The following is a 57,671-nucleotide window of genomic DNA, read 5'->3' as shown; positions in this document are numbered from 1 at the left end:
GCGCTTCATCATCGCCTCGTACGAGCGACCCACGCTCTGCGAGAGGATCATCAGCTCGCCCACGTCCGGCGGCGTGAGCTGATCCGGCCCATTGTCCACGTACAAGAGATGCACCACTTTGCCGCGGACCAGCAGCGGCAGGATGACCGCCGTCGTCGGGAAGCCGCCACCCAGCAGCTTGTAGAACACGCCCATCGCCGCGTCCCGGCGCACCGGACCCACGTAGTGCGAGCGCGTGTCGCGCACCAACCGGAACGTGCTCTGCTCCCGGAGCGCCACGCCGATGCGGCGCACCGCGGCCTCGCGCACCCCCGGGCCCATGCCGTGCCAGCCCGTGACGAGGCTGCCCTGCACCGACAGCAACAAGTTGCGCCGCCACTTGCCCAGGGCGAAGCGCAGCACCGTGCGCGCCACGTCCTCGCGGTCCAGGCTGCGCGCCAGCTCCGCCTGCGCCTCCGCGAACGTCAGCGGCGTGGGAGGCGGCTCGGGCGGGCGCGGCAGGGGCGCGGCGGCCACGGGTTGAGGCGCGATGGGGGCCACGGGCGCGCCCGTCTGCACGGGAGGAGTCGGCGGAGGCGGCGCGGTCGGCGCCACCGGGCGCGACACAGGAGGCGGCGCTTGCATCAAAGGAGGCGGCACCACCGGACGGGCCACGGGCGCCGTCGGCAGGGGCATCGGCTCGAGCTCGGGGAGGGCTTCCACCACCTCGACGCCGGTGATGACCTCCTCCTCGCCAAGGTCCCCCTCGTAGTCCGCGCCACCGCGCAGCGCCTGCGCGTAGACGGACTGGAACTCCTCCTCGCTCATCAGGTCGGGCGGCTTCTCCTCCGCCTTGGCGATCTCCGCCGCCGCCTGCGAGCCCGGCTTCGGGCGGGGCCGCACCGCGTTCATGTCGATGGCGCGCAGCGGACGGAACGCCTTGGTGTAGCGGCGCAGCAGCTGGTTCATCCGGAACTCGGGGATGACCACCGGCACCACGCGCTTGCCCGTCTTGAAGGCAATCGCGTCCAACGTCGTGAAGTCGTGCGGGTTGACGACGGCGACGCTCAGGCGCGTCGCATCCACCCGCATGGGGAGCAGCTCCTTGTCATCCGCCTGGTTGGCGGGCACCAGCTCCATGGCCTTGGGGTCCGGCACCATCTCCCCGGAGGCGAACGCGCTGTTGTGCAGCGTCCCCAGCGTCTTGGCCAGGTCCACCTCGGACAGCAGCCCCAGCTCCACCAGGTTCGTCCCGAGCCGGCCGCCATGCACCACCTGCGCCTCGAACGCTTCCTCGAGACCCTCCGCGGTGACGAGGCCATCCTTCAGGAGCTGTTCGCCCAGGCGCATGTCCGGCTTGTAGCCGCGCCCCATCCCGCTCCGCAAGCACGCACACCGGGGCCCCTAGTCCTCCGGGTGGTGACTGAGCGCCACCCGGTTGCCCTCCGGATCTCTCACGTACACCGTCCACCGCGTCTCGTGCTCCAGCGGGACTCCAGCCTGAGTAAGCTCCGACACCACCGCGGCCCGCTCCGTCCTGGCGATTCTGAACGCGAGCATCAGCAGGCCCGGGCGCTCGTGGCGGAAGGGGCTCGCCTCCGGCGCCGTGCCCGCCGCCTCGATGGCCAGGAAGCCGCCCCCGGGCACGCCCACCCAGATGCTCCGCAGGGAGCCATCCGGGCGCAGATGGCGGGTGAGCTCGGGAAAGCCCAGCAAGTCCCTGTAGAAGGCCGTCACCCGCTCGATATCCTCCGCCTGGATGGCCACATGGTGGAAGCCCTGAACGTTCATGGGGGCGATGGTATGGTCCCGCCGCCCATGGCGCGACTGCTCATCGTCGAGGACAACCACGAGCTGGCCTCCCTCATCGTCTCCACGGCGCAAAGCCGCGGCCATGACGCGCGCGCCGTGCACACCGGCGAGGCCGCGCTGGAGGCGCTCAGCCCCGGCTCCAAGTGGGACGCGGCGCTGGTGGACCTGCTGCTGCCGGACATCCGTGGCAGCGAGGTGCTCGGCGCCCTGCGGGCCCACGGCATCCCCGCCATCGCGGTGAGCGGTGTGTACAAGGGTGACCGCTTCGCGCAGGAGGCCGTGCAGGTCCATGGCGCTCGGGCCTTCTTCGAGAAGCCCTTCGAGCTCATCCAGGTGATGGAAGCCCTGGAGCAGGCCGGCGGCGTGGAGCCCGTGGCCCGCACGGCACCTCCCGTGGAGGACGGCGCGGCCCAGGACGAGCTGCTCGACGACGCGGACCTCATCGTCCTGGAGGAGTTGATCCCCGACACCGACGAAGCGGGCGAGGCCAGTGCGCCCATGCAGGCCATCCCCGACTCGGCGCCGCTGCCCGGCCTGGAGAGCACGGAGCCGGCCCTGCCGCTGCCCTTCGCGCACCGGGAGAAGGTGTGGACGGGCACGCAGCCCACCGCCGCCGCGACGGCCAGGACGCGGCGCACGCTGCCCGAGTGGTCCCTCGGCGGAGACCTGAAGGACACCTCCGTGGCGCGGCTGCTCAACGCCTACTACGAGGCGCGTCACCACGGAGAGCTGAAGCTCCAGCAGGGCTCCATCCTCAAGGTCGTCTACTTCGAGTCCGGCCGCATCGTGTACGCGGCCTCCAACCTGGCCCATGAGCGCTTCGGTCGCTTCTGCGTCCGCAAGGGCGTGCTCACGGAGCAGAAGCTCGCGGAGGTGGCCGCCTTCGCCCGACAGGAAGGCCTGCGCACCGGCGAGGCGATGATTCGCCAGGGCCTGCTGGACGCGACCCGGCGGCGACAGCTCCTGGAGGAGCAGGTCCGCGAGCTGCTCTGGTCCACCTTCACCTGGACGGAGGGTGCCTACGGCTTCAGCTCCATGAGGCCCCAGCGCGCGGACCTGGTGAAGCTGTCCGTGTTCCCGGGCGACCTGGTGCTGGAGGGCGTGGAGAAGACGGAGACGCTCGTGGTGCTGCGGCAGCGCATGGGGCAAGGGCGTCGCCTCTTCCCCACGGCCGACCCGCCGTACGGGCTGAACGAGCTGAAGCTGCAGGGGCCGCAGGCGCTGCTCCTGGCCTATGCGGACGGCAGCAAGACGGTGGAGGACCTGCTCGCGCTGACGGACCTGTCGGAGCGACAGGCGCTGGCGACGCTGCGGGGCCTGGAGCTGCTCGGCGTGCTGGAGGAGCGGCCGGAGACTCCGAGCCGCCGCCACCGCATCTCCTTCGGACTCTGAGTCAGCGCCGCGCGCCGTCCCGACGGCGGCGCAGCCACTGAGCCACCGCGAGCAGCCCCAGCAGCGCGGCGCCCGAGCTTCCCTGCGAGCAGCCACAGGACGACGGCGGCTCGCGCGACACCGCACCGGACACGGGCACGCCGTTGAGGAACACCTCACCAGCGAAGCGCGGCGACGACAGCAACCGGGGCCGGCCCACGTACGTCAGCGTGCTCGTCGTGTGCGCGGCCAGCGCCACGCCCTCCACCTGGAAGCCACCCTCGACGGATTGCTCCGCCAGCGTCGCGCCTTCCACCTTCACGCTGCCGGGCACCAGCTCCATCCCCTCCACACGCTCGACGTAGCGCAGGCCGGTGACGGCGCAGTCCGTGGTGTTGCTCAACTCGACCACCACGCCCACCAGCCCCGTCTCCTGGCCGGAGGCGGACTCCGTGGAGTGCGTCACGTCGACGAAGGGCTCCGCGACAATCGGCACCGAGTGCACCCGAGTGGCCGCGTTACCCCCACCCGCGTCGGCGGTGACGCGCAGGGTGACGGACGTCCCCACCAGCTCCTGCAGGCCCGTCTCACGCGTGGCCACGGTGACGACCAGGCCCGAAAGCTCGTCCTGCGTGAGCGCCGGGCCCCCTTCCTGAGACCAGGAGACGTTTGCGTCCGTGCATGCGTCGGGAGGAATCCGCTGCGTGAGGGTGGCCTTCGCGCCCTCGCCACAGCGCGCCACCAGCGCCTCACCGTCCACCTCGCCCAGCGCCACGGCCCGCGCCTCGGCGGTCAGCGTCTGCCGCGCGCGGCCCGCCTCCACCGGCGTGCCAGCGTCGGAGAAGAGCTCACCCCGCACCGTGTACGTCGTGGCCGAGCAGACCGCGGGCAACTGGAAGCGCCACGCGCCCGGCACGGGCACCACCTGGGAGGCCAGCCGCACGCCGTCGGCGGACTCCAGGAACATGCGCGCCTTGAGCTTGTACACACTGGGGCAGCGCAGCGACGTGCCCAGGGTCGCCTCGACGTCCTGGGCACCCGTGACTTTCATCGTCAGGTCGAGGCTCGCGGCTGACACGTCCTCCGCCTCCGGCCGGGCCTCCACTCGCACCGAGGCCTCGGGCCCGTCCACCACGACTTCGTCGACGGTCATCCGATTGCGCGCCACCAACGTCAGTGACGTCACATCGCAGTTCGACGCCGACACCTGGAGCGCCGACGCGGTGACGGGCGCGGTGAAGTCGACGGGATTGCCGGCAGCGTCCTTCACCGTGAGCCCTGGAGGCACCGCGCCCCCCTGGAGCCGCCACACCGTCTCCACCCGCGGCAACCCCACCGTGGCCGCACAGGCGTGGAGCGACTCGGGGCTCAGCACCACGGTGTTCCCCGTCGTCACCTGGCGAACCGCGTTCAGCGCGAAGGGCGCGGCCGGCTTGCCCCAGGGCCGCACCTCCACGGAGAAGGCCGTGGGAGCGGACGGCTTCTGGCCCCTGTCCCGTGCCCAGACTTCGTACGTGTAGCGCGCGCCCGTCGCGGAGCAGACGAACTCCGGTGGATTGAAGGTCGCCGAGCGGCCCTGCGCATCCGTCACCAGCAGCGGCTGGCCCGGTGGCTCGCTCCACACGTAGTCCACGGACTCGCAGAGCCCGGCGCCCGGTGAGGCGGAGAACACGAGCGGGGAGCCTCCCGCGGTGGTGGTGCCCTGGAGCGGCAGCACGCCGGGCGCTTCAGGGCCTTCCGTGTTCTCGATTCGCACGGTCACCATGGCCTGACGGTCATTCGTGCCGAGTCCATCCGAGGCGAACACGGTGAACTGGGTCGTGGTCGTCTCGCAGACCTCCGGAGCCGTGAGGGACAGCGACAGCGCATCCACGCCAGGCGTGGCGTTGACCGTCAACGGCGTCGCCCCCACGTCGGCGGAGACTCGCACCGCGTCGCCGTCCGCGTCGCTCGCCGTGACCTCCAGCGTCCGCGTCGTCCTCTCGTCGATGAGGACGGGCGCTGGAATCGCGCCGAACACCGGCGCCTCGGCGTTGAGGTAATAGATGACGTTCCGTCCCTGGTTGCGCAGGGTGATGACGCAGAAGGTGGAGTCCACACAGGACACCTGGTCGAACGGGTCCGACACGGGCAACGACGAGTTGGCGAACGCGGGATGGATTCGCCAGGTCGTGCCGGAGTCGCTGGCACTTCCCGTCGGCACGGCGCCGAGCACGACATGCTCTCCATTGCGCGTGCCCACCGCGAGGCCAAAGCCCGTCCCCAGGCCGGTGCTCAGCTCGGTGGTCACATCGACGGAGACGATGCTCACCGGCCCCCCGTCGAGCAGCGTGACGCGCCGGAAGTCCCCGGGAGCTGGCGACGCGGAGAGGGGCGCCCGGAAGAGGCCATCCCCATTGCCCACCAGGGCGATGGGATACACCCCGCTCGTGGGGATGAGGTCCACCGTCTGGAGCGGCTGCGCCGTCAGCGCGCTGTTCATGTTGAACGAGGCCTCGCTCTTGTCGCCTCGAACGTAGAGGAGGTTGGGCGGGCCGGTGACGGAGACGAGTGCATGGGCCAGTCCGCCCGCTGACTCCGTCACGCCCATCACCGACGTCGCGCTGAACGCGCTGGTCTCCAGGACGCGGGTGGTCCATGGGAAGATGCCCGTCTGGGCCGCGGTCGCATGCAGCAGCAGGAAGTCGTTCGTGTCGACGGCGACGGCGGCGTAGGTGATTCCCGACGCGGTCTGCATCACCCGGCGAAACTCCAGCGTCGTGGCTGTGGGCGGGACGGGGAAGATGGGGCCGGGGGGGATGCAGTTGTTGTGGGCGAAGATGTCGCCGTCGTTGTTCACGCCCGCGAAGCAACCCGAGGGCCTCAGATACAACGTGCCCACGGCGGGCGACAGGTTGCGGTTGGCCACCTGCTCCTCGTTGACGTGCAGCTCCACGCCCGTGGAGTGCGCGATGGCGACGGTACCAGGGCTCCACGCCTTGACGTCGCGCGGCTCTCCCGGAACCGTGAGGCCTTCCTTCCACTCCGCGGACGCCACCGTGGAGAGTCCCAGACAGAGGCAGATGAGGATGCCTGAGCGCACGCGATACTCCTAGTAGGCGAGCTCCGCCCGGAGGTAGAGCCGGTCCTGATCTTCGGACGACTCGGAGCCCAAACCCAAACCGCTGAAGCCCAGCAGTGTGTACCCGACAGCCATTCGGAGCTTCTCATCCATCCGATATGCCACTTCCGCACGCACCGCTGTCAGTCGGTCACCTTCCGGTGAAGCCGTCCGACGGGCCAGCTCCGCCGCCACTTCCAGCCCGCCCACCACGCGGACCGCCGGGCGCACCGTGCCCGTCCACACCCACCGCGAGGAGCCTTCCAGGCGGCTGTGTCCCGCGTGCAGCCCCGCCGCCACCGAGAACCTGTCGCCCAGGCGCACCGCGGGCAGCAGGGAGAGAATCTGCAAGGCCCTGTCGCCAAACGCGGCCCGCGTGCCCGGCAGCAGCTCCCGCGTGACACCGTAGCGAGCCACCACGAGCCACGGGCCGGGCCGCCACGCCACCGCCGCGTAGCCTTCGAGCAGGCGAGCCTCCAGCGCGTCCTCGTTGAGGGTCCGCGCGAAGTCCACGCGGCCAGAAGCCGTCACGTCGCGCAGCAGCTCCGCCTCGGCGGCCAGCGCCACCACCGTCTGGAGCCGGTCCACCGGCTGGGTCGCGCCGCGCTCCGGCGTGCCCTTCTCCCTCCGCAGCTCGAAGCGGCCTTCCAGCCGGAGTCGGGCCAAGAGCAGCTGGCCGAAGACACCGCCCGCATCGCGCCGCAGCGGAGGATTCACATCCAGCAGGCTGCGCACGCCGCGCTCGTAGCGCGCCCCCACGCTGAAGCCGTCCAGCACTGTCTTCTGGAGCCCCACTGCTCGCGACAGCCGCACGGACGTCGCGTCATGCAGGCCCACCTCCTCGACGAACAGGGCGGTGCCGCTGTCGGGCAGCTCCGTGCGAGCCCCCGTGAGCGTCCGGCCCGCGCCGAAGTCCGGCCCATCCACGTCCACCGAATAGCCGCCGTAGTACACGTCCGAGCCACGACGTGACTCCACGTTGGCCCACGCACGAGGCCCCAGCTCCGGGCCCCAGCCGCCACGCACACCCACGCGCGTGTCGCGTCCCAGCTCCACATCCACGCCCGCCGCGCTGAACGTGTCATCCACCCGGCCCGGCCCCGCGCCATGCAGGGCCAGCTTCTGGCGATGCGACGCCTGGAGCCAGAGGCCATCGAGCAGACGGTAGCGGCCCGCGACGCCCACGGAGGTGCGTCCACCCGTCAGCGCGTCACCCTGCCCCACGCTTTCCGCCGCCTTGAGCCGGGCATCCCTCGCCTCCACGCTCACGCCCCAGGTGGACTCCTCCCAACCCACGCTCGCGCCCACCGTGCTCGCGGAGAAGGGGTTGTCCACGAAGGGCTCACGAGGGTCCGCCGAGTTCCTCCCATCCGCGAGCAGTGACAACCGCAGCCGCCCCACGGGCTGGCGCAACCGCAGCGCGAGTTGCTGGAAGCGCGCCGCGTCCAGATGCGCGCCGTCCGAGAAGCCTCGTCCGCGCCAGCGATAGGACGCATCCACGGAGCCATCGCCCCACAGTCCCGGTCCGCGCATGCGCAGCCCGAGCGCCTCGCCGCCCGTCGCCAGCCCCGCGCCAGGACGCAGGAAGCTCAGGCCGCCGTCGTCGGAGACGCCGAACACGGCCGAGTCCACCGCCATGCCGCGACTGGACGCCGCCTCCGCCTCCAGCGAATACGCGCCCAGTCGAGCCGAGCCCCGGCCCGAGTAGAGCGTGTACGGACGGCCCTCGCGACCTTCTCGCACCGCGGCCAGGCCCACGCGCGCACCGCGCCACTCGGCCCACACCTCTCCGCCACCGGAGTCCTCGGTGCCCGTCGTGCGCAGCGCCGCGTAGTCGACGACGAGCACCGGCTCCGGGGCCTCCGTCAGCATGTCGGTGCGCAGGAAGGTGTCACCGGCGAGGAACGACAACGGCCGGGACAGCAGGATGCGCCCCGCGAAGTAGTCGATGTCGTAGTCGCGTCCGCGCACCAGGTGGCGCTCGGCCAGCGGCAGCCCGGTGACTCCGTCGCGCACCTCCACGCGCAGCAGCTCCGAGCCCTCCGCCACCGACACCGCGCCCAGGTAGAAGAGGCTTCCGCCCGTGGCGCGCAGCTCCTCGTGCGCGGGAACAGCCGAGAGCCCTCGCGTCGGATCCGTGAGGCTGCCGCCAAACGCATCCACACCCGCGCGGAGCCCTGGGCCCTTCACGCTGGAGGTGGTCAGCTCCGCATAGGGGCCGAAGAGAGGACGATGGTAGCGGCCCACCTCACGGTCCTGCACCAGCGCGCGGTACGTGCCCAGACCCACGCGGCCGTAGTCGGGGTGACGTGCCTCCGCCCGGAGCCGGGCCTCGGAGGAGTTCGGCGTCAGCGACACCGAGTCGTCGCCCCACTCCTCCGGCGAGAAGTCCGGGTCCGCCACGCGGTCGAAGCGCTCGGGGACGCGAGGACGCAGCCAGTCTGGAAGCTCGGCGCCGCGCAGCGTGTGGCCATCCGTGTCGCGAAGGTCCACCTCGCCCACCACGTCCACCGGACCCAGGCGCAGCTCCGCATGCGCGGAGCCTCGGCCTCGGAGTTGGAAGTCGCTGTCCGCCGGCGCGAAGCTCGCCTCGACGTCCAGCAACCCCACGGCGAACGGCCTCGGCTTCGCGAGGATGTCCACCACCACCTCGTGAGCGGAGCCACCGGGCGGCGTCAGCATCAGCGACACGCGGTTGTTCCCCGATGCCAGTGTCACGGGGACCTCCACGCGGCCGTCGGCGTCGACCACGGAGGGCTCGCCCTCGGGACCTCGCACGGCGGTCCCCGAGGGGGCCTCCACCTTCAGCCGGGTGACTCCGCTGGCCGCGGCCTCGTCACGCGCGGCGGGGAGCTGGAACGCGCCCAGGAGCACCAGGGGCCTCGGCACCACGAGCCAGCCTTCGGCGCGGCGCACGACATCGACATGCTGAAGGGAGACGCGCACCTTGCCATCCGGAGCCGTGGCCTGGAGGACCAGCGTGTTGTCACCCGCGATGAGGGGAACCGAAGCGCTCCACCCTCCGCTCGCATCCACCTCCGCGTCGACTCCACCGATGCGCACGCGGTCACCCACGGCGGCCCGTCCGGCGACCCGGAAACGCACGGCGCCCTCGCCGGAGACCACGTCCGCCACGGGCGGCACCCGCGAATAGGACAGCTCCAGCGGTGGCGCATCCGAGGCCCGGCTGCGCACGGCGAAGTCCTGGAGGACGACAGCGCCCCAGGGCACCTCCACCGTGGCGGCCTCCGGAGTCACCTGACTCGCGGCCGGCAGTGAGCGCGGGTCCACCTTGAGGCGATGACGCCCCGGGCGCAGGTGAAGTCCTCGCGTGGCGTCCGGCATGCGTGAGTCCACCCCGGTGAGGTGGAAGCGTCCGCGCGAGTCGGTGCGCACCTCGCGTCCCGTCGTCAGCACCAGCCGCACGCCCGCGACACCTGGCTCGTCGACGCCGCAGAGCCCGTCTCCATCCACGTCCAGACACACGCGTCCGGCGATGGTGGAGGCCAGCGAGGGAACGTCCATGGACACGCCCTGCCCCCAGGCCGTCCCCGCGCACAGCAGCACGCCGAGCACCAGCAGGCCCGAGCGCCTCATGGGCGCACCTCGACGAGCAGCGAGGGCACGCCCACGAACACGCCCTGTACCCAGCAGGCCCGAGCGCCTCATGGGCGCACCTCGACGAGCGCGGTGACACCCGTGGCCACGTCCGCCACGGAGACACTCACCGGACGCGTGGCGCGCACCGTGAAGGACGTGCGTCCCTCGCGGACCTCTTCGCCCTCACGCGCTCCGTCCGACAGCGCGACATGCACCGCGCGCCCCTCCAGCACGCGCCCGCGCGAGTCCTCCACCCAGTACGTCACGCGCGTGCCTTCCCTGCGAAGCCGCACGTTGACGGGGACCTCGGGCGCCAGGCGCACCTGCTGCGAGACGGCCTCGGGCACGAGCGGCACATCCAGCGGATACGCCAGGCCCTCGCCACCCAGCACATGGACGGTGCGCACCAGCCCCGTCCACAGGCCATGCGCCACCAGGTGCGCGCCCGGAGACAACGTCCCGAGGGACACCGTGCCATCCAGACCCGTGGTCAGCTCGTGTCCATCCAGGCGCAGCGGCTGCGAGGGCACCGGCAGCCCGGCCAGGTCCGACACGCCCGCGTACAGCACGCCTCCACGCGGCCACACGGCGATGCGCGCCGGCTCGCTGCCCACCGGTCCCCACGCCCGCGCGCTCAGCGTCACCTGCTCCTCTCCCCCGGAGACCGGCGGCTGCCAGGCGCTCGCGAAGTCGCCGGGCGCGGACTCCACCGGCGGCGTGAAGTCCCCTTCGGGTGCGGCGAGAGACAACGTCGCGCCGGGGCGAGGACGTCCCAGCGAATCCCGCGCGCGCAAAGTCACCTGGGCCTGGGCACCACGATGCACCAGCGACTCCGACACGGACATGGACAGCTCCGTCACCGGTCCCTGCATCAACTGGAGCGCCAGCACCTCGCGAGAGCCCGCGCCACGCTGAGGCCACGCCGCTTCGATTCGCTCGTCATCGCCGAGCGTCCGAGGCGCCGTGTAGAGCCACTCCAGCATGCCGCCCGCCGCGCGCGACGGGCCCTTGAGGACACCCCGACGCGCCTGCGCGGTCACCTTCGCGTCCTCCACCGGCTTGCCCAGCGGGTCGCTCGTCGCGCACAGCAGCCGCGCCCGCGACACACCATCCGCGGGAAGTCGCTGCGGCTGAAACACACACGCGAGCCCGTCGGTGGGAGGCAGGTTCAAGTCGATGTTCTCTCGCTTGGCGTTGCCCGCCCGGTCCACCACGCGACCCTGGCCGAAGCGATGTCCCGGCGGCACGACGATGGGGAGGCGGAAGCGGCCATCCGCGCCCGCCGTCACCGGACCAAAGGTCGCGCCGGCGATGTCGATGGAGATGCGCGCGTCCGGCTCCGTCGTGCCCGGCAGGTTCACCGACGCGGCCAGCGGCACCAGCACGCGCCCGTAGGCCCCGTGCACGGACTGCGGACTGGGCCACGCGGAGAACGCGACGAGGATGGCCACCTCGGGATGCCGCGTGTCCGGGAGGATGTAGCGCGCCCGATACATTCCAGGTGCGACACGCTCCAACCCTTCCACCCGGCCGGTGCTCACTCGCACCACGGGCGGCGCGCCGCTGTCGTCGGCCGTGCCATCCGGCCGCAGCATGCTCACCGTGAGCACCGCCTCCTTGTCGCGGCCCTTCACTGGCGCGGCGGGCTCCAACCCCAGCTTCACCTCGGTGGCGGGAGGCCCGAGCACATAGCGAGCCTGCGCCTCCAATCCATCCACGCGCGCGCGCACCAACACGTCGCGCGCCCCCGCGCGAGGCACGACGACGAAGGTGCGAAGCGGAGGCTGCGCGAGTCCCTCATGCAGCTCCGCGCCCTCCGCGGTGACGGTGGGAGTGCCCACCAGCGGCACGGGCACTCCGGCCGCATCCTTGCGCACCACCGCCACGGGGAAACCCTCTGGCGTCACGGCGGACGACGGCCCAAGCAGCTCCAGTGTGTCGGCTCTGGCCGAAGCACACACGCACAGCAATAGAATGGCGGGGAGCGGAAAATGTTTCAGGACGCCAGGAAGTCTACAGGGCCCGTCCTCTTCGCCGAAGCCCCTTCCGCGAAACCACCACCGAGACTCGCCGGGGTCGCGCCAGCCACAACGCCACCAGCACCAGTCCCGCCGCCGCCACCGACGTGCCACCCGCGCTACAGCCTGCTCCACGCTCGTCGCTCAGCGGCACGAAGGTCAGGGATGACACCCCACCCACCTCGAGCGTGAGGGGTGCCACGTAGTGCCCCGGGATGCGCTCCTCCCCCGCCACCGGCTGCGTCACACCGCACTCGGACGCGGTGCCGTAGATGCGGATGCGGAAGGAGCTTCCGGGATTTCCTGAGATCAGCGCGGCCAGCCAGGTGTTGCCATCCAGGGTGACGTCGCGAGCCACCAGCGACACGGTGGGCTTGAAGCGGGACGGGTCGACGATTTCAGCGCCGTCCAGCCACACCCAGCCGGAGGTGGCGCGCTCGCCGCTGTACCCGTTGTCGACACACATCACACCCGCGCCCCGGCCGTAGAAGCCGAGCGACACCGCATTGGGCTGGCCCGTCGTCCGCGCCACTTCCAGCGCGGCGAGCAGCGGCGTCGTCCCAGGCTGCGTGCACACCACCTCCGCCGTCCGAGTCGGCGCCGAGGGCGTCACGTCCTCGCACGGGCCATCTCTCGGGAGCTTGAACGTGAACGAGCGCACGTTGAAGTCTCCGTTCTCCGCCACCGTCCACACCACGCGCACGGTGCCGTCGGAGGACACGCTCAAGTCATTGAGGTTCTCGTTCTCCGGCGACTGGGTGAGCATGTAGAGCGTCTGCGTGTCCAGGTCGTAGAGCGCGATGTCGAAGTCGCCCTTCGCCGGGTCCTTGCGCTCGAAGGCAATCAACGAGCCGCTGATGCTGGGATTCGCGTCCAGCCCCGGCAGCGCGAGTCGCTGCTCGGTGCCACCATTCACCGGCTTCCAGTAGATGTCCCGGTCCGACACACCGTCCACCGTGCGCGTGCTGGCGTAGACGACGATGTCTCCGTTGGTGTCGGGCTGTGACTCCTCGCCCTCGCTGCCGGTGAGCGCCTGCGAGTTGAAGCCATTGCCGGCCCAGCGCGCCTGCCAGATGTCGCAGTGCTGGCCCTGGGCATCGCACTTGGCCCAGACCACCGTCTTCCCATCGGGGGCCACGGAAGGCGTGCGGTCCAGCATGCGGTCATCCGTGAGCCGAGTGAGCGTGCCCTGGTCCAGATCGAAGAGGGCGATCTCCGGCTCCAGCGTGCTGCCGGTGTAGCCGAAGTCCTGCCACGCCACGGTGCGGCCACCAATCACCGCCGCCCGTCGGCTGCTGCCCGCCTGGGGCGCCAGTTCCACCGGCGCTTGCGCCTTGCCCACCTCGAACGTGTAGATGGCGCTGGAGGTGCTGACGCGGGTGAACACCACGGTGCTTCCGCTGATATCCGACACGAAGTCGAACGCACCGTTGTTCGGAATGGCCTCGTCCACTCCGGACACCAGGTCGTGGTAGCGAATCTCGCTCGTGCCACCGGACTCGCTCGTGTAGGCGACCAGGGCCCCGCTCACGTGAGGGTCCGTCTGGTCTCCGGGCCCGCCGTTCACCACCTTGGCGGACCCGGTGAGACTGCCGACTTGAGGGGAGGCGGGGGACAGCGCAGGCAGCAAGCACGTCACAACGGCGAGAGCGCGCAGCATTTGAAACCACCTTCCCGGGGGGACTCAGGAACGACAGACCCATGGCCCGCACAAGGCGCAGTGGGTCCGGAATGCTCCCCGGAGCGTGCTTCCCACGGCGGTCACGGCCGGCCGGACTTCAGGCCCCGCGGCTTTGCGCACCAAGCCTTTCGGCCAGGATTGCCCTTGAACAGGAACGACTGTGGTTCAGAGTCTAGGGAGACCCCCTGCCAGGGGTCAAGCCGACCGCTTGCCCGCATGCTCCTGGGTTCAGGGAGATGCTTCGCTTGCCTGATTCCAGATGTTGGGGTCGGTCTTCAGCGAAGGAGGCCGGGTGTCGACGATGAGCTCGGCCTTCTCGCGCTGCTCGACACGTCCGACGCCCACCGCGCGCACATCCACGGTGTTGGAGCCCTCGCGCAGCTTCACCTTGCGCTCGAAGCGGCCGTCCGCGTCGGCGAGCACGCGCACGTCGTTCACCTGCACGCGGCTGCCGGGCGTCGTCTGGCCCTTCACGACGAGCTCCTTCTCGCGACGGGTCCGCTCGGAGGGCCAGTCCACCTTGAGCAGCAGGCTGGTGGGAACGGCCGCCGGCTCCGACGGGGCCTGACCGGGACGGATGACGGACTGCTGACCCGCGCGGACGATGACGACCTTGCCCTGGCCGAGCAGGGTCACCTCGCCCTCGCGCGTGCCGACGGCCACGGTGCCCTGGCCGTTGTTGCTCATGGTGAAGGCACCGGCTTCGTGCAGGGTGGCCACCGCGTCGCTCTGCGCGGCCTTCACCTCGAAGGTGTGGCGCTTGCCGGGACGCACGACGGCCGTCGCCATACCGTCGGCGAGCAAGATGCGGGACACCGACGCGGTCAGCAACTCCACGGACGCCTCGGTGCCCGGTTCCATGCGGAACTCCACCGCCTCGCCGCCGATGAGCACTGCGTACGAGCCATCATCCGTGCGCACCTTGTCGTGGCGCCGCAGGGCCATGCCCACCGAGGCCTTGCGCCAGGTGCCATCGCCCTCCTTCACCTCCACGGTGCCCGTCACCTCGGTCAGCTCCAGCTCCATCGCCTTGGGCACGACGGGCGCGGCCACCGGCTCCACGAGCGGGGCGGGAGGAGGAGGTGGCGGAGGCGGCTGGCGCAAGAAGACGAACCACCCCAGCGGCAGGGCCGCGAGGATCAACGCGAGGCCGATGAAGAACGGCGTCTGGCGCCGGGAGGGGCGAGGCTCAGCCATGGAGTCCCTCTAGCTATCACAGCCGGAGTGGGATGCTCAGGCCCTCGGCAGCTCGACGGTGAAGCAGGCCCCCTGCCCTACTTCCGAGCGAACAGTGAGCGTCCCACCCGCCTCCGTCACGACGCGCCAGGCCACGCTCAACCCCAACCCCACGTTGGACCACACGTCCTTCGTGGTGAAGAAGGGCTCGAAGATGCGCGGGCGGATGTCGGGAGAGATGCCCTTGCCGGTGTCCTCCACCTCCAGGAACGTGCGGCCGTCGCGCTGGCCGGTGCGCAGGGTGAGCCGCCGCGTGGGCGACTTCATCATCGCAGTGCGCGCGTTGGACAAGAGCGCGAGGATGACCTGGGACAGGTGCCCCGGGTCGGCGCGAACGCGACTCAGGCCTGGCGACAACTGGGTGGCAAGTGTCACGCCGTCACTGAGAATCTGGTGCTCCGTGAGGCTGAGCGCGTCGCGCACCACGGCGTTGAGGTCCACCGGGCGCATGTCCGCGCGCTCGCGCTGCTGGGAGAAGCGCAGGAGGTTCTGGGTGATCTCCTTGCAGCGCTTGGCGCTGTGCTCGATTTTGCGCAGCGTCTCCAAGTCCGGGTCCGACGAGCCTCGGTCCAGCATGAGCAGCTGCACGTTGCCGAGGATACCGGCCAGCGGGTTGTTGATTTCGTGCGCCACGCCCGCGCCGAGCTGTCCCACCGCCGCCAGCTTCTGCGCCTCGAGCAGCTGGGCCTGAGCGCCGCGCAGCTCGTTCGTGGCCTCGTCCACACGCACGCGCAGCTCGTCATTCCACCGCAGCATCCTCGCGCGGGCCGACTCCAGCTCCTCGCCCATGCGGTTGAAGGTGGTGGCCAGCTCGCTCAGCTCGTCCTGTCCCTCCACCTTGACGCGCCGGCTCAGCTCTCCGCGCCCGTAGGCCTCCGCGCCCTGGACGACTTCGTCCAGCCTCCGGTTGAGCCGCCGCGTGAAGAGCGCGCCCAGGCCCAGCAGGACGAAGAAGGCGCCGCCGATGGACGCCAGCACCGTGCGCCGCATGGCATGCACCGGTGCCAGGGCGGTGGCCTCGTCCACCTCCACCACCACGTCGAAGCGCAGGCCCCGAGCCACCCGGGCCACGCTCACGCGCCGGGGCGGGCCCTCCACGCGGAAGCTGCGGACGAGGTCCGGCTCCGGGGCCGTCGGCGTCAGCAGATGCGCGGCCAGCTCCCGGGCCAGCGGCGTCATCCTCCGCGCGGGCTCCGAGCTGGCGAGGATGCGCCGGTCCTCGTCGACGAGGTCCACCCGGCCCAGCGCGCCCTGGGGACGGCGAAGCAACGCCTCCTCCAGCGGCTCGAAGACAATCTCCGCCAGCGCGAAGGGCGCATCCTCGCCCTCGGCCAGCTTCACGGCCACGGCCACCGCCGCGCGCCCGCTCTCCGCATGGACGTAGGCGCCGCCGAGCGCCGCCTGGCCCTTGCCGCCGCCGCGAAGCTGCTGCACGGGCACCGAGTCGACCATCCGCGTCAGCCCGTCCACCTGGAAGGCGGGGTGGCCCTCCACGCCTCGCGGCTGGAACACGGGCGTGCCCAGCGGACGGCCCTGTGCGTCGAGCTTCAGCACCGCGCTCACCGCCGACGACTGTCCGTAGAGCAGCCGCAGCCCGCCCACCGTCTCCGCCTCCGTGGCGGCCTGCCAGTCGATGAGCTCGGCGGAGCGCGCCAGGGCGTCCACCACCTCCATCAACGTGGCGCCCACGGCCTCGGCGGCGGCGGAAGCCTGGGTGCGTTGCTCCGCGTCGATGCGAGCAGCGAGCTCCGCCTCGGCGCGTGAAAGCAACAGGAAGCCGACCGCGGCGAGCGGCAGCACCGTCGCGGCGAGCATGAACAGGACCAGCTGCTGGTAGAGCCTCACCCGGCGACGGAGCGTACCACCTGCTCCCGGTCACTGCGCAGATAGACGGAGCCCTGGATGGCCTTGGCCCGCTTCTTCATGTCCGCCGCGCGGCGAGCAAGCTCCGCGTGGTCCTGGGTGCCGTCCGTCATCACCGCGACGATGGACACGCTCATGATGGGGAAGCGCCGCCGCTCACCGTAGCGGTCATCCGCCTCGATGTGGCCCCGCTCCCTGTCTTGCCGGTCGTAGTAGAGCGGGATGATGCGGTCGAAGGTCTCGATGGCCGTCTGACAGACGCGGTCCACCGACTCCGGCGCGGCGATGAAGACGAAGTCGTCTCCAGCCACGTGGCCCAGGAAGTCTCCGGGCAGGCCTTCCTGCGCGAAGATCTCGCGCATCAAGTCGCCCGTCTGCCGCACGACGCCGTCGGCCTTCGCGAAGCCGTAGTAGTCGTTGTAGGCCTTGAGGTTGTCCAGGTCCAGGTAGCAGAACGCGAACGGCCGCCGCGCCACGAGCCGCCGCTGCACCTCGCGCTCAATCGCGGTGGAGCCCGGAAGCTGCGTCGTCGGAGAGGCCGACAGCTCCTGCTCCTTGCGGCGCAGCACGCTCTCCACCCGGGCGCCCAGCTCCAACGCGTCGAAGGGCTTGGTGAGGTAGTCGTCGCCGCCCAGCTTGAGGGCGCGCACCTTCGAGGACGTCTCCGCGCGGGCGGAGATGAAGATGACGGAGATGTGGCCGCTGGCGCGCTCGGCCTTGATCTCCTCCAGGAAGAGGAAGCCGTCGCCGTCCGGCAGCGTCACGTCCAGCAGGATGACGTCCGGCCGGCGCTCACGCAGGGCGCGGCGCCCCTCTTCCAGCGAGCCCGCCACCACCACGTCGAAGCCGATGTTCTCCAGCACCTCGCGGCAGATGGCGGCGATCTTCACGTCGTCGTCCACCACCAGCACGCGGCCATGGGCCGGGCCCGCGCGACCGCGCACCAGCGAGTCCACCGTGGCCAGCAGCTTGTCCGGCATCAGCGGGCGCACCAGGAAGGCATCCGCCCCGGCGCGGAAGGCGCGCTGGCGCTCGTCGAAGGCTGACGAGAGGAGCAGCGGCGCGCGCCGCGTCTCCGGGTCGTGCCGGAGAATCTCCGCCAGCCGCAGCCCGTCCACGTCCGGCAGCCGCACGGACACCAGCACCATGTCCGGATGGTAGGTCCGCGCGCTCGCCATGCCGTCTTCCGCGTTGAACGCCAGCCGCACGTCGTAGCCACGCGCGGACATCAGCGCCTTGGCGATGTAGCCGACCTCCGGCTCGCCCTCGATGACCAGCACCCGGCCCCGGCTCTCGCGGCGTCGGGGGCCCGGCGCTTCACCCGCATCGTCGGACTGACGCAGCTCCGGGGGCGGCTCGGTGGGCAGCACCGCCATGAAGCGCACGCCGTCCGCGCACGGCTCACACCAGATGCGGCCACCATGGGCCTCGACGATGTTGCGGCAGATGGCCAGGCCCAGGCCCGTGCCGCGCACGGTGCGGTTGGCCTTGGTGCGGGCCTGCTCGAAGCGGTCGAAGATGCGCTCCAGGCTGTCCTCGGCGATGGGGTCGCCGCTGTTCCAACAGGAGAGCACCACGTAGCCGGGGAGGCTGGACGTGGCGTGCAGCTCCACGCGCACCTCGCCGCCCTCCGGGGTGAACTTCACCGCGTTGTTGAGCAGGTTGTTGAGGACCTGGTTGAGGCGGTTCGGGTCGGCGATGACGCGCAGCGGATGGCGCGGCAGCCCCGGCGTCACCTGCACGCGCTTCTCACCGAAGGCCGGCCCGTACTTCTCCACCACCCGTTGGACCAGCTCGTCCAGGTAGGCGACCTCGAAGTTCATCCGCAGCCGGCCCTTGGCGAACTTCGACAAGTCCAGCAGGTCGTCGACGATGGTGTTGAGCTTCTCGGTCGAATCCCGGGCCAGCGACAGGTAGCGGCGCTGGCGCTCGTTGATGTCGCCGGCCATGAAGTTGAGCACCAGGTCCAGCGCGCCGGAGATGGACGTGAGCGGCGTGCGCAGCTCGTGGCTCACCATGGAGACGAACTCGTCCTTGCGCTCCTCCAGCCGCTTCTGGTCGGTGATGTCGCGCAGCACCACGCACACGCCGCGCAGCGTGCCGCGCGCATCGCTCACCGGCGTGGTGGTCGTCTGCACGTGCCGGTCGAAGAGCTTCACTTCCTCGCGCAGCACCTGCGTGCCGCTGTACTCCCAGCCGCGCACCAGGTGGAAGGGCTGGAAGCCCAGCCGCTCCTCCATCATCCGGCTGGTGTGCTCCGTCGGGTCATCCCCCACGCGCAAGAGCCGCCGCGCCGCCGGGTTCATCACGACGATGTCGTTCTTCTCGTCGGTGAGCACCACGCCGTCGGCCATGGACTCCACCATCCGCTCCATGCGGTGGCGGGCCTCTTCCTCCGCCGAGCGCAGGGACTGGATGGCGTCCGCGGTCTGGTTGGCGAGCACGTCCAGCAGCACGCCGTCGTCCTCGGTGAAGGCGTCCGCGCGCTGGCTGAACAGCGACAGCATGCCCACCGGACGTCCACCGGCGACCAGGTTCACCGTGAGCTGGCTGGGGTACACGGCGGGCGCCGCCGCGTCCTGCGTCGTCGTCCCCGCCACGCGGGTGATGACCCGGTCCTCCGGCAACAAGAGGCCGCTGCTCTTGCGGTACGCGCCGAGCATCGACTCCTTCACGCCCAACAGCGCCTGCTCGCCCACGGTGCCGTGACAGCGCAGCCGCAGCGTCGCGCTGCGCGACTCGTCCGGGGCGATGAGCGCCGCGCCGCAGTCGTACGGCAGCACGCGCGCCACGGCGATGAGCACGCGGTCGATGATGTTGTCGTAGCTGGCCGGATCATTCGCGCTGGCCCGGCTCACCTCGTAGAGCACGAACAACGCCTCCACGCGCTGGTGGAGCTGGCGGATGAGCCGCTCCTTGTCCCGCCGCAGCTGCGTGTACTCCACCGCGTTCTTCACGGTGATGAGCAGGTCGTTCACGTCCCAGGGCTTGGTGATGTACCGGTACACCTGCCCCTTGTTGATGGCCGCGATCAGGTCATCGGGGTCGGTGAAGCCCGTCAACAACAGCGTGGTGACGTCGAACCCCTCCGCGCGCGCGGTCGCCGCCAGCTCGATGCCCGTCATCTCCGGCATCCGCTGGTCGGTGACGAGCACGTCCACTGACTCGCGACGTAGGACTTCCAACGCGGCCTGACCGCTCAAGGCCGTGAGGACGCGATACCGGCGCTGGAACATCCGCGAAAGGATGTCCAGGACGTCGGCTTCATCGTCGACGAAGAGCAGCGTGTGGCGGAGCTCGGACAAAGCAGGCGGAATTGTACGTCGAGATCATCGACTGCCCTCAAGAACTGAGAATGCCGAAAAGTTCGACACACACTGAGGGTGCGCACGGGGGACACTGAACAGATTGACTCTACACGTATGTTCAGGGAAAGTGGACACTGAAAGCCTGTTGCCTGGGGACCTGCCCCAAGGGAATCAGGCCGGCCGAGCGAGGGAGCGCATGGAAGAGCTGACGGACCGCCAGCGCGAGATTCTCAGCTTCATCGTGAAGGAGACGGAGACTCGCGGATTCCCGCCCACCATCCGGGAGATTGGCGAGCACATGGAGATCCGCTCCACCAACGGGGTGAATGACCACCTGAAGGCGCTGGAGCGAAAGGGCTACCTGAACCGGGGCGAGCAGCAGAGCCGCTCCCTGGTGCCCACCAAGCGAGCGCGGTTGCTGCTGGGCCTGGGGGCCAAGCGCGACGCGGGCATGGTGGAGGTCCCCCTGCTGGGCAAGGTGGCGGCCGGCGCGCCCCTGCTCGCGCAGGAGCACATGGAGGACTCGGTCAAGATCGACAGCTTCCTCCTGGGCGGCGTGAATGGCCGGGAGGTCTTCGCCCTGCGGGTGAAGGGCCAGTCGATGATCGACGACGGCATCCACGACGGCGACTACCTCTTCGTGAAGAAGACGCCGGCGGCCAATCCGGGCGACATCGTCGTGGCGCTCATCGAGGACGAGGCCACGGTGAAGCGCTACTACCCGGAAGGCGAGCGCATCCGCTTCCAGCCGGCGAACGCCACCATGCAGCCCATCTACGTGAGCCGGACGGAGTTCCGCTCCACGATGATTCTGGGCCTGGTGGTGGGCGTCTACCGGAAGATGCAGGGCGGGCGCGCGTAGCGTCGTCGCGGGCCCTCAGGGGCACTTCTTCACGCGAGGGTCCGCCGCCAACGCGCGCGCGCAGGCGGCCTGCACCAGTGCGGGGTCCTTCAGCTCCCGGGCGAGTCGCGCCGTGGTGAGCTGGAGGTCCACGTCCTTCACCATGTCGTGCTCCGCGCTGAGGCTGCCGAGGATGCGCAGCGCGTCCGGCTTGCGCTCCATGGTGACGAGCAGGTCGGCCAGCTCCCGCAGCTCGCGCACGTCGTTGCCCTGCACGGACTCGAGCGCCGCGGCCAGCTCCTGCTCCGCGCCCTCCTTGCTCTTCATGGCCAGCTGGATTCGGGCCAGCGCCACGTGGACGATGGCGCGGTCCTTCACGCGCAGGGATTCCTTGTACGCGTCAATGGCGTCACCCGGCTTGTCCAGTTGCAGGTGGATGGTGCCGACCAGCTCCCACAGCGTGGGGTCCCTGGGGGACTTGCTGGCGGCTTCCTTGTAGGCAGCGGCTGCCTCCGGCAGCTTGCTCGCGCGCACCAGGGCATCTCCCAGCGCGGTGAGGACGCCGGGCGAGCGCACGCCCTCGTTGACGGCCTTCTGCGCGAGCGCGAGGATCTCCGGCTGACGGCCCACCTTCGTGAGCACCTCCGTGGTGCGGAGGATGAGCTCCGACTTCACCTGGCCCGAGGAGACGTTGGCGGCCAGGACGAAGTGGCGGATGGCCTCGTCGTTCTCGCCCTTCTTGAGGTGGATTTCGCCCAGCTGCTCCAGCGCGTTGTAGTCGTTGGGGTACAGGCCCACGGCCTTGCGCAGGGAGCTGAGGGCCTCGTCGGGGCGGCCGAGCTGGGCCTGGACGAAGCCCAGGCGGCTCCAGTTGGTGGAGCGCTTGGGGTCCAGCTTGAGGGCGGCCTCGAACTCGGTGGCGGCCTCAGCGAGCTTGCCCATGGAGAGGAAGACCTCGCCGCGCGCGGCGGGCAGCCGCGGATCATTGGGCGCAAGCTTCCGCATCTCCTCGAAGGACGCGAGCGAGGCCGTGAACTCGCCCTGGAGGTACTCGGCGGTGCCCTTGATGTAGAGGCCCTCCGCGTGGTCCTTGGGAGTCACCGTGGGACTGTCGTCACAGGCGGAGGTGGCGAGCAGGGCAATCAGGGACAGGGAACGCAAGCGCGTGAACATGGGGGGCTCCGAATCCTAGAAGTGGTACGCGATGCCCAGGTTGAGGTCCAGATTGAGGCCATCTCCGAGCTTGGACTCCGCGAGTCCGAGCACGGCCTGGGCCACATTGGTACCGGCCTCGAGCTGGACGCCGACGTGTCCGGCGATGAGGTACTCCAGCCCGAGGAAGCCGACGACGGTGGGCAGCGGCCCGGTGGACTGGAAGATGCCGAAGTCGCCGAAGGACAGCTGCACGCCCAGGCCGAAGCCCCAGTAGGGGCGCAGCGACTTCTCCACGTTGTGGTAGTGGCGCGCGCCGACGACGCTGGGCAGCACGTTGAGGCCGCCCTCGGCGCCCTCGGTGTCGGAGCGCAGGTAGGAGAAGCCCACCTGGACGAAGCCGAGCCACTCCGGGTGGAACCAGTAGCCCACCTCCAGGTCGGCGCCTGGATTGAAGTTGGCCAGCTTGTCGACGAAGTTGTTGTTGATGCGCAGGCCCAGCGAGAGGCCACCTCCGCCGACCATCGGAGCCCCGCCGATGAGCGGGCGCGCGCTCTGGCTCACGCCAGGAGCCACCAGCTCGGCGACCAGCGCGTCGGCGATGGCGTACACGGTGGGGAACAAGGTGTCCGCCTCGGGCGACTCCGCGCGCGGCTTGGACAGGCTCTCCTCGCGCTCGGTGTCGAGGAGATTGGCGGTGAGCAGGTACGACTCCCCGAAGCGGTCCACGCGGCCGATGATGACGAAGCGCGCGCCGGTGAGCTTGGAGAGGTCCTTGAGGCAGGCGCCGCGCTCACACGAGGACTTGAGGTCGACGAGCTGCTGACGCTGGGCCTCGTTGAGCGAGGCGTCGACGTCGCGTTGCGAGACGACCCACAGGCGCGGAGCCTCGGCCAGCCGCCCGGTGATGAGCGAGGTGACGCCCGTCGCGGAGTCCCGTGCGGACGCGTTGGCATCGAACCCGAGCACCGCGACGCTGAGGGGCGCCTCTTCCTTCGCCGGGGAGGCCACGGCGGGCGCGGGTTCGGGCTCGCTCGACGGGGAGAACACCTGGGCTCGCGCAATCGAGGAGAGCAGGACGAGGAGGACGACGAGGGGTGCGAAGGTGTGCGGCACGGCGCGGCACTCTACCCTCCCCTGGCCCCAGCCCGGAGGGCCCCACGGGCCCTGACGCCTGAATTCGCGCGGCCCACCGTCCAGGCCGGCGAGGGAGGGAGCAAGCCCCCGTCTCCGGAGCCTGAGCCCGGGGCCCGCGCTCAGGTGGACGGCATCGGCCCCAGGTAGTCGAGCGGATCCACCGGCTTGCCATCCACGCGCAGCTCGAAGTGCAGGTGCGGGCCGGACGTCTTGCCGGACTCGCCCACGGTGGCGATGACCTGCTCCCGGCGCACCTTCTGCCCGGTGCGCACGCGCAAGTCCCGGTTGTGCGCGTAGAGCGTGATGAGCCGGTTGGAGTGCTCGACGATGACGATGTTGCCGTAGCCCTTCTGCTCGCCCGCGTAGAGCACGGTGCCTTCCTGGGCCGTCTTCACCGGCGTGCCCGCGGGCGCGGCCAGGTCGATGCCGTCGTGCGGCTCGCGGCCCTTCTTCCCGAAGCGCCCGTACAGGACACCCCTCAGGGGCCAGTCGATCATCCCCTGCGTGGCCAGCCGGGGACGGGCCGCGCCAGGACGCGACGCGGGCCGACGGGGAGGCTCCTCGCGTCGCGCCACCACCTGCCGGGGCGCCGTTCCCGTGGACGTGCGCACCGGCTCCGGGTCCGCTTCGGCGGCCAGCGTGTCCGACGACTCCACCGGCACGCTGCGCTCCACGCCGGGAATCGTCAGCTCCTGGCCCACCGACAGCGCACGAGCGTCCTTGATGCCGTTGGCGGAGGCCAGCTCGTCCACCGTGAGGCCGTACGTCTTGGCGATGCGGTACATCGTCTCGCCTGGGGCGACGCGGTGCCGCACGGACACCAGCTCTGGCTCCGCGTGCGCGGACCGCAGGGCGAACGGCAACGCGCCGTTGCGCGGGGGCGGCGTGGACGCTCCAGCGGCACGGGCCGGCGTCGCCCCCGGCACCTCGGACGGCGCCTGGGACTTCGAGTCCACCAGCGTCAGCTCCGTCCCCGGAGCGGAGGCCCGGGTGCCCGCGCAGCCCGCGACGAGCACGGGCACGAGGAGAACCAGGAGCGCCCTACCCGCTCGGATGGAGATGCCCGGCCGCAACGCTAGGCACCATCCGGCTCGTGTCGGACGAAGTCCTGGAGGCTCCAGCCTTCCAGTCCCTCGAGCTGACCATGGTCCGTCAGGTCCAGGTGCAGGGGCGTCACCGAGACCCGCTTCGACAGGTGCACGGCGTTGCAGTCACTGCCTGGAATATCCTCGTGCTGATAATCGCTGCCGCCAATCCAGTAGTACTTCCGGCCGCGAGGGTCTTCCTTCTCCACCACGCTGTAGCCGTACGAGTGCCGGCCCAGGCGCGTGACGCTGTAGCCCTCCGGCTCCACGCCGCCGGGGATGTTCACGTTGAGCAGCATCCGCTTGGGTAGGGGACGCGCCAGCGCGGCGGTCACCAGCGAGCGGGCGAACCGCGCGGCCGGTCCGAAATCGAACGAGCCCCTGGCCACGAGGCTGAAGGCGATGGCGGGAATCCCGAGCAGGGCCCCCTCCATCGCCGCGGCCACCGTCCCCGAGTAGGTGACGTCTTCGGCCAGGTTCGAACCGTGGTTGATGCCGGACACCATGAGCGTGGGGCGATCATCCTTCAGGAGATGGACGATGGCCAGATAAGCGCAGTCGGTGGGGGTCCCGTCGACGGCGAACCACCGCTCCCGGATCTCCTTGATGCGCAGGGGCCGGTGCAGGGAGATGGCATGGGACGCGGCGCTCTGCTCGCGGTCCGGCGCCACCACCCATACCTCCCCCAGGGGACTCACCGCCTCCACCAGTGCCTGAAGTCCTTCGGAGAAATAGCCGTCGTCGTTGGACACGAGGATGCGTGGTTTCCGCATAGCCGCGCGGTTGTAGAGGAGCCCCCGAGCATCGGCAAGCACGCTCACCGGCGGCGCTGTTACAGTGTCCACCCGCCGAATGCCGCCGCCCCGTCGCCGCAATGCCCCTCAGGGGCCCGACCCGCTCATCGCCCAGCGACGCCGGGGAGCCCTGCTCGGCCTCGCCGTGGGCAACGCCCTCGCCGTGCCCACCGCGCACCGTCCCCTGCAGGCCTCCGCCTTCCCCACGCTGGCGGACGGGCCGTACGACAGGATGATGGGCGGAGGCCCCCAGAAGCTGCTCAAGGGCCAGGTGACGGAAGAGGTCCATCTGGCCTGTTGCCTGGGGCACAGCCTGCGCGACTTCAAGGGCTACGACGCCGCGGACGCGCTGCGCCGCTACCGGGCCTGGCAGCCCCACGCCTTCGACGTCAGCGAGGCCATGAAGGAAGTGCTGGAGGACTGCCAGGCCGGCCTGTCGCCCCTGGGCTCGGGCAAGCGCGTGTGGCTGCGAGGCCACCGCAAGGCCGTGGGCGCCGGCAGCCTCGCGCGCTGCGCGCCGCTGGGGGTGTACCTGGCGAGCGACGCGAAGGCCCGGACCCAGGCCGCGCTGGAGGACTCCGCGCTCACCCACTACGACCCGCGCTGCCAGCTGGCGTGCGCCGCCTTCACCGCCGCGCTCGCCAAGGCCGCGACGACGGGCGAGGGGCTCAAGCCCGAGGACCTCCTCACCGCCGCGGAGTCCGGCATCCTGCTGGCCGGCGCGGCACTGGGGCGCTCCGCCCCCGACTACGTCCAGGAGGTGGCCTTCGCCTCCAGCCTGCTGCGCGAGGACCTGGCGCGCGCCCGTGACGATGACCCCTGGCTCTACGGCCCGGACCTGCACGTGCACCGCGCCCCGCACGCCATCCACGTCGCCTTCCGGCTGGCCTTCTGGGAGCTGCTCCACGCCCCCACGGCCGAGGCCGCCCTCATCGACGTCATCCACCGGGGCGGCGACACCGAGGTCCACGGCGCGGTGACGGGCGCGCTGGTGGGCGCCTTCCACGGAGAGGAGGCCCTGCCCGCCGAGTGGCGCAAGCAGGTGCTGGAGGCCCTGGGCACGGTGAAGGGGCCCCTCTGGGACGTCTACCACCCACGGCACCTGCTCAGCCTCGTGCCCGCCTGACGCGCTCGCCCGTGCGGGGCGGTGTGGGGCTCCAGAGACACGAAGCCCGCGGGGGACCGTCCTCAAGGGGACGCCCGCCGCGGGCTCGTTGCCACGTCAATGCGGCCTGGGGGCCGCGTCTGTCACTCAGGCCAACAGGTCGATGACCACCACGCCCCGCTGGGGCTTCTCTTCCTCGGGTTCAGTGCGGCGACGCGGGCGGTCGTCGGGCATGGGCAGCGGCAGCTCCACCACGGGCCTGTCGTGCTCCTCCCGGCGGCGCTCCCTGCGCTTGATTTCTTCGATGATGAAGGCGTCGAGCATGGGTTTCCGTCTCCCCTCAGCCTACGTACCCCGATGTACGCCCGCCGTCCCGCCCAGAAATCACTGCGACCACTCTCAGATGCAAATTAAGAACCCCGGTTCCGCGCTGGGTACGTTGCCGCCATCTCGCCCGGTTGCTCGTCCACCATCCGACATCCGAGCCAGGGGAACCGTGGCGTAGATGTCATGGAGACCCGAAACTTCCGGTCGGGATGGTGTTGATTCTAATGCCCTCGCGACGGCCCGCAAGCGGACCGCGTCCCGACACACCTCCGGCACTCGGGGCGGCAAGGCGCCCGGCGGGAGGGCCTGCCCGCCTGTCTACTCCCAGGCGGGTGGGGTCAGCGAGAGACCTGGAGTCCAGACGGACCCCTGGCTGCCACTTTCAGGCAGCCTCGGCGCGGCGCTTGAACGCCTCCAGCATCTTCGGCAGCGAGGTGTCGACCAGGGCGTTGACGACGGCCTTGGGCACGAGCAGCCCCAGGGCCATCTCCACGTTGTAGGTCGCGCGCGTCTTGCCCTCGCCCTCGGGCTCCAGCACCCAGCTGCCCTTGTTGTCCTTCATGACCTCGCCCTCGATGAAGGTCCAGGACATGCGGCGGGGGCGCTCCTCCACCACGCGGATGGAGTAGCGGACCGTCTTCATGACGTCGACCTTGTAGTGGACGTCGACGGTGTTGTCCTTCCGGTTCGCGGTGCGGGTCTCCTTCACCTCGGAGAGGAACTCCGGGTAGCGCTCGTACTGGGTGATGACGTCAAACACCTTCTCGATGGGGGCGTTGATGACGATGGTCCGCGTGGCGCCAGGCATGGTGTCGGTCTCCGAGAGCGTCGAGGGGACAGGCTAGAAGGCAGCGTAGCCCGGCTTCTTGTCGAACTTGTGCAGGGACTGGATGAAGCGCACGGTGCTCGTCTTGCTGCGCATCACCACCGAGTGCGTCTCGCAGCCACCGCCGAAGAAGCGCACGCCCTTGAGGAAGTCGCCGCTGGTGACGCCCGTGGCGGCGAACATCACCTCGCCCCGAGCCAGCTCCTCGGCGGCGTAGATCTTCGTCATGTCGGTGATGCCCATCTTCTTGGCGCGCTCGATTTCGCCCGGGTTGCGAGGCACCAGCCGGCCCTGCATGTCGCCGCCGGTGGCGCGGATGGCCGCCGCGGCGATGACTCCCTCGGGCGCTCCGCCGGTGCCCATCAGCACGTCCACGCCCGTGCCCTCGAAACAGGTGGCGATGGCGCCCGCCACGTCACCGTCCTCGATGAGCCGGATGCGGGCGCCCGCCGCGCGGATCTCCTTGATGAGTTCCTGGTGGCGCTCACGGTCCAGGACGACGACGGTGAGGTCCTCCACGTAGACCTTCATCTTCTCCGCGACGGCGCGCAGGTTCTCCGTGGGGCTCTTGCGCAGGTCGATGGCGCCCCGGGCGCGCGGGCCCACGGCCAGCTTCTCCATGTACGTGTCCGGCGCGTTGAGCAGCCCGCCCTTGCTGGCCATGGCCACCACGGTGATGGAGCCCGGACGGCCGTAGGCGCACAGGTTGGTGCCCTCCAGCGGATCCAACGCGATGTCCACGGCGGGGTCACCCTCGCCGCGTCGGCCCACCTTCTCGCCGATGTAGAGCATGGGCGCCTCGTCGCGCTCGCCCTCGCCAATGACGATGGTGCCGTCGATCTGCAGCGAGTCGAAGGCGCGGCGCATGGCGTCCACGGCGGCCTGGTCCGACTCGTTCTTGTCGCCGCGGCCCATCAGTCGGGCGGAGGCGATGGCCGCCATCTCGGTGACGCGCACGACCTCCATTGCAAGGTTGCGATCCATCGTCTGTGCTCCTTCAGGTTCCTGCGTTCGGATGTTCCAGCAGCCGGGCCAAGGACTCCGGCAACCGCGTGGGCTTGCCGTCGCGCCCCACGCATGCGTGCAGGGTACGACCGGTGCACAGCAACGTGCGCGGTTCGCCCTCGCGGAAAAGCTCGTAGGTGAACACGACCGAGGCCCGGCGCAACTCACTCACCGTCGCGCGGATGGTGAGCACGTCGTCGTAGCGCGCGGGGGACTTGTACGCGCAGCTCGCCTCCGCCACCGGCAGCATGAAGCCGGTGCTCTCCAGCTCCCGGTAGCTGCCTCCGCGCGCGCGGAAGTACTCGCTTCGGGCGAACTCGAAGTAGCGGAAGTAGTTCGCGTAGTACACGACACCCATTTGATCGGTGTCGCCGTAGATGACGCGCAGTCGGGCCTCGACCATGAGGGCGCGGACCGTAGCAGGGGCTGACCGCCGCCGTCCAAGACGCCGAGGCGCTTGGCGGTTGCATCTTCCCCGTCGGGCAGTGCAGCTTCTTGGACGTATGATTCGCGCCCTCGTCCTGACCGCCCTGCTGGGTTCGCTGCCCGCCGCCGCGCGTCCTCCCCGACTCACCCTGCTCATCACCGTGGACGCGCTCGGCAGCGATGTCCTCTTGCGCAGCAGGCCACGGCTCCAAGGCGCGCTGGGTCAACTGCTCGACAGTGGCGCCTACTTCCCGTACGCGCGCTATGCCTACGCGAAGTGCCGCACCGCGCCGGGCCACACCACGCTGGCCACGGGCACCAACCCATGGCGTCACGGCATCGTCGACAACCGGTGGGTGGACCGCTCCACCGGGAAGCTCGTCTATTCGTTCGTGGACCCGGCGCATCCGGTGCTGGAGGCGACGCTCAAGCCGGGGCAGGACGCCAGTCCCGCGAACCTCATGGCGGAGACGCTCGCGGACCGGTTGCGCATGGCCACGCAAGAGCGAGGCAAGGCGGTGGCGGTGTCGCTCAAGTCGCGCTCGGCCATCTCCATGGCGGGCCGGCTGGGCCAGGCGTGGTGGTTCGACGACGGCGTCGGCAAGTTCGTGACGGGCACCTGGTACACGAAGGAGTTCCCCGAGTGGGTGAAGCAGCTCAACGCGCGGAAGATTCCGGAGTCGTACTTCGGCAAGACGTGGGAGCTGATGCGTCCGCGCGCCGAGTACATCGGCGAGGATGACCGGAGCTACGAAGCGGACTCGTACGGGCTGGGCCGCACCTTCCCGCATCCGCTCACGGGAGGGCTGAAGGAGCCGGGGCTCAACTACTACAAGGCGTTCGGCGTCTCGCCGGACTCGCACACGTTGCTGGTGGAGGCGGCGAAGGCGGCCATCGTCGGCGAGGCGCTGGGCAAGGACGCGGTGCCTGACCTGCTCGCGGTGAGCTTCAGCGGGACGGACAACGTGTTCCATGAGTACGGCCCGTACTCGTGGGAGATGCAGGACACGATGCTGCGGTTGGACAAGGCGCTCGGGGACCTCATCTCCGCGGCCGAGCGCGCTGCCGGTGGACGCGCCAACCTGACCATCGCGCTGGTGGCGGACCATGGCGGAGCGACGGCGCCCGAGCAGTGGGCGGCGGCGGGACTTCCCGCGCAGCGGATGCACCCCAAGGTGCTCAGCGAGGGCATCTCCGCGATGGTGAAGGAGCGCTTCGGCCCGGACGTCACGGCGACGATGGAGGAACTGGACGTGTACCTGGGCGGTCCGGCGCTGACGTCGGGCAAGGTGGATGGCGCGCAGGTGCGGCGCGCGGTGGCGGACTGGCTGACGAAGCAGCCCAGCGTGGTGACGGCGGTGACGCGCGAAGAGCTCTTCTCCGCGCCGGACCCTGCGGGCTACCTGGCGCCCCTGCGCAAGGGCTACTACCCGGAGCGCAGCGGCGACGTGCTGTACCTGCTGAGGCCCTTCCAGGTCGCCTACTTCGATCCCGAGGGAAGCACGCACGGCTCGCCGTACTCGTACGACTCGCAGGTGCCCGTGGTGTTCGCGGGCAAGGGCATCAAGCCGGGGACGTACATGACGGAGATAGACCCGGTGGACGTGGCCCCCACGCTCGCCGCGCTGCTGGAGATGGGGATGCCCGCGTCCACCGAGGGAAAGCCTCGCGCCGAGATTCTCACCGGCAAGTGAGCGCGGCGAGGGGCCAGGGACCTCGGACTCGAGGCCCCCGCCAAGACGTCACCCCCTTCAGCGCAGCGACGCGAGGAACCCGTCGAGCACGCCGTTCACCCAGGCCGGCGCATCGAGCTGAACCCAGTGCCCGGTGACGGGCTCCACCTTCTTGAACGGCAGCTCGGGCACCAGCACCTGATACGCATCCGGGCCCTCGTTGAAGGCCGTCACCACGGACAGCTTGGGGCCCGGGTAGCGGCGCAGCGCGGAGACCGGGTCGAACGTGAGGAGCGAGCCCAGCCCCGACCGGGCCACCCCCTGCGCGGTGGCACGCAGGTCCCTGAGCACCTGCTCCCGGACCTCGGGCCGCGAGGGCGCGAGCATCGGCGTCCAGTACTCCTCGATGACCTGAAGCCACGCCTCGGAGCCCAGCGCCCCCATCAGTCCCTGTGCCTGCTCCTCCGGAATCTGGCGCCCGTCGGAGGCCGGATCGAGCAGCAGCAACCCCGCCACTCGCGAAGGATTCGCCGCCGCGTAGGCCGCGCAGACCGCGCCGCCCAGGCTGTGCCCCACGAGCACGAACCGCTCCAACTTCAGGCCGTCCACCACCGCCGCGATATCCAGCGCGAAGTCCTCGACGGAGATGTCCGTGGCGACGGGGACCTCGGACTGACCGTGTCCTCGCAAGTCCAGCGCGAGCGCCCGGCGTGTCCCGCGCAGATGTGAGAGCTGCGCCGCCCAGTGCTTCGTGCTCCCAGCGCAGGAATGGACGAACACCACCGGAAGCCCACCCACGCCACCGTCATCCACGTACAGCGCTCCCGCAGGGCCCTTCATGACGACCTCCTCGATTCAGGGGCGCGTCCAGCCGCGCCATGAATCCTTGAGTACGGCCCATCCCTGTCAGAATCTGTCAGCAAATGGCACGTGTCAGCCGAGTCATGCGTCTGGTCGACTTTCTCCGGGGCCGGGAGGCCACCACCGTCGCGGAGCTCTCCGCCGCGCTGGGGGTGAGTCCACGCACCGTCCACCGGGACCTCGCCACCTTGCGAGAGCAGGGCCTGCCCATCGCCAGCGACACCGGGCCGGGAGGTGGCGTCCGCCTGGAGCGAGACAGGGGTGTCACCGCCGTCCACCTGTCCGTCGAGGAGGTCGTCGCGCTGTGGCTGGCCGCGAGCCTGTCCTCGACGGGGAGCGCGTTGCCCTGGGGGAGCGCGGCCCGCTCGGGGCTCGACAAGCTCTTCGCCAGCGTGCCGAGGGAGCGCTCACGCAGCATGCGCGAGCTCTGCCAGCGCGTGGTGGTGGGACGCCCGGCGACGGCCCGCGTGCTCTCGGAGCTGGGAGCGCCACCCGAGGAGCTGCTCGCCATCTTCGAGCAGGCCTTCCGCGAGCAGGTGTGCCTCGCCTTCGACTACGAGGACCGCCACGGGAAGAAGAGCCGCCGCTGCGTGGAGCCGCACGGGCTGCTCGTCGAGTCGCCTGTCTGGTACGTGCTGGCGCGCGACGTGGAGAAGTCCGCGGCGCGCATGTTCCGGATGGACCGCGTCCACCGGCCCCGGCTGGTGCCCGAGCGCCGCTTCATCCCCGACATGGAGGGGCTCAAGGCCCAGGCCCTCGCTCAGCGGAGCAAGGGCCCGGAGTGAGCGGGGCTCAGCCCTGCGGAGGGGCCGCGCGCGGACGGCGCGGCTTCTTCGCGGCGACGATCTCCAGCGACAGGTCCATGGCCCGCGCCGAGTGCGTCAGCGCCCCCATGGAGACGAAGTCCACGCCCATCTTCGCCAGGCGAGGCAGGCGGTCCAGGGTGACGCCACCGGACACCTCGAGCGGAACGCGACCACCCGCCAGCTTCACGGCCTCGCGAATCTGCGCGTCGTCCATGTTGTCGAGCATCACCACGTCAGCGCCGTGTTCGAGCGCCTCGGCGAGCTGCTTGAGGTTGGTGACCTCGATCTCGATCTTGCAGAGGCGAGGCCCGTTCGCCTTGGCGAGCCGGAGCGCTTCGGAGATGGAGCCGCCCACCGCCGCGATGTGGTTGTCCTTGATGAGCACGCCATCAAAGAGGCCGAAGCGGTGGTTGGTGGCGCCGCCCATGCGGACGGCGTCCTTGGCCAGCACGCGCATGCCGGGTGGCGTCTTGCGCGTGTCCAGCACCTGCATCTTCGAGCCCCGCACCGACGTCATCGCCTGCTGAGCCAGGGTGGCGATGCCGGCGGCGCGCTGGACCAGGTTGAGCGCGGTGCGCTCGGCGGCGAGCAGCGAGCGCAACCGCCCGTGACACCGGGCGGCCACGACCTTGGGCTTGATCTCCTGGCTGTCCTGGCGGAGCAACTCCACCTCGACGTCCGGGTCGACCTTGTGGAAGACGCGCGTGAAGGCCTCGAGCCCCGCGAGCACCAGCTGCTCCTTGGCGACCAGCTCCGCACTGCCCTCCGCGTCAGGCGGAATGAGGGCCTGCGAGGTGACGTCTCCCGCCGCCCCCAGGTCTTCGTCGAGGGCGAGGTCGATGAGCCGATCGAGGTAATCCTGCTGCACGTCTCCTCCTGCTACCGCCGGGCCTTCGCCCGTGCCGAGGGCTTCGCCCGGGTGACCTTCTTGGCCGCCGCCTTCTTCGCGGAGGCTTTCTTCGCGGGAGCTCTTCCGCCCGCCTTCTTGGCCGCCGCCTTCTTCACGGGAGCCTTCTTCGCCGCGCTCTTCTTCGCCGAAGCCTTGCCAGCGGCCTTCTTCGCCGAAGCCTTGCCGCCCGCCGCCTTCTTCGCCGAAGCGGCCTTCTTCACGGCGGCGCCCTTCTTCGCTGAAGACTTACCACCCGCCGCCTTCGCGGGAGCGCCCTTCTTCGCGGAAGCCTTGCCACCCGCCGATTTCGAGGCGACGCCCTTCTTCGCGGGAGCCTTGGGGCTCGCGGCCTTGGCTGCGGGAGCCTTCTTCGCCGCCGGCTTCGCGGGAGCCTTCACCGGGGCAGCCGTCGCCACGGTCGGCTTCTCGGTGGAAGCCTTCGGGGCCTTGGCGGCCTTCGGAGCCTTGGCTGCCTTCGGCTTCGCGGGAGCCTCGCGGGAGTCGCCGCCCTCCTTGGCCTTGCCAAATTCGCGCATCGCGTCGTCCACGAGGCCCATGCTCATGTACGCGACGCCCAGGTCGTGGTGGTCCGTGGGGGACAGGCCTTCCTTCGTCCCCTCACGCAGCTTCGCCAGCGCCTCCTGCACCTGGGGGTCCTCCTCGGGCACGCGGCCCTCGTCCCCCATCTCACCCTTCAGTTCCTGGCCCAGGTCCACGCCGCCCTTGTCTTCCTTCGACGGGGCGACCTTCACCTGGGCCGGCTCGGAGGGGGAGGCACTCTCCTCGGTGGGCGTGCTGCTCTCGGTCGGCAGAATCTCAGGCATGGACGGCTCCGGGGCGATCCGCTGCAGGTGATCTTCGAGCTTCGCCTTGCGTTCCTGCAACTCCAACACGCGAGCGCGGTCCTTCTCCACCACGTCGGGCGGCGCCTTGGCCACGAAGTTGGGGTTCTCCAGCTTGCGCAGCATGCTGGCCGCCTCCTGCTCCGAGCGGGCAATCTCCTTGCGCAGCCGCTCCCTCTCCGCGTCCAGGTCGACGAGCCCCGCCAGCGGCACGTAGATCTCTAGATTTGTCGCCATGAAGGCCGCCGCCTGGGGAGGCTTCGGGCCCGGGGGACCCACCTGCACGTCGGACAGGCCCGCCAGCGGCAGCAGGTAGCCACGCCAGCGCTCCAGCAGCTCGCGCGTGCGAGCGTCCGGGCTCTGCACCACCGCCTTCACCTTGGTGGCCGGAGACAGGTTGCTCTCGCCCCGGATGGTGCGCAGCCCTTCGATGGCCGCGATGACCGGCGCCATCTCGGACTCGGCCGCCTCGTCCACCAGCGCCGTGTCCGGCGTCGGGTACGGGGCAATCATGATGCTCTCCGTCGGCCGGGTCATCGGCAGCTTCTGCCAGATCTCCTCGGTGATGAAGGGCATGAACGGGTGCATCAGCCGCAGCACACGGTCCAGCGCGTAGACGAGCACCGCGCGCGTGGTGTCCTTGGCCTTCGGGTCCTCGCCATAGAGCGAGCCCTTGGCCAGCTCGATGTACCAGTCACAGAGCTCCGCCCACAGGAACTGGTAGAGCGTGGAGGCTGCCTCCGCGAAGCCGTACGTCTCCAGCGACGCGCTGGCCTCCGTCGTCGCGCGCTGCAGCCGCGAGAGAATCCACCGGTCCGCCAGCGTGAGCGGCAGCTCCTTCGGCGAGCGCCCGTCGTACTGGTACTCGCCCATGTTCATCAGGGCGAAGCGGCTGGCGTTCCACAGCTTGTTGCAGAACGCCTTGTAGCCGGCGAGCCGGTCCATCGACAGCTTGATGTCGCGGCCCTGCTGGGTGAGCGAGGCGAGCGTGAAGCGCAGCGCATCCGCGCCGAACGCGGGCATGCCCTGCGGGAACTTGTTCTTCAGCGTCGCGTTGAGCTGCTCGGGCTTCGCGCCGAGGATGATGTCCAAGGGGTCGATGACGTTCCCCTTGACCTTCGACATCTTCTCGCCCTTCTCGTCGCGCACCATCGCGTGCAGGTAGACGGTGCGGAAGGGCACGTCGCCCATGAAGTGCAGGCCCATCATCATCATCCGGGCGACCCAGAAGAAGATGATGTCGTGGCCCGTCTCCATGACGGACGTCGGGTAGAAGGTCTTCAGCTCCGCGGTGTCGCGAGGCCAGCCCAGCGTGGAGAAGGGCCAGAGCGCGGACGAGAACCAGGTGTCCAGCACGTCCGAGTCCTGGATGAAGCCCTTGCCGCCGCACTTGGGGCAGGACTCCGGCGTCGCGCGCGAGACGATGGGCTCCGCGCGCGCGAAGTCCACGCCGCCCACCTTCACCGTCGGGGCGTCCAGCGGCAGGTCCGTGTCATCACCCAGCCGGGGGCTGCACGACGTGCAGTAGTACGCGGGAATCTGGTGGCCCCACCACAGCTGGCGGCTGACGCACCAGTCGTGGATGTTGCGCATCCAGTGGAAGTACGTGTTCGTCCAGGACTCGGGGACGAACTTCGTGCGGCCCTGCTCCACCGCCTCGATCGCGGGCCGAGCCAGGGGTTCAATCTTGATGAACCACTGCGGCGACAGGCGCGGCTCCACCACGGTGGTGCAGCGCTGACAGGTGCCGATGGACAGCTTGTGCGGCTCTTCCTTCTCGAGCAGCCCCTGCTCCTGCAGGTCCGCCAGCACCGCCTTGCGCGCCTCGAAGCGATCCATGCCGGCGTACTTGCCGGTGTCCTTCGTCATCCGCGCCGCTTCGTCCAGGATGGACACCATCGGCAGCTTGTGACGCAGGCCCGTCTGGTAGTCGTTGAAGTCGTGCGCGGGCGTCACCTTCACCACGCCGGTGCCGAACTTCGGGTCCACCAGCTCCGCGTCCGCGATGATGGGAATCTCGCGCCCCGTCAGCGGCAGGACGACGAGCTGGCCGGCGAGCCCCAGGTAGCGCTCGTCCTCGGGGTGGATGGCCACCGCCGTGTCGCCCAGCATCGTCTCCGGGCGCGTCGTGGCCACGGTGAGCGTGCGGTCGCTGTCCTTGATGGGGTAGCGGATGTGCCAGATGGAGCCGTTCTTCTCCTCGTGCTCGACCTCCAGGTCGCTCAGCGCCGTGCGGCACGAGGGACACCAGTTGATGAGCTTCTGGGCCCGGTACATCAGGCCCTCTTCGTACAGCCGGACGAAGACCTCGCGGACCGCCGCGGACGACTGGTCGTCCATGGTGAAGCGCTCGCGGCTCCAGTCCAGCGACGCGCCCAGGAAGCGGTGCTGCTCACCGATGCGGGCGCCGTACTTGCCCTTCCACTCCCAGACGCGCTCGAGGAACGCCTCGCGGCCGATGTCGTGGCGGCTCTTGCCCTCGGTCTTCTTCAGCTCCTTCTCCACCACCATCTGCGTGGCGATGCCGGCGTGGTCCGTGCCAGGGAGCCAGAGCGCGTTGAAGCCGCTCATCCGCTTCCAGCGCGTGAGGATGTCCTGGATGGTCGCGGTCAGCGCGTGACCGATGTGCAGGCTGCCCGTGACGTTGGGGGGCGGCAGGACGATGGAGAAGGCGGGCTTGTCGGACGTCGCCGCGGCGCGGAAGTAGTCGCGCTCGAGCCAGAAGGCGTAGAGGCGAGCCTCGACCTCGGAGGGCTCGTAGGCCTTGGACAGTTCGGTCGTATCGGTCATTGAAGACGGCCAGCCCCCCTGAGGGGGGCCGGCGGGGAGGTCAGGAGGTTTGCGGCGAGAAAGTTCGCCTCAGTGCTGCGTCTCTCGGTCCTTGATCAGCCGCTCGAGCTCCTGGCGGATGATCGTCTCCGCGAGCTGCGGTACGACCTCCCAGGCAATCTTCTCGATGACGTCGCGGGACGCCTTGGACAGCGCCTCGCGCAGCAGGGCCTCGCCCCCATCCGCCGCGGGACGGGCGACCGGAGGCCCCCTCTTCGCGGGCGCGGGAGGCGCCACGGGACCACCGATATCGAGCGAGATCTCCTCGGCGCCGCTCGTGTCGGGCAGCGAGTCCTCGATGCTGATGGCGGGCTGCGCGACCACGGGAGCGGCCGGAGCCCCCAGCCCAAACGGGTCCCTCGCACGGGCCGCGGGCTGCGGCGCGCCACCCTGGATGGGAGGAAGCGGCGTGGCACCCGGCGGACGCGGCAGCCCCCCCGGCACCCCAGGCCCCGGAGGGCCACCAGGACGGGCCACCATGCCCGGAGCCCCCGGGCCCGGCGGCATGCCCGGACGAGGAGGCATGCCCGGCGCGGAAGCCCCCGGCGGAGGAGGCACCCCCGGACGCGCGACGGCGCCCGGCGGCATGCCCGGCCCAGGAGGACGCGCACCCGGCCCAGGCGGCATGCCCGGCCCAGGAGGACGCGCGCCCGGCCCCGGAGGCATCCCAGGACCCGGAGGACGCTGCGCCATGCCCGGCCCCGGAGGCATCCCAGGGCCCGGAGGACGCGGCGCCATGCCCGGCCCCGGAGGCATCCCAGGCCCAGGAGGACGCGCACCCGGACCCGGCGGCATGCCCGGCCCAGGAGGACGCGCACCCGGCCCGGGAGGCATGCCCGGACGGGCACCCACGGGCGCCGCGACGGGCGCGGGCTGCGGCGCCACCGGAGCCGCGGGCGTGGTGGAAGGACGAATCACCTGCATGGCGATGGAGGCCGGCAAGGTGTTGGACTTATGACCGACCAGCGCCTTCACCTTGTCGAGCAGAATCTGGCTCTCGAAGGGCTTGGTGATGTGGTCATCCGCGCGAGCGGCGCGGGCCCGGTTCTCGTCGAAGGCCTCGAAGGTGCCCGCCAGCAGCATCACCGGGATGGCCTGGGTGGCGGGGTCGTTCTTCAGTGCCTCGCAGACCTCGTAGCCGCTCTTGCCCGGCATCACCACATCGACGAGGACGACGTCCGGACGCGTCTCTCTCGCGCGCGCGATGGCGTCCATCCCGTTGTCGACCACGGTCACCTGAAAGTCCTCGGTCGCGAAAATCATGCCGATCACCTTGCGGATGGTGAGCGAGTCATCGGCGACCAGCAGATTCTTGGGCATCGTTATCGGGCCTCGGGGGCGTCGACCCCCCTGAATTCGTTGAGAAATCCGGCCGAGAAAACCTTCTTCACGGCACGGTATCAAGCCCGGCAGCTTACGGTTCGCGCTCCGGGGCGATCAAGAAAACATGCGCTGCAGGTCAAGGAACAGCACTGGCTCCGGCAATCCAGGGACACGGAAGGTGCCCGCGGTGTCGTCCGGCTCGAAGCGCTGCAGGACTCCAAGCACCCGCGTGGCCGTCAGCCCTACGTTACGTCCGGCCAGCTCCGCCAGCAGGAAGAAAGGTTCCGGCGCGGGCTGGGCCCCCAGCAATGCGGGAACCGAACAGATGGGCCACAGGACCTGGGCATGGGGAAAGATACCGGCCACCGGTCCGCTCTGCACGGGCAGGACGCTGAAGGCCTCGCCCCGCTCCACCACCTGGGACACGAAGGCCAGGGGGACGCCGAACAAGCTCCCCTGTGACTCGAAGACGAGCGCCCGGTCAGGCACGGACTCGGCCCAGTGCACGGGGCGCGGGGGAGCAGGCGTCGCGCGGGGGCCCACCCGGTGCGGTAGCGCCTCCGCGATGAGCTCCAGATAGAGCCGGTCCTTGTGCAGCACCGCGCCCCGGCTCAGCGGGGCCAGCGAGTCCGCCAGCCCTGGAGGCAACAGGAAGAAAGGTGCGCGCGCCACATCCGCGACCTCCACCACCGAGCGGACCCGCACCGCGAGCGTGGGGCTCACGTCGAGCACCACCACCATGCCCACTTCCGGCTCCGGCGCGCCGCCGAGCAGCGCCGCCAGGTCCTTCACCTCGAGCACGCCCCGCAGGTTGCTTCCATGGGAGCCAGGCATCGCCACTTCCATGACGGAGGTGGCTTCCACGGCATAACGGGTCTCCCCGGCTTCGACGAGCAAACAGAGTCGGCGACCGCTTTCAAAGGGCGACACGGGGGCGACCCTAGCAGCGTTCCGATGGATGGTGCTAAGCCATGCGGGAGATGGCGCGCATCCTCCTCGTCGACGACGAAAAGATCGCCCGCACCCTCTACGGCGACTACCTCACGGCCGTGGGGCACACCGTCACTGCGGTGGCCACGCTCCACGAGGCCCGACAGGCGCTCGCCGCGGACCGCTTCGACGCGGTGGTGACGGACCTCATCCTCCCCGGTGGCGACGGCATGGAGGTCCTCCGGCACGTGCGGGAGCGACACCCGGGCGTGGAAGTCGTGGTCATCACCGGCCTCGACAAGGTGGACCCCGCCGTGCGCGCCATCAAGAGCGGCGCCGCGGAGTACCTCGTCAAGCCCGTGGCGCCGGAAGCGCTCCAGCACGCCGTGCGCCGCGCGCTCACCACCCGCGACTTGATGCAGGAGAACGCCTCCCTGCGCCGACATGTGGCGCTGCTGGAGGCCGGACAGCGCCTGGCCACGACGCTGGACCGGGAGAAGCTGGCCACCGCCACCACTGGCGCGCTCGAGTCCATGGCCTTCGCCAGCGCCATCGTCCTGCTGGAGCGTGACGCCTCGCTGGGCCTGCGCGCCCAGGGCACTCGCGGGCTTCCCACCGGCACCGAGGAGACGCTCGTCACCTGGCTGAGAGATCAGCTCCGGGAAGCACGGGCCCCTCGCGAGTTGGACGTGCTGGACGTCCCCTTCGAGCGCATCCTCTCCTTCCCCGCCGTCGAGGGTGACGCGGTGCTGGGGCACGCGGTGCTCTTCTACACGGACGCCCGGGGCACCGAGGCCAGCGCCTCCGAGGCCGCCAGCTACCTGGTGCGCAACTGGGCGCTCGCGCTGCGCAACCTGGGCCGGTTCGCGGCGGTGGAGGACCTGGCGTACATCGATGACCTGACGCGCCTGTTCAACACCCGCTACCTGCACCTGACGCTGGACAGGGAGTTCCAGGACGCGCCCCAGACGCAGCGGCCCTTCAGCCTGCTGTTCCTGGACCTGGACCACTTCAAGTCCATCAACGACAACCACGGCCACCTCGTCGGCTCCAAGCTGCTGGTGGAGACGGCGCGCGTGGTGAAGGGCTGCGTGAGAGACCACGACGTCGTGGCGCGCTACGGCGGCGACGAGTACGTGGTGATGCTGCGCAACACCGACTCGGGCGGCGCGCTCAAGGTCGCCGAACGCATCCGGCGCACCATGGAGACGCATCAGTTCCTGGCGCGCGAGGGGCTGTCGCTCAAGCTCTCCACCTGCATTGGCGTGGCGAGCTTCCCGGAGCACGCGCGCGACAAGGCGACGCTGCTGGATTTGTCGGACCGGGCCATGTACCGCGGCAAGCGCGGCACCCGGAACGTCGTCTACATGGCGGCGCAGGACCTGGAGGCCCCCCCGGCGGAGCGCCGCCAGGGCAGCACCGGCACCTAGCTCAGGGGCGCATGCTCCCGACGGTGAGGCGCTTGACGAGGCCAGGGTCCACCGCCTCGGCGCTGGCGCCCTCCTTGCCCACGGCCTCCACCGACTCGTGGGGGGCTCCGGAGATGATGAGCTTGAACTTCTCCACCGCCTCTTGCGCGTGCTGGGCCTGCTCGGGGTCCAACCGGGAGATGAGCTGCCAGAAAAGGGCGGCGTGCTCACGCTCCTCGTCCATGACGTGGCGGAGGACGGCCTTGGCCTCCTCGTTGTCGGTGGCGTCGATGTGGGCGGCGTAGAGGTTGATGGCGTCCAGTTCCGCCTCGATGTTGAGCCGGATGGAGCGGGCCAGCTCGGAGTCGGTCATCTTCCGAGGCACGAGGGAGTGGAACGGGTCGGTCTGCGGCATGAAAGGCCCTCCGAGGCCGGGCGGCGACGTCCAGGGGGGCTGGGCGGCGCGGGAAGAACGCGTGGAGCATCCGCGTCCCCGGCGGGCCGGTCAACGGATTCCCTCCTGGCGCGTTGCGTGGGATGGGCCGCCTCCGTCATGCTTCCCGACATGGAGATTCCCGCGCCGCTCGCCCAACTGCTCCAGGCCCTGGACGCGGGGGACCTGCCAGCCGCGCGCACGGCCGCGGCGGCGCTCCAGCGCTCTGGCCTCCACGCCACCCAGCTCGCCGCGGAGGTGCTCCACGAGCTGCGCCAGCCCCTGCTCGGCGTGAAGGCCTACGCCCAGATTCTCGCCGAGGACGGCGGCCCCACCGGCCCCCTGCGCCTGTTGATGTCCCAGGTGGAGCGGATGGAGCAGATCGTCTCCGACTTCATCCGGCTCGCCAGCGAGCGCCACGCGCCCCAGCAGCGCCTGGCCCTGGCGGCGCCCATCTGGGCCGCGGCGAAGCTCTTCAGCATCAACCCGGACTCCGCGCGCATCTCCCTGGAGGTGGAGGCCCCGGAGGACATCTCGGTGCAGGGCAACTCGCGCCTCATCGAGCAGCTCACCCTGAACCTGCTCAACAACGCGCGCGACGCCATGTCGGGACGCGGCCGGGTGAAGGTGGTGCTCACGCGCGAGGGCTCGGCGCCCGTGCTGTACGTGGCGGACTGGGGCCCGGGCATCCCCGACGAGCTGCGCGAGCGCATCTTCGAGCCGTACGTCACCGCGAGCAAACGTGGCACGGGCCTGGGGCTCGCCGTGTGTCGGCGAATCGCCCAGGAGCACAACGCGCGCATCGACCTGGCGCCGCTGGGCGCGCTGCGGGACGTGCCGCCGCCGGCCACGGTGTTCCGGGTGCTCTTCCCCGCCTCGGACTCCGCGCCCGGACCGCGCAAGCGCCTGCTGGTGGTGGACGACGAGACCATCATCCGGATGGTGTTCAGGGACTTGATGGGCAAGGAGTGCGAGGTCATCGAGGCGGCCAGCGGCGAGGAGGCGTTGGACCTGCTGCGGGAGTCGCCCGTGGACCTCATCGTCACGGACAAGAACCTGCCGGGCCTGTCCGGGCTGGAGCTGGCCCAACAGGCGCGCCGCCTGTCGGCCGCATCGCGGGTCATCCTGATGACGGGCTATCCCTCGCTGGTGACGACGCAGCAGGCGCTGGAGCTGGGCGTGGTGGACTACCTGCTCAAGCCCTTCGACGACATCCGCGAGGTGCGCGCCCTGCTGCGCTCCACGCTGGCGGCGCCTCCCACGCAGCCCGGCGCGGTGGCCCATGTGACGCGCGTGGACGTCCTGGAGGACAACCCCACCACGGCCGCGCAGATCGCCGAGGCGCTGGAGTTGATTGGCCTGGAGGCCCGCGTGCTGCCCACCTCGGAGCTCATCGCGCTGGCGCCGCCCGCGGGCGTGGTGGTGAGCTGGGACTTCGCGCCGGCCTACGGGCGCAAGGCGCTGGAGTTGGGCAAGGCCCTGGCCCAGGGCGCGCCTTTCGTCGTGCTGGCCGAGCACCTCACCATGGAGACCGCGCTGGAGTCGCTGCGCGCGGGCGCCACGGCCTGCCTGCCCAAGTTGCTGTCCGACACCACGGCGCTGAGCCGTGAGCTGAGCCGCGCATTCAAGAAAGGCGTCCCATGAGGCTCGCGCTCCTGTCCGTCCTGCTGCTGGGTGTGGCGTGTTCCTCGGACAAGCCCCCGGTGCAGGGCGAACCGGACGCGAGCGGCCCGGTGGACTCGGGCTCGGACGCGGGGATGCAGCCAGACGGAGGCGTGGACACTGGTGACGGTGGCACGGGCTCGGACGCGGGGCCCGGTGAGGAGGACGCGGGGAGCTGCGAGCCACCTCCGTCCGTGCGCGAGTCCGTGCTCGTCCCCGGCCTGAACAACCCCCGGCGGCTCGCCGTGGACGCGACGGACCTCTACATCTCCGAGTCGCACTCGCTGCGGCCCCAGGCCGATGACGGCGATGGACAGGTGCTGCGGGTGTCTCGCGCGGATGGAGCGGTGAGCTCGGTCGCCAAGGGCTTCCGCTCGCCGGACGCCATCGCTGTGGACTCGAAGAACGTCTACGTGCTGGACCAGGGCGGGCTGTGGCGCGTGGACAAGGCCACGGGGGAGCGCGGCACCGTGCCCATCGAGGCCTCGCTGAACGGCGTCATCACCGGCGGCACCGACGTCCGCCTGGGGCGGCTGTCCGGCAAGGACGTCGTCGTCGTGGCGACCGGGGCCCGGCGGCTCGTGCGTGTCGACACGACAGGGGCCTCACCTTCGTCCCTCGTCCTCTTCGAGGGCACCGTCGACACCCAGGTCCGAAGCGCGCGCATCGACGGCACCGACGTGTGGTTCCTCGTCACGGGGGGCACCGAGCCGGGCCTCTACCGTGTCCCCCTGGACCTCGACACGCCCGCGCAACGAGTGGACGCGAGCATCACCACGGGCACCTCCCTGGAGCTCACGCCCACGCACTTCCTCATCACCGAAGGAGGCGGAGGCACGGGCCGGCTGCTCAAGCTGCCGCGCGCCGGAGGCGAGGCCCGCGTGCTCGCGGAGGGCCTGCAAGGGCCTCTGTTCCCAGTGGAGCTGAACGGCGCCGTCTACTTCAAGGACGCCGTGGCCAGGTCCTCGGCCTTCCTGCGCCGCACCCGAGGCTGTCCGCCCGGCACCTCCGACGCGGTAGGCCCCGAGGGCACCGGCCCGGGTGGCCTCCTCGTGGACGGCAACACCCTGCTCTTCACGTCCCAGGAGAGCGGCACCGGGGGCACCGTAGGCCGCGTGCCCTGAAGTCCCCTGCCCCGCCAAAGACAACGGCCCCGGCGCCTCGTAGAGAGGCATCCGGGGCCGAGGCCAGCTCACCCACCGCATCCCGAGCCGTGAAGCCCGGGACGCGGAGCGTGGCTCAGTACTCCATGTCGTCGCCGCCGTAGTCCGGCATGCTGCTGCCGCCACCGCTGCCGCCGCCCTTGGACTTGCCCTTCGGGCGCTCGGCGACCATGGCCTCGGTCGTCAGCAGCAGCGAGGCGACGGAGGCCGCGTTCTGCAGCGCGGTGCGCTCCACCTTGGTCGGGTCGATGACGCCGGCCTTCTCCAGGTCCTCGTAGGTGTCAGTGCGCGCGTTGTAGCCGAACGCGCCCTTGCCCTCGCGAACCTTGTTGATGACCACGGCGCCCTCGACGCCCGCGTTGCTGGCGATCTTCCGCAGCGGCTCCTGGAGCGCGCGACGGATGATGTCCACGCCGAAGTTCTGCTCGCCGCCCGGCTTGAGCTGCTCGAGCGCCGGCAGCGTGCGCAGGTAGGCAACACCGCCGCCCGGGACGATGCCCTCCTCGACGGCCGCGCGGGTCGCGTGCAGCGCGTCCTCCACGCGGGCCTTCTTCTCCTTCATCTCCGTCTCGGTGGCCGCGCCGACGTTGATGACGGCCACGCCGCCCACCAGCTTCGCCAGACGCTCCTGGAGCTTCTCGCGGTCGTAATCGCTGGTGACGGTGTCGATCTGGGTGCGGATCAGCTTGATGCGCCCGTCGATCTCCTCCTTCTTGCCGTTGCCATCGATGATGGTGGTGTTGTCCTTGTCCACCGTGATGCGCTTGGCGCGGCCCAGGTCGTTGAGGGTCAGGTTCTCGTACTTGTGACCCAGCTCCTCGCTGACCACCATGCCGCCGGTCAGCGTGGCGATGTCCTTGAGCATCTCCTTGCGACGGTCGCCGAAGCCCGGCGCCTTCACCGCCGACACGTTCAGCACGCCGCGGATCTTGTTCACCACGAGCGTGGCCAGCGCCTCGCCCTCGATGTCGTCCGCGATGAGCAGCAGCGGCTTACCCGAGCGCGCGACCTGCTCCAGGATGGGGACCATGTCCTGCATCGAGGAGATCTTCTTCTCGCTGATGAGGATGTACGGGTCCTCGGCGACGACCTCCATCCGGTCACGGTTCGTCACGAAGTACGGCGAGATGTAGCCGCGGTCGAACTGCATGCCCTCGACCACCTCGAGCGTCGTCTCCAGGCCCTTGGCCTCCTCGACGGTGATGACGCCCTCCTTGCCCACCTTCTCCATCGCGTCCGCGATGATGGTGCCGATGGTCTCATCCCCGTTGGCGGAGATGGTTCCAACCTGGGCAATCTCCTTCTTGTCGGAGGTCGGCTTGGAGAGCTTCTTCAGCTCCTCCACCACCACCTCCACCGCCTTGTCGATGCCGCGCTTGAGGTCCATCGGGTTGTGGCCCGCGGCCACCAGCTTCAGGCCCTCCTCGTAGATGGCCCGAGCCAGCACGGTCGCCGTCGTGGTGCCGTCGCCCGCCTTGTCGGAGGTCTTGGACGCGACCTCCTTCACCATCTGCGCGCCCATGTTCTCGAACCGGTTCTCCAGGTCGATCTCCTTGGCGACGGTGACGCCGTCCTTGGTGATCGTGGGCGAACCAAAGCTCTTCTCGATGACCACGTTGCGGCCCTTGGGGCCGAGCGTCACCGCGACAGCGTCCGACAACGTCCGGACACCTCGCAGGATGGCCTCACGCGCGGACTGGTGGAAGAAAATCTCCTTCGCTGCCATCGCAACCTCCTGAAGTTACTTGGAATTTTCGTGGATACTACGCAGGTCGTTAGCACTCGACCCTGGCGAGCGCCAACATAAGGGTCAGCCCAACGATGTCAACCAGGAAGGGCGGACGTGTGGGCGAGCGGACGGCCCGACGCGTGCTGGGGAGGGGCCCGGCGAGGGCTACTCGGCGAAGCGCATCAGGGTGAGCAACTGGCCCATGTCCAGGGGCTTGTTCAGCGTGAGGGCCACGCCCTTGCGCAGGCCGCGCTCGGTGACGTTCCCGTCCATGCTGGCCGTCATCAGGAGCACCGGGATGGCCTGGAAGCGCGGGTCGGCCTTCAGCTGCTCGGTGAAGGCGATGCCGTCCATGTGGGGCATGATGTAGTCGGTGATGACCATGCCCACCTGGTTGCGCTCGAGGATGTCGAGCGCCTGGAGCGCATCCGCCGCCGAGTACACCGTGTACCCATGCATCTCCAGGAAGCGAGAGAGCAAGGTGCACAGCTCCAGATCATCGTCGACGACAAGGATGTTCACGGGACGGAACGCCGCACCAGCACGGGCGGCGGAACGTAACAGCCGTCCCCGTCGTTGACAACGCACAGCGGGGCTTCTTATGAGCCGGGCCATGGAGAAGCGGACCGGGAAGCGAGCGGGGTCGGGGGACCCGACGGCGCGGCTGGAGGCGGTGTCGGACGCCTTCGAGGCGGGCGACATCGAGGCGGCGCTGGCACAGGTGGAAGGTCTGCTTTCGGACGCGCCGGAGCTGCCGGAGGCCCTGCACTACCGGGCCGCGGCGCTCGCGGAGCTGGGGCGGCTGGAGGAGGCCGGCCGGGCCTATGGCCAGGCCCTCAAGGTCGCCCCGGAGGACCTGGAGATCCTCCTGGGCGCCGCGGACTGCCTGGTCTGCCGGGCAGGAGAGGACCGGGAGGCGGTGGAGGAAGGCCTGGGCCTGTGCGCTCGGGGCAAGCGCCTGGCCCAGCGCGAGGACGACGTGGAGCTGCTCTACGAGTTCCTCCTCTTGGAAGGCATGGGACTCAACCAGATGGGCGAGTCCGAGCAGGCCCTGGTGAGTCTGGATGCGGCGCTGGGGCACATGCCTCGCTCGGTGGATGCGCGGCTGGAGCGGGGCATCGCCCTGTTCGAGCTGTGCCGCTTCGAGGACGCGCGCGCGGGCTTCGAGGCGGTGCTGAAGGACGCGTCCGACGAGGCGTGGGCGCACCACTACCTGGGGCTGATGGCGGAGCGGCGGGGGGACGAGAAGGAGGCGAAGAAGCGCTTCGCCAAGGCCCAGTCCCTGGCGGCCGAGGAGTTCCCTCCGCCGGTGGAGCTGGGTGAGGCGGAGTTCGACCGCGCGGTGGAGGACGCGGTGAAGGCCCTGCCCCAGCATGCCAAGCAGTACCTGGACAACGTCACCATCGCGGTGGAGGACCTGCCGTCGGAGGAGGACCTCTTGGGCCAGGCCCCTCCCCTGTCACCGAGCATCCTCGGCGTCTTCCGGGGCACGCCCGTGGGCGAGCGCAGCGTGACGAACGCGTATGACCACTTCCCGGCGTCCATCGTGCTGTACCAGAAGAACCTGGAGCGCTTCGCGAAGACGCGCGCGGAGCTCATCGAGCAGATTGGAATCACCGTGATGCACGAGGTCGGTCACCTCATGGGGCTGGACGAGGATGACTTGTGGCTGCGGGGGCTCGACTGACGGCGGCGGCCGAGCGCCGCTGCTTCAGGGCGGCGAGCGTCTGGCGGATGCCCTCCGCGTAGGGTGTCTTGGGCACGTCACCGAGCAGGCGGCGCAGCTCCGAGTCATCCATCAGCACGGGCTGCGTGTGCAGGTAGTGCATCTCCACCAGCTCGCGCATGAACGGGTCGAAGAGGCCGACGAGGCGGATCATCCCCTTCCCCATCGCCATGACCTTCGCGGGGCGGCCGACCTGTCGGTAGACTTCTTCGACGAGCTTGCGCTGGCTCGTCACGCCCGCGCCGGCGAGGTTCCACGAGCGGCCGTAGGCGCGGGGCTCATCCATCAGCTTCGTCACCACGGGGCCCACGTCGGGCACGAAGATGAACTCGTGCGGCGAGTCGATGGGGCCAATGAGCTGCGCGCGCTTGCCATCCACGGCGGCGACGAAGGCACGGTAGAGGAAGCTGAGCTCGACGCCGGGGCCGTAGAAATCAGGGAGGCGGAGGATGGTGCCCTGAAGCTTCCCGGCGGCGTGCTCGGCCCGGAGGAGGTCCTCCTGCTCCTTGCGCATGCGGCCCTTGAAGGAATGGGGCTCGCGCGGGTGGTCGTCCTTCACGGGCGTCGTGCGCGGCAGGCCGTACGGGTACACGGTGCCGATGAGGACCACCTGCTTGACGCCCTCGGCGATGGCGCCGTCGAGCGTCTTGCGCATCAACCGCGGGTGCAGGTGGAACTGCCAGTAGTTGACGCCGACCATGTAGACCAGGGTGTCGACGCCGTGGGCCGCCGCGCGGACCGACGCCGGGTCATCCGGGTTCCACGTCACGACCTCCGCGAGCGGGTCCGAGCCGAACTCGGCCTCCAGGGAAGCCTTCGAGCGGCCCACCACCCGGTAGGCCCGCCCCTGTGCCTTCAGCGCGTTGGCCACGCTCTGGCCGATGACTCCCGATGCTCCGAACAACGCCACCTTGCCATCCATGATGCGCTCCGTATCGAACATCGAGATTTTTATGAACACCGTTCTGTGAACGCCGTTCATTTACTGGTGGCCGTTCGATTCGTCAAGGCCTAGGGTTGAGGCATGGGGATTTCGGAGCGAAAGGAGCGGCAGCGGGCGGAGCTGCGCGAGCAGATCCTCCGGGTGGCGCGGGACATGGTGGTGAAGGAAGGGTTCAGCGCGCTGTCGATGCGCAAGCTGGCGGAGGCGGTGGAGTACGCGCCCGCGACGCTGTACCTGCACTTCGAGAACCGGGAGGCGATTGCCCGGGAGCTGTGCGTGCGGGGCTTTGGGGAGCTGTTGGCGGCGCTGGAGCCGGGGGCGGCGGTGACGGAGCCGTTGGAGCGGCTGTCGGTGATGAGCGCGGCCTATGTACGGTTCGGGCTGGAGCACCCGGAAACCTACCGACTCATCTTCATGGAAGACCCCAAGCTGTCGACCGAGCTCTTCCAGGCAGCCTCGGATGGTGCGGGGCCGCGTTCCTTTGGCTTGCTGGCCCGAGTGTTCGAGGACCTGAGGTCCGCGGGGAGGATTGCGGCCTCGGCGGACCCGACGCGGCTGGCGGAGACCACGTGGGCGGGGCTGCACGGCATCGTGAGCTTGAAGCTGACGTGCGCGGCGCTCCAGACGCCCGCAGAGGAGCTGAGGGAGACGCTGACAGAGACGCTGGTGCACGGGCTTCCGGGGCTGAAGCCGGCACGGTGAGCGTTGACGGGGCCGGGAGGGGCCGGCACTAATCGACGGTGGTAGGGCCTCCGGACCTGGTGGCCGGCTCAGTCTTCAAAACTGAAGAGAGGCGTTGAGAGACGTCTCTGGCGAGTTCGATTCCCGTGCCCTACCGCCACACCGAGTTGATGGCAGAGCGTCCCCAATCAGGCCCCTCTCCAGAAGCTCAGGAGAAGGGAAAACAAACACAGACATCGCCAGAGCATCGACCATAGGCGAAGCCAGCCTCGATGCACTCATTGACGCAGTTGCCAGAACAATAGGACAGCGGCTCCGCTGGCGCTGCGACCGCCAGCGTGGCGCCGAACGACACAGCCGCCCCCGTGACAACGGCAAGCAACACCTGAACGACCTTCTTCGCGGAACCGAGCATCGTACCCTCCCAGGTAGGTGTGACAGGGACTTCGCACTCGCTCACGGCTGCAACGTCTCAAAGGATAGCAGGTCGCCCAGGTCCGCTGTTCTGCCTCGTCAGATGACTCCCCCGCCCCATTCACCGAAGGCCACACCTACACACACCAAACCAACGCACTGCACCGCGGCACGAGCTCCGATGAGGGCCCGATGCCGCGTTGAATCACGAGCGGCGACTCGTCACGTCATGCGCTCAAAAGCGGCCACCCAGCCCCAACACCATGCCACCCTGAGACACCGCCACCGACGGAAGCACGCTGACCTCCGACGGGGCTGGAGTCGCACTGTTGGCGGCATGAGACAACTCATACCCAATGAAGGAGCCCAGGATGGAGCCCGCCAGGGCGGCGGTAGAGGCAAAGAAAAGACGGTCTCCCTCGTCCGCCAGAAGCAGCGCCGTCAAGGCGCCAGTCCCCGCTGCCGACCCCGCTCCAAGGAGCGTTCCAGTCCACGTCCCCTTTCCACCCAGGAGGTGCGCGCCCCACATGGTGCCAATGGGCACGCCCACCGCGGCTCCCAGGAAATAGCCAGAGAACGCCTCGTCGATGCCTCCACCGATTCCCCGGGGGGGGTCACTTGCCACACCGGCGACGATGAGCCCGGGAAATCCCATGGCCAGGCCTGTCACCGACATGGCTCCAATTTCCACCGCGATGCGCGCGCTCGTATGCAGTACCTCGCGCACCCGTGACTCGGACGACGGGTCTGTCACCGGGGTCAATTTGCTCGGCTCCGTGGCCGGAAGGGCCGTTTCCCCTGGCGGCGGGTCATCCGTGGCCGCGAGCGCGAGGCCCGGGACGAGGAACAGCAGCGAGAGCACCAGGGGCCGCGTCAACAGGTTGCGAATCGTGAAGATTTTCATGTGCACGCGACAATGCAACCAAGAGACCAGTCCCCTGCTCCAAGGAGTTCCCAGGGGAGGCGTCGCACGCGACCACGCGGAGGCCGAGCTCGTGTGCAGGTCTCTGCACAAATCCTCCCAACATGCGCGTAGTCGGTTGTCCAGCGCCAGGCCCTGACGCCGCGTCAGAGGATTGGACTCCCATCCCCATCCATGCCGCAACACCACGAGCCGGCCGCACCTGATTCGTCTGATTGGCTCGTTCGGGTCACCACGTGCTCGGTTCCCGGTACAGGATGAGGCATGTACGTCACCGAGAATGCTCTCCGAGGGTTCGTCGTCTCTCTGCGCAAGGGCGCCGCCGCGGCGGAGTCCTCCCCCGCCGTGCGGGACTTCGCCGAGCGTGCCCGTAAGCTCGACCCACGCGGCCTCGTCCGTGAAGGCACGGCGCTCCTGAAGCAAGAAGAGGATGCCGCCATTTCACGCGTGGTGCTTCGCACGCTCCGGGGCTTGCGGGGCGACATCGAGGAGCATGGCGCCCACAGCGAGTTCGCCAACGACGCGGCCTTCGTGCGGCGCTCCATCTCCACCTGGGAGAAACGCGTCGAGGACGACGCGGAGGACGTGTTGCTCGCCGACGACCTCGAGGCCTCCCTGGTCGCGGTGGTGCCTTCATCCAACATCACTCCCGCTGAGGAGAAGGCCTGGAAGGTGCTCAGCAAGAGCCGCCGCCTCGCCACGGCCCTCACGGACCTCGTGAAGAAGCCTGTCTCGCCATGGTTCGCGGAGCTCGCGGCCGCGTACATCGGCCGCGAGGTCACGCACATCGCGAAGAGCTCGCGCGCCGAATCCTGGCAGTCGAAGCTCGACGACGTGCCGGTGCTGCTCGGCCTGCTGCCCAAGTTGGGCAGCCCCCCCATCTTCACCCCTCGCGTACTGCGCGCCGCCAACCTCGTGGTGCTCTGTCACAAGCATGCACCGACGCGTGAGGCACTGGCCGCGATGGGCACACTGGGGGCTTCCGCCGCGGACTCGGAGCGCGCCGCACGCATCAAGCGAGGGGCCTCGGTCATGGCGGCTGCCCGCGCCGCGAATGCGCGACCGCCAACCAAGACAGAACCTCCGGTCAAGAAGGCGGCGCCACCCGCCAGGAAGGCAGTACCTTCGGCCCAGAAGGCGGCACCACGTGCCAAGAAGACAGCGCCACCGACCCAGAAGACGGCGCGACGAAAGACAACGCGCCCGGCGACGCGCTGAAGGCGCTGTCCCGTCTGGTGATGACCACCGCCAAGGCGAGGCGCGAGTCAGCCCGGCATTGCACCGCTGGCGCAGCGAGCGGGCTACCGGGTGTGCCCCACCAACTGCGTGGCCTTGCGGGCCAGCCGCCGCCAGGGGTTGGTGCGGCCACCCTTCTCCAGGGAGATTTCCCTGGAGACAGTCAAGTCCTTGGCCCAGCACCGCCCCAGCTCGCGGACAAACCGCGCATCGTTCATGACGAGCGAGCCCTCACCCATCTTGTTGAGCGACAGCGAGTCCAGGTTGGAGGAGCCCACCACGGCGAGCCAGTCATCCACGAGCATCGTCTTCGCGTGTATCATTGACGGCTGGTACTCGTAGACACGCACTCCCGCCTCCAACAGGCGCTCATACGTGGAGCGCTGCGAGGCGCGAAAGAACTTCACGTCATGAATGGGGCCGGGCCCCAGGATGCGTATCTCCACGCCCTGCCGACACTTCTCCTCGAGCTGCTTCAAGATTTCGTCGGGCGGGGAGAAGTACGCGTTGGCGATCCACAGCCGCTCACGGGCGGCGGCGATGACCATGCGCACCATGCGCTCCGCATCGGTGATGCCCAGCTTGCCCGAGCTCTCCACGAAGCACGCCTTGGCGCGCCCCTCTTGTTCCAGCTCGGGAAAGCAACTCGGTGGCAACAAGCCTCCGCCCGACTCCTGCCAGTAGCGGGAAAAGGAGAGCTGCATCTCACACGCGCAGGGGCCTTCGACACGGACGCTCGCGTCTCGCCACTGCTCGGGCGAAAGGCCGTCGCCGTCCCAGGCATCCCAGATGCCGAAGCCTCCGGTGTAGGCGATACGCCCGTCGATGATGACGAGCTTCTGGTGCGTGCGTCCCAGCAGCCGGCCCACCGCATTGGCCGCCAGCATCCGGTAGTAGTGGACCTCCACGCCGGCCTCGGAGAGCACCCTCCCTACCTTCTGGTCGAAGTCCCGGTCTCCGGAGACGACTTCGCTGCCCACCGGGTCCACCACCACGCGGCAGGCAACGCCCTCGCGAGCACGCTCAACGAGCGCCTCCACGATGCGGTCGGACACGTCGCAGGGCCGCCAGAGGTAGACGAGCATGTGGACGCTCTCCCGCGCCGAGCGGATGTCTGCCTGCATGCGGTCGAACACGGAGCCGTTCTCCAGGAGCTCCAGCCGATGTCCAGCCTGCAACGCGACACCGATGGACTGGTAGAGCGAAAAGGAGAAGCCCTCGGGCCCAGGAGGCAGCTCGTACGGGCCGCGCATCTCGTGGTCACAGCGATCAACAACTCCGTCGAGGCCGTGAGCCCCAAGCTTGAGCAACATTGCATCGCGCTTCCAGCGGTCGTTCATTGCCTTTCAACCTAGGGACACTGCCCTGCCCCGGCATGGGAAGAAGCGCTCAAGCCAGGCGACGCATCAAGCGACGGGTCGTCACGTCATGCGCTCAAAAGCGGCCACCCAGCCCCAACATCATTCCACCCTGAGACACCGCCACCGACGGAAGCACGCTGACCTCCGACGGATTCGGGGGCGCGCTGTTGGCGGCATGAGACAACTCATACCCGATGAAGGAACCCAGGATGGAGCCCGCCAGGGCGGCGGTAGAGGCGAAGAAAAGACGGTCTCCCTCATCCGCCAGAAGCAGCGCCGTCAAGGCGCCAGTCCCCACTGCCGACCCCGCTCCGAGGAGCGTTCCAGTCCACGTCCCCTTTCCACCCAGGAGGCGCGCGCCCCACATGGTGCCAATGGGCACGCCCACCGCGGCTCCCAGGAAATAGCCAGCGAACGCCTCGTCGATGCCTCCACCGATTCCCCGGGGGGCCCACTTGCCGCACCGGCGACGATGAGCCCGGGAAATCCCATGGCCAGGCCTGTCACCGACATGGCTCCGATTTCCACCGCGATGCGCGCGCTCGTATGCAGCACCTCGCGCACCCGTGACTCGGACGGCGGGTCTGTCACCGGGGTCAACTTGCTCGGCTCCGTGGCCGGAAGGGCTGTCTCCCCTGGCGGCGGGTCATCCGTGGCCGCGAGCGCGAGACCCGGGACGAGGAACAGCAGCGAGAGCACCAGGGACCGCGTCAGCAAGTTGCGAATCGTGGAGATTTTCATGTGCACGCGACAGTGCAACCAAGAGACCAGTCCCCTGCTCCAAGGAGTTTCCAGGGGAGGCGTCGCACGCGGCCACGTGGAGGCCGAGCTCGTGTGCAGGCCTCTGCACAAATCCTCCCAACGTGCGCGTAATCGGTTGTCCAGCGACAGGCCCTGGCCGCGATGGACACGCTCGGGGCCTCTACTGAGGACTCCGAGCGCGCCGCCACACAGCGAGCGGACCCCGTGAAGAAGGCTACCGGAGCTGGACCGACGCGTCTTCACGGCCTGCCTCTGTCGTGGCAGGAGACGGCATGGTCGCCCAGCTTGGCCCCCACTCGGCCAAAGCCTGAGCAAGTCCTCGCAATGACTGGGCTCGATAGAAATCCAGGGCGCGCAGCGAATCGTCCGTGCCGGGCTGGCCATCATCACTCATGAGGTCCAAGTAGACGCGCTGCAACAGCCGGGGCATCGCGAGCACGTCATCCTCGTTGTATTGGAGCGCGATCCGCCACTTGGATCCCGGCCATGCCCGACGCCGCTGGATGCTCTCCAAGTACTCCGCGGCCAGAAGAATCCCGAGGGAAGGGTGACGCATCGGGATGCCGGCCGCCTGGGCCACCGCTTTCAATTTGAAGCCAGCGGAGGGCGGTACCACCTGCTGCCGGAGGTAGTTGAGCAGATCGATCTTCTCGCGAGCCTCGAAGCGGGCCGCATGAGAAGGCAACTTCCGCTGCAGCCTGTCGGCGATGTACCTGTGATCAAACCCGTTTCCGCTGTAGCAGACGAGTGTGGCGGCCGGCTCGGACTCGATGAGTTCCATGAATCGCGTCAGGATGGCGCGCTCCTCACCGGGCCGCTTCGCCAGGAACTGCACAACCCGGCGGGTGCCGGGCATGAGCACACCGATGAGCCAGACCTGCTCCCCCATGAAGAGCGGCAGGGTCTCGATGTCGTAGTAGATGGCGTTGCGTGGGTAGGACTTGGGTTGGAAGGGCCAGGAGCACGGCAGGAAGCGCTTCTGCTGGAGCGCCCGCGCATGAGTCTGCCACAGCTGTGCGATCTTCAAGGGAGCCCGGGCAGCCTGTGCGAGGTGCTCGTCCGACACGTCCAGGACGTCTTTTCGCGTCAGGATGCCAGCCTGATCAAGGAACTGGGTGCGCTTGGGGCCGCATTGAACCAGTGCGGTCACCTTCAGGGTGTGAGGCAGAACCCACTCCACACGTTGAACGGCTCCGCCTTCGATATCGATGACCGCGACGCGCCCAGGATCATCAGGACCATCATGGTTCGAGGCATTGACGACCCAGCAGTCGCCGAGCCGCGCGAGCTGTCCCCCGCCCAGATGCGCGTGGCCACAGATGACGAGGCGTACATCATGCCTTTTGATGAAGGCCCGAAGCGCCCGGCTACCGATCCGACCCACTCCGAACCGCAGCGCCAGATCAAGCACACCATGAGGCGGTGCGTGACTGACGATGATGAGCGGCGTCGCCGCTGGGAAGCGCTCTGCCTGCTCCCGCAGGTGCCGCGTTGCATCCTTCTCCGTATAGGTCACGATGCCCATGGGACCTGGCGAGGCCTCCAGCCCGATGATGCCGAAGCGGCCGAGGCGCAGCGGCCGACGATGCAGATCCCGTACTCCAGGAGCACGGAAGATGTGCCGGTGCCACGGAGCACAATCATTACCGATGACACCCGCCAGCCCCTTGGATGCGCGGCGAGCCAGTCGTTCGAATTCGTTGGGGCGTGCCTCTTGCTGCCCCGGGCGGAGAGAGAAGACAGCGTAGCGATGAGACCCGCGGGTCACCTGGGTGAGCGAACACTCGCGGGCCAGTGCTTCCCGAAGCGCCCCAACAGTCGCTGGGTCGCCCAGGAGACGGCAGAGCCGTTCCGCGGGAGTCGGCGGTCCCCAGGAGGCAGGGTCCGAATCCCTGCGCCGGAGCGCCGACAGCACGACGCGATTCACTGTCTCAAGAGGAGCACCCGCCGCCTCGCGCAGTCTCACCGCCAGCGTCGACCACCCCCCTCTGCTGCCGATGACAAAGGGAGCCGGCCGGCGAGCGGCGGGCAGAATCGCAGGGAGGACCGTCCCCTGAGCCCCTTCGATCTCATCCGCCAGGATCTGCTCGAAGGGGACCTCTCCAAATCGGCGCGTGTCATCACCGGCATAGACAATGAGGTCCGGCTTTTCATCGATGGAATCAAGGGCCCAGTCGATGTCGACCATAGGCTGCGAGCGCCAGTCGCTGAAAGCCACGATGCGCATGCCTTGCCTCCTATTCGCTGTGTACGCGCCTTCGCTTGAAGTGCCACCAGTAGCCCAGGCGCGGAATCCTGCCCATACCTCCGCAGTGGTATGTTCAGGCCGACATCCCAGCGCAGGCCTCAAGCCCGGTACGGACGACGAGACTCCTGGTCCGGCGCACGAGAAGCAGAACAGCTTCACACGCGCCCCTGGGCGAGGCACCGGGGCGGACAAGCTATCGCGGGTCGCTCACGTCAGACGGCCCTGGTCTCGCGAGCGCGGTGGTGCTCACTGAGCTTCGCGAGGGTCGCCAGGTCCGCCCGAAACGGCGTCATGATGGGAAAGCATGCAAGGCGTTTCCCCTCACGGCCCGCACCGTGGTGATTGAGGAACGTCCCGAGCGTCCCGCCAGGGCTCAGGTCCACCACCGTGCCCGGCCTGAGCTGCTCCACCGCCCCCAGCGCCTCCACGAAGCGGATCGGCTCACGCAACACCTGCCAGAAATAGCGCGGCGAGACCTCGCTCATCCATCCCGCCTGCGTGGCGGAGTAGACGGGGACCTGGAGACGACCCAGGGGAACCGCGCCCATCGCACGCAGGACATCTCCCTCGGAGGCGTCGATCATCGGCGAGTGGAACGCCCGACGCACCGGCAACCTCTGGCACAGCACGCCCTTCTCCTTGCAGCGCCTGTCAATCTCCTCGCAGCGCCAGGAGGGCCCCGACACGACGAAGTGCCGCGCGAAGTTCACGGCCGCGAGCCAGGTTCCTTCATGCAGCCACGCCTCGCGGTGGAACGCCGCGACATCGTCCAGGATGGCCACCATCCCGCCCTCTGCGCACCGGGCGAGAAGGCTCCGCGCCTGGGTGATGCATGCCCGCAGCGCGTCCTCCGCGGAGACGGCTCCCGCGATGACGAGGGCGGCCAGCTCTCCCAGGCTCGCCCCCACCACGAAGCTCGGGCGGATGCCCTGGGCGGCCAGCGTCCTCGCCAAGGCGACCTCCACCATCAGGATCGCGGGGTGACTGAGCAGCAGGTCGTCGAGCGGCTCCGTCACCCGCCGCTGCGCACTGTAGACGGCGTCCACCACGGACCGTCCGAGCAGCTCCCGCGCGACTTCATCGAGCGCGCGGAGCTCCGCTCGAAACACGGGATGGTCAGCATGGAGAGGCTGCCCCATTCCGAAGAACTGGGAGCCCTGCCCGCCGCAGAGGAAGACCGTCTCAGCGCTCATCGACGACGGCCGTCCTTCTCGGGAGGCGGACTCTCCTTCGCCGGTGCTGGCGCGGCGGGGCGCCCTCGCGACGGGCTCGCCGGCTCCTTGCCCAACCCCTTCAAGTAGTCCTGCACGGCCTGAAGGTGCTTCGCCGTGAAGATGAACCGGGCCTCTCGCTTCGTCGTATCAACCGAACCATCCGCGATGGCACGCGGAAGGAAGGGATACTCACTCAGCAACGCCTTGAAGGACAGGAGCGTCGAGCGGTCCAGGATGAGCCCCAACCCGTCCAGCCGACTACGCGACTGCCAGGGCTTTCCCGCGTTGATGTCTGCCTTCAACGTGGCCGCCATCCGCGTCAGCTCCTTGACCTTCTGTGCATCGCGAAGACCACTCGCCATCCGCGTCAGCAGGTCCTGGAGGGAGCGCGCCGTGAACAGCAGGACGTCCTGGTGCAAGAGGCTCCAGCCCACCTGGAACAGCTTCACCAGCTCCTGGCGCTCCAGCAACTCCGCGGCCTGCGCGACAGTCACCTCGGACTCCGCCGAGCCCACCGCCTCCTCCCGCAGGAGCCGCTCGAGTCCCAGGTTGCACACAGCCACGGCTGCATCCGCGGCCTCTAGCGGCCGGAAGACACGACCACCCAAGCTGCACCCCGACATGAGCACGTTGGCCAGGTAGCTCAGCTCTTTCAGTCGCTCCAGATAGGCCGTCAGATTCCTCTCACGGACCGCCGCGATGGCATGCTTGATCAACGGCTCGGCGCGCACCTCCTGCCGCGCTCCCGCCGCGAGCAGCGGGTGCTGGCGCGGCTCCTCGAGCACCTCCGCCTCGCGCAGCTCCTGAAGGAAGCGCACGACCTTCTCCGACTGCGCCATCTGCCCGGGCGCCCCCTGAGGCAAAGCCTGGGCGTCCTTCTTCGGACCACCGCGGCGAGGCGCCTCGACCGCGCGGAAGTACGATTGGGTGATGTGGTCGCGTGACTGAG

Annotated in this window: 44 protein-coding genes and 1 tRNA gene (2 of these 45 cut by a window edge); 12 read left to right on the top strand and 33 right to left on the bottom strand. The window is 69.5% G+C overall.

Annotated elements, in window-relative coordinates:
* Together ACN469_RS13420 and ACN469_RS13415 are read right to left on the bottom strand one after the other, a co-directional pair.
* Window positions 1-1,329: the 5' portion of a GspE/PulE/PilB domain-containing protein gene (locus ACN469_RS13420; RefSeq protein WP_498767895.1), read on the bottom strand. 15 nt of this gene lie to the left of the window's left edge; only the first 1,329 of its 1,344 coding nucleotides appear in the window; its start codon is at window positions 1,327-1,329; its stop codon lies off the left edge, out of view.
* Window positions 1,330-1,383: 54 nt separating this feature from the next.
* Entirely contained in the window at window positions 1,384-1,770 is a 387-nt protein-coding gene (locus ACN469_RS13415) for a VOC family protein (protein WP_498767800.1), read from the bottom strand.
* Window positions 1,771-1,782: 12 nt separating this feature from the next.
* Here ACN469_RS13415 and ACN469_RS13410 point away from each other — a divergent pair, with 12 nt between their 5' ends.
* Complete coding sequence (locus tag ACN469_RS13410; RefSeq protein WP_498767798.1) at window positions 1,783-3,183, top strand: DUF4388 domain-containing protein; 1,401 nt, start codon at window positions 1,783-1,785, stop codon at window positions 3,181-3,183.
* A 1-nt stretch (window position 3,184) separates the two neighbouring features.
* Here the strand turns inward: ACN469_RS13410 and ACN469_RS13405 are convergent, their stop codons facing one another.
* The 7 genes from ACN469_RS13405 to ACN469_RS13375 all read right to left on the bottom strand — a co-directional run bounded on the left by ACN469_RS13405 (window position 3,185) and on the right by ACN469_RS13375 (window position 19,965).
* Window positions 3,185-6,244 carry a hypothetical protein gene (locus ACN469_RS13405; protein WP_498767796.1) on the bottom strand — a complete coding sequence of 1,020 codons (3,060 nt, stop codon included), beginning with the start codon at window positions 6,242-6,244 and terminating at the stop codon, window positions 3,185-3,187.
* 9 nt (window positions 6,245-6,253) lie between these two features.
* Window positions 6,254-9,859: a flagellar motor protein gene (locus ACN469_RS13400; RefSeq protein WP_498767794.1), complete on the bottom strand. Its 3,606-nt coding sequence runs from the start codon at window positions 9,857-9,859 to the stop codon at window positions 6,254-6,256.
* 68 nt (window positions 9,860-9,927) lie between these two features.
* On the bottom strand, window positions 9,928-11,832 hold the full coding sequence (locus ACN469_RS13395) for a hypothetical protein (RefSeq protein WP_498767792.1): 1,905 nt from the start codon (window positions 11,830-11,832) through the stop codon (window positions 9,928-9,930).
* A 43-nt stretch (window positions 11,833-11,875) separates the two neighbouring features.
* Window positions 11,876-13,540 (bottom strand): TolB family protein, encoded by a 1,665-nt coding sequence (locus ACN469_RS13390; RefSeq protein WP_498767790.1) that lies wholly within the window; start codon window positions 13,538-13,540, stop codon window positions 11,876-11,878.
* 249 nt (window positions 13,541-13,789) lie between these two features.
* Entirely contained in the window at window positions 13,790-14,758 is a 969-nt protein-coding gene (locus tag ACN469_RS13385) for a FecR family protein (RefSeq protein ID WP_498767788.1), read from the bottom strand.
* A 36-nt stretch (window positions 14,759-14,794) separates the two neighbouring features.
* Window positions 14,795-16,642 (bottom strand): sensor histidine kinase, encoded by a 1,848-nt coding sequence (locus ACN469_RS13380; RefSeq protein WP_498767786.1) that lies wholly within the window; start codon window positions 16,640-16,642, stop codon window positions 14,795-14,797.
* Entirely contained in the window at window positions 16,639-19,965 is a 3,327-nt protein-coding gene (locus tag ACN469_RS13375) for a response regulator (protein WP_498767784.1), read from the bottom strand. The genes ACN469_RS13380 and ACN469_RS13375 overlap by 4 nt, the downstream gene beginning before the upstream one ends.
* Window positions 19,966-20,164: 199 nt before the next feature.
* Between ACN469_RS13375 and lexA the strand changes: the two genes are divergently transcribed.
* On the top strand, window positions 20,165-20,830 hold the full coding sequence (gene lexA / locus ACN469_RS13370) for a transcriptional repressor LexA (RefSeq protein ID WP_498767782.1): 666 nt from the start codon (window positions 20,165-20,167) through the stop codon (window positions 20,828-20,830).
* A 15-nt stretch (window positions 20,831-20,845) separates the two neighbouring features.
* Here the strand turns inward: lexA and ACN469_RS13365 are convergent, their stop codons facing one another.
* The 4 genes from ACN469_RS13365 to surE all read right to left on the bottom strand — a co-directional run bounded on the left by ACN469_RS13365 (window position 20,846) and on the right by surE (window position 24,956).
* A complete protein-coding gene (locus ACN469_RS13365; protein ID WP_498767780.1) occupies window positions 20,846-21,982 on the bottom strand; it encodes a tetratricopeptide repeat protein in 1,137 nt (378 codons plus the stop codon).
* A 15-nt stretch (window positions 21,983-21,997) separates the two neighbouring features.
* Complete coding sequence (locus tag ACN469_RS13360) at window positions 21,998-23,077, bottom strand: hypothetical protein (protein ID WP_498767778.1); 1,080 nt, start codon at window positions 23,075-23,077, stop codon at window positions 21,998-22,000.
* 140 nt (window positions 23,078-23,217) lie between these two features.
* Window positions 23,218-24,171, bottom strand: a complete 954-nt coding sequence (locus tag ACN469_RS13355; RefSeq protein WP_498767776.1) for a peptidoglycan DD-metalloendopeptidase family protein — start codon at window positions 24,169-24,171, stop codon at window positions 23,218-23,220.
* A 2-nt stretch (window positions 24,172-24,173) separates the two neighbouring features.
* Window positions 24,174-24,956 carry a 5'/3'-nucleotidase SurE gene (gene surE / locus ACN469_RS13350; protein ID WP_498767893.1) on the bottom strand — a complete coding sequence of 261 codons (783 nt, stop codon included), beginning with the start codon at window positions 24,954-24,956 and terminating at the stop codon, window positions 24,174-24,176.
* A 79-nt stretch (window positions 24,957-25,035) separates the two neighbouring features.
* Here surE and ACN469_RS13345 point away from each other — a divergent pair, with 79 nt between their 5' ends.
* On the top strand, window positions 25,036-26,103 hold the full coding sequence (locus ACN469_RS13345; RefSeq protein ID WP_498767774.1) for an ADP-ribosylglycohydrolase family protein: 1,068 nt from the start codon (window positions 25,036-25,038) through the stop codon (window positions 26,101-26,103).
* 126 nt (window positions 26,104-26,229) lie between these two features.
* Here the strand turns inward: ACN469_RS13345 and ACN469_RS13340 are convergent, their stop codons facing one another.
* The 4 genes from ACN469_RS13340 to ACN469_RS13325 form a co-directional block, all read right to left on the bottom strand.
* On the bottom strand, window positions 26,230-26,406 hold the full coding sequence (locus tag ACN469_RS13340; protein WP_498767772.1) for a hypothetical protein: 177 nt from the start codon (window positions 26,404-26,406) through the stop codon (window positions 26,230-26,232).
* A 385-nt stretch (window positions 26,407-26,791) separates the two neighbouring features.
* A complete protein-coding gene (locus ACN469_RS13335; protein WP_498767770.1) occupies window positions 26,792-27,217 on the bottom strand; it encodes a type II toxin-antitoxin system RatA family toxin in 426 nt (141 codons plus the stop codon).
* 33 nt (window positions 27,218-27,250) lie between these two features.
* Window positions 27,251-28,219: a class II fructose-bisphosphatase gene (gene glpX, locus ACN469_RS13330; RefSeq protein WP_498767768.1), complete on the bottom strand. Its 969-nt coding sequence runs from the start codon at window positions 28,217-28,219 to the stop codon at window positions 27,251-27,253.
* A 13-nt stretch (window positions 28,220-28,232) separates the two neighbouring features.
* Window positions 28,233-28,643 (bottom strand): acyl-CoA thioesterase, encoded by a 411-nt coding sequence (locus ACN469_RS13325; RefSeq protein ID WP_498767766.1) that lies wholly within the window; start codon window positions 28,641-28,643, stop codon window positions 28,233-28,235.
* A gap of 100 nt (window positions 28,644-28,743) precedes the next feature.
* Between ACN469_RS13325 and ACN469_RS13320 the strand changes: the two genes are divergently transcribed.
* The gene (locus ACN469_RS13320) at window positions 28,744-30,360 is read left to right on the top strand and encodes an alkaline phosphatase family protein (protein WP_498767764.1); all 1,617 of its coding nucleotides are present in this window, start codon (window positions 28,744-28,746) and stop codon (window positions 30,358-30,360) included.
* A gap of 57 nt (window positions 30,361-30,417) precedes the next feature.
* On the opposite strand, the gene ACN469_RS13315 is transcribed toward ACN469_RS13320, so the two are convergent.
* Window positions 30,418-31,179, bottom strand: a complete 762-nt coding sequence (locus ACN469_RS13315) for an alpha/beta fold hydrolase (RefSeq protein ID WP_498767762.1) — start codon at window positions 31,177-31,179, stop codon at window positions 30,418-30,420.
* Between the two features lie 104 nt (window positions 31,180-31,283).
* Between ACN469_RS13315 and ACN469_RS13310 the strand changes: the two genes are divergently transcribed.
* Window positions 31,284-31,985 carry a helix-turn-helix transcriptional regulator gene (locus ACN469_RS13310; protein ID WP_498767760.1) on the top strand — a complete coding sequence of 234 codons (702 nt, stop codon included), beginning with the start codon at window positions 31,284-31,286 and terminating at the stop codon, window positions 31,983-31,985.
* A gap of 7 nt (window positions 31,986-31,992) precedes the next feature.
* On the opposite strand, the gene nadC is transcribed toward ACN469_RS13310, so the two are convergent.
* From nadC to ACN469_RS13290, 4 genes are all read right to left on the bottom strand, one after another.
* The gene (gene nadC / locus ACN469_RS13305) at window positions 31,993-32,874 is read right to left on the bottom strand and encodes a carboxylating nicotinate-nucleotide diphosphorylase (RefSeq protein WP_498767758.1); all 882 of its coding nucleotides are present in this window, start codon (window positions 32,872-32,874) and stop codon (window positions 31,993-31,995) included.
* Between the two features lie 11 nt (window positions 32,875-32,885).
* Window positions 32,886-36,527, bottom strand: a complete 3,642-nt coding sequence (locus ACN469_RS13300; protein WP_498767756.1) for a valine--tRNA ligase — start codon at window positions 36,525-36,527, stop codon at window positions 32,886-32,888.
* Window positions 36,528-36,596: 69 nt separating this feature from the next.
* Complete coding sequence (locus ACN469_RS13295) at window positions 36,597-37,886, bottom strand: response regulator (RefSeq protein ID WP_498767754.1); 1,290 nt, start codon at window positions 37,884-37,886, stop codon at window positions 36,597-36,599.
* 117 nt (window positions 37,887-38,003) lie between these two features.
* Complete coding sequence (locus tag ACN469_RS13290; protein ID WP_498767752.1) at window positions 38,004-38,819, bottom strand: chemotaxis protein CheW; 816 nt, start codon at window positions 38,817-38,819, stop codon at window positions 38,004-38,006.
* Window positions 38,820-38,869: 50 nt separating this feature from the next.
* Between ACN469_RS13290 and ACN469_RS13285 the strand changes: the two genes are divergently transcribed.
* On the top strand, window positions 38,870-40,249 hold the full coding sequence (locus ACN469_RS13285) for a GGDEF domain-containing response regulator (RefSeq protein ID WP_498767891.1): 1,380 nt from the start codon (window positions 38,870-38,872) through the stop codon (window positions 40,247-40,249).
* A gap of 1 nt (window position 40,250) precedes the next feature.
* Here ACN469_RS13285 and ACN469_RS13280 read toward each other — a convergent pair whose 3' ends face one another.
* A complete protein-coding gene (locus ACN469_RS13280) occupies window positions 40,251-40,643 on the bottom strand; it encodes a demethoxyubiquinone hydroxylase family protein (protein WP_498767750.1) in 393 nt (130 codons plus the stop codon).
* A gap of 150 nt (window positions 40,644-40,793) precedes the next feature.
* On the opposite strand from ACN469_RS13280, the gene sinK reads away from it, so the two are divergent.
* Together sinK and sinM are read left to right on the top strand one after the other, a co-directional pair.
* Window positions 40,794-42,305 (top strand): hybrid histidine protein kinase/response regulator SinK, encoded by a 1,512-nt coding sequence (sinK, locus tag ACN469_RS13275; protein ID WP_498767889.1) that lies wholly within the window; start codon window positions 40,794-40,796, stop codon window positions 42,303-42,305.
* Window positions 42,302-43,447, top strand: a complete 1,146-nt coding sequence (gene sinM / locus ACN469_RS13270; protein WP_498767748.1) for a signal integration modulator SinM — start codon at window positions 42,302-42,304, stop codon at window positions 43,445-43,447. Before sinK ends, sinM begins: the two co-directional genes overlap by 4 nt.
* A gap of 115 nt (window positions 43,448-43,562) precedes the next feature.
* On the opposite strand, the gene groL is transcribed toward sinM, so the two are convergent.
* Both groL and ACN469_RS13260 read right to left on the bottom strand, forming a co-directional pair.
* On the bottom strand, window positions 43,563-45,212 hold the full coding sequence (gene groL, locus ACN469_RS13265) for a chaperonin GroEL (RefSeq protein WP_498767746.1): 1,650 nt from the start codon (window positions 45,210-45,212) through the stop codon (window positions 43,563-43,565).
* A 168-nt stretch (window positions 45,213-45,380) separates the two neighbouring features.
* Window positions 45,381-45,737, bottom strand: a complete 357-nt coding sequence (locus ACN469_RS13260) for a response regulator (protein WP_498767744.1) — start codon at window positions 45,735-45,737, stop codon at window positions 45,381-45,383.
* Between the two features lie 91 nt (window positions 45,738-45,828).
* Here ACN469_RS13260 and ACN469_RS13255 point away from each other — a divergent pair, with 91 nt between their 5' ends.
* The gene (locus tag ACN469_RS13255; RefSeq protein ID WP_498767742.1) at window positions 45,829-46,902 is read left to right on the top strand and encodes a metallopeptidase family protein; all 1,074 of its coding nucleotides are present in this window, start codon (window positions 45,829-45,831) and stop codon (window positions 46,900-46,902) included.
* On the opposite strand, the gene ACN469_RS13250 is transcribed toward ACN469_RS13255, so the two are convergent.
* Window positions 46,856-47,884: an NAD-dependent epimerase/dehydratase family protein gene (locus ACN469_RS13250; RefSeq protein WP_498767740.1), complete on the bottom strand. Its 1,029-nt coding sequence runs from the start codon at window positions 47,882-47,884 to the stop codon at window positions 46,856-46,858. The two genes, ACN469_RS13255 and ACN469_RS13250, sit on opposite strands and share 47 nt — an antisense overlap.
* Before the next feature lie 81 nt (window positions 47,885-47,965).
* Here ACN469_RS13250 and ACN469_RS13245 point away from each other — a divergent pair, with 81 nt between their 5' ends.
* Both ACN469_RS13245 and ACN469_RS13240 read left to right on the top strand, forming a co-directional pair.
* Window positions 47,966-48,586 carry a TetR/AcrR family transcriptional regulator gene (locus ACN469_RS13245; RefSeq protein WP_498767738.1) on the top strand — a complete coding sequence of 207 codons (621 nt, stop codon included), beginning with the start codon at window positions 47,966-47,968 and terminating at the stop codon, window positions 48,584-48,586.
* Window positions 48,587-48,626: 40 nt separating this feature from the next.
* Window positions 48,627-48,725, top strand: a tRNA-Sec gene (locus ACN469_RS13240).
* A 48-nt stretch (window positions 48,726-48,773) separates the two neighbouring features.
* Here the strand turns inward: ACN469_RS13240 and ACN469_RS13235 are convergent.
* Both ACN469_RS13235 and ACN469_RS13230 read right to left on the bottom strand, forming a co-directional pair.
* A complete protein-coding gene (locus ACN469_RS13235; RefSeq protein WP_498767736.1) occupies window positions 48,774-48,980 on the bottom strand; it encodes a hypothetical protein in 207 nt (68 codons plus the stop codon).
* Between the two features lie 234 nt (window positions 48,981-49,214).
* Window positions 49,215-49,883, bottom strand: a complete 669-nt coding sequence (locus tag ACN469_RS13230; RefSeq protein WP_498767734.1) for a hypothetical protein — start codon at window positions 49,881-49,883, stop codon at window positions 49,215-49,217.
* Window positions 49,884-50,165: 282 nt separating this feature from the next.
* Between ACN469_RS13230 and ACN469_RS13225 the strand changes: the two genes are divergently transcribed.
* Window positions 50,166-51,119: a hypothetical protein gene (locus ACN469_RS13225; RefSeq protein ID WP_498767732.1), complete on the top strand. Its 954-nt coding sequence runs from the start codon at window positions 50,166-50,168 to the stop codon at window positions 51,117-51,119.
* An 83-nt stretch (window positions 51,120-51,202) separates the two neighbouring features.
* Here the strand turns inward: ACN469_RS13225 and ACN469_RS13220 are convergent, their stop codons facing one another.
* The 5 genes from ACN469_RS13220 to ACN469_RS13200 all read right to left on the bottom strand — a co-directional run.
* Complete coding sequence (locus ACN469_RS13220; RefSeq protein ID WP_498767730.1) at window positions 51,203-52,450, bottom strand: phospholipase D-like domain-containing protein; 1,248 nt, start codon at window positions 52,448-52,450, stop codon at window positions 51,203-51,205.
* Window positions 52,451-52,571: 121 nt separating this feature from the next.
* Window positions 52,572-52,781, bottom strand: coding sequence for a hypothetical protein (locus ACN469_RS13215; RefSeq protein WP_498767728.1), 210 nt, complete (start codon window positions 52,779-52,781; stop codon window positions 52,572-52,574).
* Between the two features lie 693 nt (window positions 52,782-53,474).
* On the bottom strand, window positions 53,475-55,487 hold the full coding sequence (locus ACN469_RS13210; RefSeq protein ID WP_498767726.1) for a ribonuclease H-like domain-containing protein: 2,013 nt from the start codon (window positions 55,485-55,487) through the stop codon (window positions 53,475-53,477).
* A gap of 233 nt (window positions 55,488-55,720) precedes the next feature.
* Window positions 55,721-56,701, bottom strand: coding sequence for an acyltransferase domain-containing protein (locus tag ACN469_RS13205; protein WP_498767724.1), 981 nt, complete (start codon window positions 56,699-56,701; stop codon window positions 55,721-55,723).
* On the bottom strand, window positions 56,698-57,671 hold the 3' portion of the coding sequence (locus tag ACN469_RS13200; RefSeq protein ID WP_498767722.1) for a DUF6178 family protein. The gene runs 778 nt beyond the window's last position; only the last 974 of its 1,752 coding nucleotides appear in the window; the start codon falls outside the window, past its right edge; its stop codon occupies window positions 56,698-56,700. The genes ACN469_RS13205 and ACN469_RS13200 overlap by 4 nt, the downstream gene beginning before the upstream one ends.

Origin of the sequence: Corallococcus terminator, assembly GCF_049194865.1 — a bacterium.
Classification (GTDB): Bacteria; Myxococcota; Myxococcia; order Myxococcales; family Myxococcaceae; genus Myxococcus; species Myxococcus terminator_A.
This window is presented reverse-complemented; position numbering and strand designations above follow the sequence as displayed.

Excerpts from the sequence above, each read along its gene's own strand:
- ACN469_RS13300 (WP_498767756.1), bottom strand. The coding sequence starts at position 36,527 with ATGACCGATACGACCGAACTGTCCAAGGCCTACGAGCCCTCCGAGGTC.
- ACN469_RS13225 (WP_498767732.1), top strand. The coding sequence starts at position 50,166 with ATGTACGTCACCGAGAATGCTCTCCGAGGGTTCGTCGTCTCTCTGCGC.
- surE (WP_498767893.1), bottom strand. The coding sequence starts at position 24,956 with ATGCGGAAACCACGCATCCTCGTGTCCAACGACGACGGCTATTTCTCC.
- ACN469_RS13310 (WP_498767760.1), top strand. The coding sequence starts at position 31,284 with ATGCGTCTGGTCGACTTTCTCCGGGGCCGGGAGGCCACCACCGTCGCG.
- ACN469_RS13295 (WP_498767754.1), bottom strand. The coding sequence starts at position 37,886 with ATGCCCAAGAATCTGCTGGTCGCCGATGACTCGCTCACCATCCGCAAG.
- ACN469_RS13230 (WP_498767734.1), bottom strand. The coding sequence starts at position 49,883 with ATGAAAATCTTCACGATTCGCAACCTGTTGACGCGGCCCCTGGTGCTC.
- ACN469_RS13245 (WP_498767738.1), top strand. The coding sequence starts at position 47,966 with ATGGGGATTTCGGAGCGAAAGGAGCGGCAGCGGGCGGAGCTGCGCGAG.
- ACN469_RS13340 (WP_498767772.1), bottom strand. The coding sequence starts at position 26,406 with ATGCTCGACGCCTTCATCATCGAAGAAATCAAGCGCAGGGAGCGCCGC.
- ACN469_RS13345 (WP_498767774.1), top strand. The coding sequence starts at position 25,036 with ATGCCGCCGCCCCGTCGCCGCAATGCCCCTCAGGGGCCCGACCCGCTC.
- ACN469_RS13400 (WP_498767794.1), bottom strand. The coding sequence starts at position 9,859 with ATGAGGCGCTCGGGCCTGCTGGTGCTCGGCGTGCTGCTGTGCGCGGGG.
- ACN469_RS13335 (WP_498767770.1), bottom strand. The coding sequence starts at position 27,217 with ATGCCTGGCGCCACGCGGACCATCGTCATCAACGCCCCCATCGAGAAG.
- lexA (WP_498767782.1), top strand. The coding sequence starts at position 20,165 with ATGGAAGAGCTGACGGACCGCCAGCGCGAGATTCTCAGCTTCATCGTG.
- glpX (WP_498767768.1), bottom strand. The coding sequence starts at position 28,219 with ATGGATCGCAACCTTGCAATGGAGGTCGTGCGCGTCACCGAGATGGCG.
- ACN469_RS13325 (WP_498767766.1), bottom strand. The coding sequence starts at position 28,643 with ATGGTCGAGGCCCGACTGCGCGTCATCTACGGCGACACCGATCAAATG.
- ACN469_RS13385 (WP_498767788.1), bottom strand. The coding sequence starts at position 14,758 with ATGGCTGAGCCTCGCCCCTCCCGGCGCCAGACGCCGTTCTTCATCGGC.
- ACN469_RS13280 (WP_498767750.1), bottom strand. The coding sequence starts at position 40,643 with ATGCCGCAGACCGACCCGTTCCACTCCCTCGTGCCTCGGAAGATGACC.
- sinM (WP_498767748.1), top strand. The coding sequence starts at position 42,302 with ATGAGGCTCGCGCTCCTGTCCGTCCTGCTGCTGGGTGTGGCGTGTTCC.
- ACN469_RS13210 (WP_498767726.1), bottom strand. The coding sequence starts at position 55,487 with ATGCGCATCGTGGCTTTCAGCGACTGGCGCTCGCAGCCTATGGTCGAC.
- ACN469_RS13285 (WP_498767891.1), top strand. The coding sequence starts at position 38,870 with ATGGCGCGCATCCTCCTCGTCGACGACGAAAAGATCGCCCGCACCCTC.
- ACN469_RS13410 (WP_498767798.1), top strand. The coding sequence starts at position 1,783 with ATGGTCCCGCCGCCCATGGCGCGACTGCTCATCGTCGAGGACAACCAC.
- ACN469_RS13205 (WP_498767724.1), bottom strand. The coding sequence starts at position 56,701 with ATGAGCGCTGAGACGGTCTTCCTCTGCGGCGGGCAGGGCTCCCAGTTC.
- ACN469_RS13415 (WP_498767800.1), bottom strand. The coding sequence starts at position 1,770 with ATGAACGTTCAGGGCTTCCACCATGTGGCCATCCAGGCGGAGGATATC.
- sinK (WP_498767889.1), top strand. The coding sequence starts at position 40,794 with ATGGAGATTCCCGCGCCGCTCGCCCAACTGCTCCAGGCCCTGGACGCG.
- ACN469_RS13320 (WP_498767764.1), top strand. The coding sequence starts at position 28,744 with ATGATTCGCGCCCTCGTCCTGACCGCCCTGCTGGGTTCGCTGCCCGCC.
- ACN469_RS13250 (WP_498767740.1), bottom strand. The coding sequence starts at position 47,884 with ATGTTCGATACGGAGCGCATCATGGATGGCAAGGTGGCGTTGTTCGGA.
- groL (WP_498767746.1), bottom strand. The coding sequence starts at position 45,212 with ATGGCAGCGAAGGAGATTTTCTTCCACCAGTCCGCGCGTGAGGCCATC.
- ACN469_RS13390 (WP_498767790.1), bottom strand. The coding sequence starts at position 13,540 with ATGCTGCGCGCTCTCGCCGTTGTGACGTGCTTGCTGCCTGCGCTGTCC.
- ACN469_RS13315 (WP_498767762.1), bottom strand. The coding sequence starts at position 31,179 with ATGAAGGGCCCTGCGGGAGCGCTGTACGTGGATGACGGTGGCGTGGGT.
- ACN469_RS13235 (WP_498767736.1), bottom strand. The coding sequence starts at position 48,980 with ATGCTCGGTTCCGCGAAGAAGGTCGTTCAGGTGTTGCTTGCCGTTGTC.
- ACN469_RS13255 (WP_498767742.1), top strand. The coding sequence starts at position 45,829 with ATGGAGAAGCGGACCGGGAAGCGAGCGGGGTCGGGGGACCCGACGGCG.
- ACN469_RS13365 (WP_498767780.1), bottom strand. The coding sequence starts at position 21,982 with ATGTTCACGCGCTTGCGTTCCCTGTCCCTGATTGCCCTGCTCGCCACC.
- ACN469_RS13220 (WP_498767730.1), bottom strand. The coding sequence starts at position 52,450 with ATGTTGCTCAAGCTTGGGGCTCACGGCCTCGACGGAGTTGTTGATCGC.